This window comes from Streptomyces flavovariabilis (genome assembly GCF_000725785.1).
Classification (GTDB): Bacteria; Actinomycetota; Actinomycetes; order Streptomycetales; family Streptomycetaceae; genus Streptomyces; species Streptomyces hawaiiensis.
The window spans coordinates 114,585-171,139 of the sequence record NZ_JNXD01000005.1 but is presented as its reverse complement, the minus strand read 5'-3'; the positions used below and the strand labels follow the sequence as shown (position 1 = coordinate 171,139).

At 73.0% G+C, this 56,555-nt stretch carries 51 protein-coding genes (1 of these 51 only partly in view); 31 read left to right on the top strand and 20 right to left on the bottom strand.

Translation table 11 applies throughout. The features are described from left to right. Positions 1 to 25 precede the first annotated feature (25 nt). Both IO24_RS0111485 and IO24_RS0111480 read left to right on the top strand, forming a co-directional pair. The gene (locus tag IO24_RS0111485; RefSeq protein ID WP_031134664.1) at positions 26 to 256 is read left to right on the top strand and encodes a hypervirulence associated TUDOR domain-containing protein; all 231 of its coding nucleotides are present in this window, start codon (positions 26 to 28) and stop codon (positions 254 to 256) included. A gap of 6 nt (positions 257 to 262) precedes the next feature. Then, positions 263 to 598, top strand: coding sequence for a DUF3140 domain-containing protein (locus IO24_RS0111480; RefSeq protein WP_031134662.1), 336 nt, complete (start codon positions 263 to 265; stop codon positions 596 to 598). 54 nt (positions 599 to 652) lie between these two features. Here the strand turns inward: IO24_RS0111480 and IO24_RS45600 are convergent, their stop codons facing one another. The 5 genes from IO24_RS45600 to IO24_RS0111455 form a co-directional block, all read right to left on the bottom strand. Then, a complete protein-coding gene (locus IO24_RS45600) occupies positions 653 to 823 on the bottom strand; it encodes a hypothetical protein (RefSeq protein ID WP_167551602.1) in 171 nt (56 codons plus the stop codon). Between the two features lie 224 nt (positions 824 to 1,047). Then, entirely contained in the window at positions 1,048 to 1,278 is a 231-nt protein-coding gene (locus IO24_RS0111470) for a hypothetical protein (protein WP_031134660.1), read from the bottom strand. A gap of 388 nt (positions 1,279 to 1,666) precedes the next feature. After that, positions 1,667 to 2,689: a hemolysin family protein gene (locus IO24_RS0111465; RefSeq protein WP_031134658.1), complete on the bottom strand. Its 1,023-nt coding sequence runs from the start codon at positions 2,687 to 2,689 to the stop codon at positions 1,667 to 1,669. After that, positions 2,686 to 4,020, bottom strand: coding sequence for a hemolysin family protein (locus IO24_RS0111460; protein ID WP_031134656.1), 1,335 nt, complete (start codon positions 4,018 to 4,020; stop codon positions 2,686 to 2,688). Before IO24_RS0111460 ends, IO24_RS0111465 begins: the two co-directional genes overlap by 4 nt. A gap of 284 nt (positions 4,021 to 4,304) precedes the next feature. Then, positions 4,305 to 8,324 carry a bifunctional nitrate reductase/sulfite reductase flavoprotein subunit alpha gene (locus tag IO24_RS0111455; RefSeq protein ID WP_031134654.1) on the bottom strand — a complete coding sequence of 1,340 codons (4,020 nt, stop codon included), beginning with the start codon at positions 8,322 to 8,324 and terminating at the stop codon, positions 4,305 to 4,307. 193 nt (positions 8,325 to 8,517) lie between these two features. Between IO24_RS0111455 and IO24_RS0111450 the strand changes: the two genes are divergently transcribed. The 4 genes from IO24_RS0111450 to IO24_RS0111435 all read left to right on the top strand — a co-directional run bounded on the left by IO24_RS0111450 (position 8,518) and on the right by IO24_RS0111435 (position 11,151). Beyond that, on the top strand, positions 8,518 to 8,913 hold the full coding sequence (locus IO24_RS0111450) for a cell division protein SepF (protein WP_031134653.1): 396 nt from the start codon (positions 8,518 to 8,520) through the stop codon (positions 8,911 to 8,913). An 84-nt stretch (positions 8,914 to 8,997) separates the two neighbouring features. Further along, complete coding sequence (locus tag IO24_RS0111445; protein WP_037667756.1) at positions 8,998 to 10,131, top strand: AAA family ATPase; 1,134 nt, start codon at positions 8,998 to 9,000, stop codon at positions 10,129 to 10,131. Next, positions 10,124 to 10,483, top strand: a complete 360-nt coding sequence (locus IO24_RS0111440) for a nucleotide pyrophosphohydrolase (protein ID WP_045296086.1) — start codon at positions 10,124 to 10,126, stop codon at positions 10,481 to 10,483. The genes IO24_RS0111445 and IO24_RS0111440 overlap by 8 nt, the downstream gene beginning before the upstream one ends. Before the next feature lie 197 nt (positions 10,484 to 10,680). After that, positions 10,681 to 11,151 (top strand): DUF6099 family protein, encoded by a 471-nt coding sequence (locus IO24_RS0111435; RefSeq protein ID WP_031134647.1) that lies wholly within the window; start codon positions 10,681 to 10,683, stop codon positions 11,149 to 11,151. A 52-nt stretch (positions 11,152 to 11,203) separates the two neighbouring features. Here the strand turns inward: IO24_RS0111435 and IO24_RS45595 are convergent, their stop codons facing one another. After that, entirely contained in the window at positions 11,204 to 11,377 is a 174-nt protein-coding gene (locus IO24_RS45595; protein ID WP_167551601.1) for a hypothetical protein, read from the bottom strand. A gap of 240 nt (positions 11,378 to 11,617) precedes the next feature. Between IO24_RS45595 and IO24_RS0111425 the strand changes: the two genes are divergently transcribed. The 12 genes from IO24_RS0111425 (at position 11,618) to argF (ending at position 30,950) form a co-directional block, all read left to right on the top strand. Then, entirely contained in the window at positions 11,618 to 12,541 is a 924-nt protein-coding gene (locus tag IO24_RS0111425) for an LLM class F420-dependent oxidoreductase (RefSeq protein ID WP_031134645.1), read from the top strand. Positions 12,542 to 12,698: 157 nt separating this feature from the next. Continuing rightward, a complete protein-coding gene (locus tag IO24_RS0111420; RefSeq protein WP_031134643.1) occupies positions 12,699 to 14,162 on the top strand; it encodes a 3' terminal RNA ribose 2'-O-methyltransferase Hen1 in 1,464 nt (487 codons plus the stop codon). Then, positions 14,159 to 16,699 (top strand): polynucleotide kinase-phosphatase, encoded by a 2,541-nt coding sequence (locus IO24_RS0111415; RefSeq protein WP_031134641.1) that lies wholly within the window; start codon positions 14,159 to 14,161, stop codon positions 16,697 to 16,699. Before IO24_RS0111420 ends, IO24_RS0111415 begins: the two co-directional genes overlap by 4 nt. 157 nt (positions 16,700 to 16,856) lie before the next feature. Then, complete coding sequence (locus tag IO24_RS0111410) at positions 16,857 to 18,374, top strand: VMAP-C domain-containing protein (protein WP_031134639.1); 1,518 nt, start codon at positions 16,857 to 16,859, stop codon at positions 18,372 to 18,374. Between the two features lie 16 nt (positions 18,375 to 18,390). Next, positions 18,391 to 19,482: an AAA family ATPase gene (locus IO24_RS0111405; RefSeq protein WP_031134637.1), complete on the top strand. Its 1,092-nt coding sequence runs from the start codon at positions 18,391 to 18,393 to the stop codon at positions 19,480 to 19,482. Continuing rightward, complete coding sequence (gene fxsT / locus IO24_RS0111400) at positions 19,482 to 24,008, top strand: FxSxx-COOH system tetratricopeptide repeat protein (protein ID WP_031134636.1); 4,527 nt, start codon at positions 19,482 to 19,484, stop codon at positions 24,006 to 24,008. The genes IO24_RS0111405 and fxsT overlap by 1 nt, the downstream gene beginning before the upstream one ends. A 66-nt stretch (positions 24,009 to 24,074) precedes the next feature. Continuing rightward, on the top strand, positions 24,075 to 25,250 hold the full coding sequence (locus IO24_RS0111395) for a hypothetical protein (protein WP_031134634.1): 1,176 nt from the start codon (positions 24,075 to 24,077) through the stop codon (positions 25,248 to 25,250). Then, complete coding sequence (locus IO24_RS0111390) at positions 25,247 to 26,374, top strand: effector-associated domain 2-containing protein (RefSeq protein WP_031134632.1); 1,128 nt, start codon at positions 25,247 to 25,249, stop codon at positions 26,372 to 26,374. Before IO24_RS0111395 ends, IO24_RS0111390 begins: the two co-directional genes overlap by 4 nt. A gap of 97 nt (positions 26,375 to 26,471) precedes the next feature. Beyond that, entirely contained in the window at positions 26,472 to 26,708 is a 237-nt protein-coding gene (locus tag IO24_RS0111385) for a hypothetical protein (protein WP_031134630.1), read from the top strand. Positions 26,709 to 26,801: 93 nt separating this feature from the next. Continuing rightward, complete coding sequence (locus IO24_RS0111380) at positions 26,802 to 28,514, top strand: aKG-HExxH-type peptide beta-hydroxylase (RefSeq protein ID WP_031134628.1); 1,713 nt, start codon at positions 26,802 to 26,804, stop codon at positions 28,512 to 28,514. A 100-nt stretch (positions 28,515 to 28,614) separates the two neighbouring features. After that, on the top strand, positions 28,615 to 29,838 hold the full coding sequence (locus IO24_RS0111375; RefSeq protein WP_031134625.1) for an arginine deiminase: 1,224 nt from the start codon (positions 28,615 to 28,617) through the stop codon (positions 29,836 to 29,838). A gap of 104 nt (positions 29,839 to 29,942) precedes the next feature. Further along, complete coding sequence (argF, locus tag IO24_RS0111370) at positions 29,943 to 30,950, top strand: ornithine carbamoyltransferase (protein WP_031134623.1); 1,008 nt, start codon at positions 29,943 to 29,945, stop codon at positions 30,948 to 30,950. 54 nt (positions 30,951 to 31,004) lie between these two features. On the opposite strand, the gene IO24_RS0111365 is transcribed toward argF, so the two are convergent. Then, positions 31,005 to 31,472, bottom strand: a complete 468-nt coding sequence (locus IO24_RS0111365) for an ATP-binding protein (RefSeq protein ID WP_031134620.1) — start codon at positions 31,470 to 31,472, stop codon at positions 31,005 to 31,007. A gap of 309 nt (positions 31,473 to 31,781) precedes the next feature. On the opposite strand from IO24_RS0111365, the gene IO24_RS0111360 reads away from it, so the two are divergent. The 4 genes from IO24_RS0111360 (at position 31,782) to IO24_RS0111345 (ending at position 37,262) form a co-directional block, all read left to right on the top strand. Beyond that, a complete protein-coding gene (locus tag IO24_RS0111360; protein WP_031134618.1) occupies positions 31,782 to 32,609 on the top strand; it encodes an enoyl-CoA hydratase family protein in 828 nt (275 codons plus the stop codon). Beyond that, positions 32,594 to 34,969, top strand: coding sequence for a bifunctional salicylyl-CoA 5-hydroxylase/oxidoreductase (locus IO24_RS0111355; protein ID WP_031134617.1), 2,376 nt, complete (start codon positions 32,594 to 32,596; stop codon positions 34,967 to 34,969). The genes IO24_RS0111360 and IO24_RS0111355 overlap by 16 nt, the downstream gene beginning before the upstream one ends. A gap of 10 nt (positions 34,970 to 34,979) precedes the next feature. Next, the gene (gene sigJ, locus IO24_RS0111350) at positions 34,980 to 35,930 is read left to right on the top strand and encodes an RNA polymerase sigma factor SigJ (RefSeq protein WP_031134615.1); all 951 of its coding nucleotides are present in this window, start codon (positions 34,980 to 34,982) and stop codon (positions 35,928 to 35,930) included. A gap of 114 nt (positions 35,931 to 36,044) precedes the next feature. Beyond that, entirely contained in the window at positions 36,045 to 37,262 is a 1,218-nt protein-coding gene (locus IO24_RS0111345; RefSeq protein ID WP_031134612.1) for an NAD(P)/FAD-dependent oxidoreductase, read from the top strand. 10 nt (positions 37,263 to 37,272) lie between these two features. Here IO24_RS0111345 and IO24_RS0111340 read toward each other — a convergent pair whose 3' ends face one another. Genes IO24_RS0111340 through modA form a run of 3 tightly spaced genes read right to left on the bottom strand, consistent with a single transcriptional unit; the run spans position 37,273 to position 40,015 of the window. Next, positions 37,273 to 38,355 (bottom strand): ABC transporter ATP-binding protein, encoded by a 1,083-nt coding sequence (locus tag IO24_RS0111340; RefSeq protein WP_031134610.1) that lies wholly within the window; start codon positions 38,353 to 38,355, stop codon positions 37,273 to 37,275. After that, positions 38,352 to 39,185, bottom strand: a complete 834-nt coding sequence (gene modB, locus IO24_RS0111335) for a molybdate ABC transporter permease subunit (protein WP_420823207.1) — start codon at positions 39,183 to 39,185, stop codon at positions 38,352 to 38,354. The genes IO24_RS0111340 and modB overlap by 4 nt, the downstream gene beginning before the upstream one ends. 14 nt (positions 39,186 to 39,199) lie before the next feature. Next, on the bottom strand, positions 39,200 to 40,015 hold the full coding sequence (modA, locus tag IO24_RS0111330; RefSeq protein WP_031134605.1) for a molybdate ABC transporter substrate-binding protein: 816 nt from the start codon (positions 40,013 to 40,015) through the stop codon (positions 39,200 to 39,202). A gap of 318 nt (positions 40,016 to 40,333) precedes the next feature. Between modA and IO24_RS0111325 the strand changes: the two genes are divergently transcribed. Then, positions 40,334 to 40,639, top strand: coding sequence for a hypothetical protein (locus tag IO24_RS0111325; RefSeq protein ID WP_031134603.1), 306 nt, complete (start codon positions 40,334 to 40,336; stop codon positions 40,637 to 40,639). An 8-nt stretch (positions 40,640 to 40,647) separates the two neighbouring features. Here IO24_RS0111325 and IO24_RS0111320 read toward each other — a convergent pair whose 3' ends face one another. From IO24_RS0111320 to IO24_RS0111310, 3 genes are all read right to left on the bottom strand, one after another. After that, the gene (locus IO24_RS0111320; RefSeq protein ID WP_031134601.1) at positions 40,648 to 41,439 is read right to left on the bottom strand and encodes a hypothetical protein; all 792 of its coding nucleotides are present in this window, start codon (positions 41,437 to 41,439) and stop codon (positions 40,648 to 40,650) included. Positions 41,440 to 41,593: 154 nt separating this feature from the next. After that, complete coding sequence (locus IO24_RS0111315; RefSeq protein ID WP_031134600.1) at positions 41,594 to 42,406, bottom strand: PaaX family transcriptional regulator; 813 nt, start codon at positions 42,404 to 42,406, stop codon at positions 41,594 to 41,596. A 15-nt stretch (positions 42,407 to 42,421) separates the two neighbouring features. Further along, positions 42,422 to 44,032, bottom strand: a complete 1,611-nt coding sequence (locus IO24_RS0111310) for an AMP-binding protein (protein WP_031134598.1) — start codon at positions 44,030 to 44,032, stop codon at positions 42,422 to 42,424. Positions 44,033 to 44,159: 127 nt separating this feature from the next. Between IO24_RS0111310 and IO24_RS0111305 the strand changes: the two genes are divergently transcribed. Both IO24_RS0111305 and IO24_RS0111300 read left to right on the top strand, forming a co-directional pair. After that, entirely contained in the window at positions 44,160 to 45,341 is a 1,182-nt protein-coding gene (locus tag IO24_RS0111305; RefSeq protein WP_031134595.1) for an acyl-CoA dehydrogenase family protein, read from the top strand. Continuing rightward, a complete protein-coding gene (locus IO24_RS0111300; RefSeq protein WP_031134593.1) occupies positions 45,338 to 45,736 on the top strand; it encodes a RidA family protein in 399 nt (132 codons plus the stop codon). Before IO24_RS0111305 ends, IO24_RS0111300 begins: the two co-directional genes overlap by 4 nt. Before the next feature lie 35 nt (positions 45,737 to 45,771). Here IO24_RS0111300 and IO24_RS0111295 read toward each other — a convergent pair whose 3' ends face one another. Then, complete coding sequence (locus IO24_RS0111295) at positions 45,772 to 45,966, bottom strand: DUF5999 family protein (RefSeq protein WP_031134591.1); 195 nt, start codon at positions 45,964 to 45,966, stop codon at positions 45,772 to 45,774. Between the two features lie 246 nt (positions 45,967 to 46,212). Between IO24_RS0111295 and IO24_RS0111290 the strand changes: the two genes are divergently transcribed. From IO24_RS0111290 to IO24_RS0111265, 6 genes are all read left to right on the top strand, one after another. Then, positions 46,213 to 46,665 carry a DUF6299 family protein gene (locus IO24_RS0111290; RefSeq protein WP_031134588.1) on the top strand — a complete coding sequence of 151 codons (453 nt, stop codon included), beginning with the start codon at positions 46,213 to 46,215 and terminating at the stop codon, positions 46,663 to 46,665. Positions 46,666 to 46,766: 101 nt separating this feature from the next. Then, positions 46,767 to 48,356 carry an ABC transporter substrate-binding protein gene (locus IO24_RS0111285; protein WP_031134587.1) on the top strand — a complete coding sequence of 530 codons (1,590 nt, stop codon included), beginning with the start codon at positions 46,767 to 46,769 and terminating at the stop codon, positions 48,354 to 48,356. Positions 48,357 to 48,376: 20 nt separating this feature from the next. Further along, entirely contained in the window at positions 48,377 to 49,345 is a 969-nt protein-coding gene (locus tag IO24_RS0111280) for an ABC transporter permease (protein ID WP_031134585.1), read from the top strand. Beyond that, positions 49,335 to 50,234, top strand: a complete 900-nt coding sequence (locus IO24_RS0111275; protein WP_031134583.1) for an ABC transporter permease — start codon at positions 49,335 to 49,337, stop codon at positions 50,232 to 50,234. The genes IO24_RS0111280 and IO24_RS0111275 overlap by 11 nt, the downstream gene beginning before the upstream one ends. A gap of 62 nt (positions 50,235 to 50,296) precedes the next feature. Continuing rightward, positions 50,297 to 51,220, top strand: coding sequence for an ABC transporter ATP-binding protein (locus IO24_RS0111270; protein WP_045296099.1), 924 nt, complete (start codon positions 50,297 to 50,299; stop codon positions 51,218 to 51,220). After that, positions 51,213 to 51,866, top strand: coding sequence for an ABC transporter ATP-binding protein (locus IO24_RS0111265; RefSeq protein ID WP_031134579.1), 654 nt, complete (start codon positions 51,213 to 51,215; stop codon positions 51,864 to 51,866). The genes IO24_RS0111270 and IO24_RS0111265 overlap by 8 nt, the downstream gene beginning before the upstream one ends. Before the next feature lie 6 nt (positions 51,867 to 51,872). Here the strand turns inward: IO24_RS0111265 and IO24_RS0111260 are convergent, their stop codons facing one another. The 6 genes from IO24_RS0111260 to IO24_RS0111235 all read right to left on the bottom strand — a co-directional run. Further along, positions 51,873 to 52,184, bottom strand: a complete 312-nt coding sequence (locus IO24_RS0111260; protein ID WP_031134576.1) for an ArsR/SmtB family transcription factor — start codon at positions 52,182 to 52,184, stop codon at positions 51,873 to 51,875. Between the two features lie 65 nt (positions 52,185 to 52,249). Next, entirely contained in the window at positions 52,250 to 52,549 is a 300-nt protein-coding gene (locus IO24_RS0111255) for a hypothetical protein (protein ID WP_031134575.1), read from the bottom strand. A 158-nt stretch (positions 52,550 to 52,707) separates the two neighbouring features. Further along, the gene (locus IO24_RS0111250) at positions 52,708 to 53,469 is read right to left on the bottom strand and encodes a class I SAM-dependent methyltransferase (protein WP_031134573.1); all 762 of its coding nucleotides are present in this window, start codon (positions 53,467 to 53,469) and stop codon (positions 52,708 to 52,710) included. 90 nt (positions 53,470 to 53,559) lie between these two features. Then, positions 53,560 to 54,756: an aminotransferase class V-fold PLP-dependent enzyme gene (locus tag IO24_RS0111245; protein WP_031134571.1), complete on the bottom strand. Its 1,197-nt coding sequence runs from the start codon at positions 54,754 to 54,756 to the stop codon at positions 53,560 to 53,562. Between the two features lie 5 nt (positions 54,757 to 54,761). Next, positions 54,762 to 56,081 (bottom strand): pyridoxal-phosphate dependent enzyme, encoded by a 1,320-nt coding sequence (locus tag IO24_RS0111240; RefSeq protein WP_031134569.1) that lies wholly within the window; start codon positions 56,079 to 56,081, stop codon positions 54,762 to 54,764. Beyond that, a protein-coding gene (locus IO24_RS0111235) for a type III PLP-dependent enzyme domain-containing protein (RefSeq protein ID WP_031134567.1) crosses the window boundary here: on the bottom strand, positions 56,078 to 56,555 show its final stretch. The gene runs 989 nt beyond the window's last position; only the last 478 of its 1,467 coding nucleotides appear in the window; its start codon lies beyond the right edge, outside the window — the gene reads right to left on this strand; the stop codon is at positions 56,078 to 56,080. The genes IO24_RS0111240 and IO24_RS0111235 overlap by 4 nt, the downstream gene beginning before the upstream one ends.

Genomic DNA, 56,555 nt, shown 5'->3' with positions numbered 1-56,555 from the left:
CAGTTCTCCGCGAGGGAGCACCGGCATGGCGAAGGCACGCAGCGAGGGCGGGAAACCGAAGAAGGGCGACAAGGTCACCTGGAGCAGTCACGGCAGCCGGACCGAGGGCGAGGTGGAGAAGGAGATCACCGAGCGCACCGAGGCGTCCGGCCGCACGGTCGACGCCTCGCCGGACGACCCGCAGTACGAGGTGCGCAGCGACAAGTCGGGCAGGACCGCGGTGCACAAGCCGTCCGCGCTCAAGAAGAAGAAGTGAGACGGCATGGACGGTGAGGAACGCGAGGAGGCCTGGAACGACTTCCGTGAGCTGGTGAACATGACACCGGCCGGCCTGGAGACATGGCTGGAGTCCGACGACTCACGAAGCGCCGGGCAGCACCAGGACGGGGGTGAGTCCACCGGGCACGCCTCCGGCCGGCGGATCGTGGCGATCCTGCGGGCCGGGAAGGACGACCTCACGGACGACGACTACCAGCACATGCGCAAGGTCGTCGGCTACGTCCGTCGCCACCTGGCCCAGCGGCCCTCCGGCGACGTACGCGACACGCGGTGGCGGTACTCCCTGATGAACTGGGGCCACGACCCGCTCGGTGGGTGACGGCCCCGACCCGGGGAGAGTCTCCTCGGTGGAAGGCCCGACGGCCCCCGTCGATCAGTTCGCGCCGGTCTCGAGCGGGGTCGGGGCGACGCCGTTCAGCGCCTGGCTCATCTGGTGCTGGGTCTCTTCGGCCACCGCACGCGCCTCCTCGACGACGTCACCCCGCTCGCGAATGAGGCTCTCGTAGATCGGCAGTTCTTCGGTCCGGGTCGAGTCGGTTTTCACAGTGCTGTTCCTAACGCTTCGCAGCCGGGATCTGAGGGGTCCGAGTAAGTCTGCGTCACGCCCTCTCACCGCGTTACCCACCCCCGTGGTGTCCAGATTTCCGTCACGTGCTTCGCAAATTCCCCACGTTCGCGGCCGTCGCGGGCGAGATTTCGTGTCGCGGTACGAAGCGGATGCGAGAGGGCCCCGGGAATCGCTTCCCGGGGCCCTCTGCGCGGATGTCGTCAGAGCGACGTCGTGTGCACGCCCGCGTTCGCGCCCGCAGCCGCGCCCTCCGGCGAGAGGGCCGCCTGCACGGTGGCGCAGGCCTCGCCGGTCAGGGGGCCGACCAGGCCGGCGGAGAGGCCGCCCACGAGGCCCGCGGAGACACCGACGCCGCCCGCGTTGCCGCCCGCGACGGTGTCCAGGTCGGCGTCGGAGAGCTCGGCGGTGTCGACCCGAGAGGTGAGGTTCATGGGGTGTTTCCCTTCGCGTGAATGTCTCGCCAGGGCGGTGAGCGCCGGTGACAGCCGGGATCAGGGGACCGGGATTCCGTTCCGGCCGCTCCCGCCGTGCGCAGGATCAAAGCACCCCCCGGAGCGGAGAGCCAACCGCTCACCGGCGCTGCGCGGCTCCGCTCCGCCCTCGCCTTCACCCTTGTGACCACGGGGTCACCGGATGCGCGCACTCCTTCACACAGCCCGTCGCCCGCCCGGGCGATCGGGCGTTGCGTCCCGATTCCCGAAGCGGGCACTTCGCCGCCAAGCCCCCACGCCGGGGCCGGGACCCGGCGGCCGGCCGGACGCCGCGCCGCCTCCCGGGGCGCGGTGTGCAGATGTGCTGGATGTTCGGGCCCCGTTCCCGTCAGGCCGCCGCGGCCGGCTGCATCAGGCGGGCCAGCAGGTCGTCCAGGGTGACCAGGCCGGTGAGCAGGCCGGAGCCGTCGCGCACCACGGCCAGGGAGGACCGGCGGCGGCGCAGCACCTCGATCGCGTCGGCGACCGTGGCGGTCTCCGCCAGCTCGGGCACCGGCCGGGCCAGGTCCCGCGCGGTCGTGGCCCGCCCCCGGGACCGGGCCACCAGGGCGTCCCGGGCGTGCACCGAGCCGAGGACGGTGCCGTTCTCCCGGACCAGCAGCCGGGTGCGGTCGTGCTCGGCGGCGAAGCGCAGCAGCGCGTCGAGGTCCGCGCCGCCCTCGACCCAGGTGATCTCGGCGGCCGGGATCCGCAGCGCGGCGACCGGTGTGTCCGGCTCGGTCAGCGAGCGGGTCAGCAGCTGCGAGTCGGTCGCGCTGATCAGGCCCAGCCGCTCCGACTCCTCCACCAGGTGCGTCAGCTGCTCCCGGTTGTGCACCGAGGCCAGCTCGTCGCGCGGGGCCACCCGGCACAGCCGTACCAGGGCGTTGCTCACCCAGTTGAGCAGCCGGATCAGCGGACGTACGGCCCGCACCACGGCCCGGAAGGGGGGTGACAGCAGCATCGCCGAACGCTCCGGGTGGGCGATCGCCCAGGACTTGGGCGCCATCTCGCCGAGCACCATGTGCAGGAACACCACCACGACCATCGCCACGGCGAAGGCCACGCCGTAGCTGACGGCGCTGGGCAGGCCCAGTCGGTGGAGCAGCGGGTCGAGTTCGTGCGAGATCGCCGGCTTGGACACCGAGCCCAGGCCCAGCGTGCACACGGTGATGCCCAGCTGGGCGCCGGCCAGCATCAGCGACAGCTCGCGCATCCCGGCCAGGGCGGCTCCGGCGCCGCGCCGCCCCTCGGCCGCCGCCTTCTCCATGCGGTGCCGTTTGGCTGCGACCAGCGCGAACTCGGCCGCGACGAAGAAGCCGCTGCCGATGAGCAGCAGCACGGTCACGAAGAGGGCCATCGGGAAACTCACGCCATCTCCTCGGCTTCCACGAGCGGGCTGATCCGGACGCGGTCGGCCACGTGCCGGTCCAGCGTGCGGACGTCGATCACGGCCCGGCCGCCCTCGGGCAGCTCGACGGTGACCCGGTCGCCGACCGTCGGGAAGCGGCCGAGCCGGTCCACGACCAGGCCGGCCACGGTGTCGTAGTCGTCGTCCTCCGGCAGCCGGACACCGGTCGCCTCGGACACCTCGTCCACCCGGCGGCCGGCGTCCACCAGCCAGCCGTCGCCGTCCGCGACGGCGAGCACGGTGACCTGGTCGGACTCGTCGGCGATGTCGCCCACCAGCTCCTCGGCGATGTCCTCGTACGTGACGATGCCCGCCACGCCGCCGTGCTCGTCGAGGACGACCGCGAACTCGTCGTCCTGCTCCCGCATCCGCGCCACCGCGTCGGGCAGCCCGAGCGTGTCCGGCAGCAGCAGCGGTCGCCGGGCCACCTCACCGGCACGCGCGCCGGCCAGGCGGGCGGCGGGCAGCGCCATCAGCTCGCGCACGCCCAGCACGCCCACGATGTCGTCCGGGTGGTCGCCGAGCACCGGGTAATTGGAGTGGCCGTGCCGGGCGATCAGGCCGACCGCCTCCTCGGCGCCGGCGTCCTTGCGGACGAACACCGCGTCGGCCCGCGGCACCATCACCTCGTCGAGGGCGCGCTCGGAGAACTCCAGCGCGTGGTCCAGCAGCGCGGCGGTGTCCTCGGGCAGCTCGCCCTGCTCGTGGGACTCGCCGATCAGATGGCCCAGCTCCTCCAGCGTGGCGCCGTGGTGCAGTTCCTCGACGGGCTCGATGCCGGTCTTGCGCAGCAGCCGGTTGGCCGCGCTGTCGAAGATCCGTACGAGCGGGCCGACGACCTTCAGATACGCCAGCGTGGACGGGGCCAGCGCCTTCGCCAGCCGCTCGGGCACGGCGATGGCGAGGTTCTTCGGGGCGAGTTCACCCAGCACCATCTGCACGACCGTGGCCAGCACGAAGGCGAGTACGACGGCGATGCCGCCGACGGCCGCGTCGGGCAGGCCGAGCCCCGACAGGGCGGGCCTGAGCAGCGCGGACACCGACGGCTCGGCGATGAAGCCGACCACCAGGCCGGTGACGGTGATGCCGAGCTGCGCGCCGGACAGCATGAACGACAGCCGCTCCAGGACCCTGAGGGCACGGGCCGCCTTGCGGTCCCCGGCCTCGGCCTCACGCGCGAGGGTGAGCCGGTCGGCGGAGACGTAGGCGAACTCCTGCGCCACGAAGTAGCCGGTGCCGGCGGTGAGCACGAACACGGCGAGCAGGCCCAGCAGGGCCTCTGCGGCACTCATCGAACACCACCCCGCCGTGTGCCGCGATCATTGGTGCCGTGGCGGGATGGTCGGGGACTGTGCCCCGGAGGGTCCGTCGCTCTGGCGGACAAGAACGTGCTCCTCACGTGCGGCGTGTCTCCGGTTCAACGCGAGTCGTCGTTCCGGTGTTCCCGAATTCTACGACCGTGTAGATCCAGCCATCCGGGGGCACGCAAGCCGGAGGCGCGGACCGGGCACACCAGCGTGTCGGCCCTCCGGTCCCGGCCCCCGGCCCGGGCCCGTCGGCCCCGTCGGCTCCCGGGTCAGTACACGTCCCGCACGTACCGCTTGTCCGCCGCGAGCTGTTTCACATACGCGGCGGCCTCGGCCTCGCCCAGTCCGCCGTGCGTCATCGCGATGTCCCGCAGCGCCCGGTCCACGTCCTTCGCCATCCGGGAGGCGTCGCCGCAGACGTAGAAGCGGGCCCCGTCGCGGAGCCAGTGCCACAGCTCCGGCCCGTGCTCGCGCATCCGGTCCTGCACGTACACCTTGTTGCGCTGGTCCCGGGAGAAGGCGGTGTCGAGCCGCGTGAGAATGCCCTCGTCGCGCAGCGCCGTCAGTTCGTCCTCGTAGTAGAAGTCCGTCGCCCGGTGCTGCTCCCCGAAGAACAGCCAGTTGGGGGCGTGGTGGCCGAGCGCCCGCCGCTCCTCCAGGAAGCCGACGAAGGGCGCCACGCCGGTGCCCGGGCCGACCATGACCATCGGCGTCGAGGCGTCGGCCGGGGGCCGGAAGTGCGGCGAGCGCTGCACGAACACCGGTACCTCCGTGTCCGGTTCGGCGTCCGCGAGGAACGGCGAGCAGACCCCGCCGCGCGCCCGGCCGTGCAGGCTCTCGTACCGCACGACGGATACCGTCAGCGACACCCGGTGGGGATCGGCCAGCGGGCTGGAGGATATGGAGTACAGCCGTGGCTGGAGTTTGCGCAGCACCCCGGCCCACTCCTCGGCGCTCGCCCGCACCGCGTACTCGGCGAGCACGTCCACGGCCTGCCGCCCCCAGCTCCACTGCGCCAGCCCGTCCCTGTTGTCCGGCCGCAGCAGCCTGCGCAGCTCGTGCTTGTCCCGGGCCCGTTCGGCGACGAAGCGCAGCAGGTCGGGGGTGATCCGGGTGATGTCGAGATGCCGGTGCAGCGCCTCGCCGAACGGCACCTCCCCGACACCGTCGACCGCCACGGCCGACCCGGCGTCCACCCCGGTCACCGCCAGCCACTCCGCCACGAGGGCCGGCGCGTTGACCGGCCGCACCCCGAGCGCGTCCCCGGCCTCGTACGCCAGATCCGTCCCGCTCGTGTCGAAGGTGAACCGCCGGACCTCCTTGTCCGCCCCGGCCCGGCTGAGCAGCCGGTTGCCGACGAGGCGGGCGGTGGTGACGGGCTTGGGCCTCGCCCGGGGCCTCTCGGCCGGGACGTCGGACCGCTCGCCCAGCGCCGACAGCACCTGGTCGAGCCACTCCCCGGCGGACGGCTCGAAGTCCGGCTCGCAGTCCGTGCGCGGCGCCAGCCGCACCCCGCCCAGCTCGTCGAGCCGCGCGTCCAGCCGCCGCCCGTGCCCGCAGAAGTCGTCGTAGGAGGAGTCGCCGAAGGCCAGCACCGCGTACCGCACCCCGTCCAGCCGAGGGGCCCGCTCGCCGCAGAGCGCGTCCCAGAAGCCCGAGCCGTTGTCGGGTGCGTCGCCGTCTCCGAAGGTGCTGGTGATGAACAGCAGGTCCGCCGTGCGGGCGAGCGCCCCGACATCGGCGTCGTCCATGCCGACGAGGGTCGTACGGTGCCCCGTCGTGGTCAGCCGCTCGGCGGTGGCGCCGGCGAACTCCTCCGCGTTGCCGGTCTGCGAGGCCCACAGCACGACGACCTCACGTCCGGGCCGGTCCTGCGGCGCGGCCGCCCCGGCCCGTGAGTACATGCCGGCCAGGACCCCGTTCACCCACAGCGCGTGCTCGGGGGAGAAGGGCGCGTCGGGCGGCAGCACCGGCACTCCGGGAGTGCCCGAGCCGAGCCCGGCCAGGAAGCCGGTCAGGTACCGGCGCTCCTGGGCGGAGAGCACCGGGGGAGGGGAGGGTTCGAGGCCGAAGGGGTTCGCGGTGCCCGGCGTCACCGTCGTGGGCGTCAGGGCCGGTGCCTCCGGTGCGGGCGCCGCCACCTTGGCCAGCGATACCGCGCACATCTTGAACTCCGGCTGGAACGACAGCGGATCCACCGCGTCGCTCGTCACCGCGTTGATGCTCAGGTACTCCCCGAACAGGTCGTTCCAGTGGAACGGCGCGAAACAGCACCCCGGCCGCACCCGGTCCGTCACCACTCCCGGCAGCACGGCCCGCCCGCGTCGTGAGGCCACCTCGACGAGATCGCCGTCGGTGACCCCGAGCGCCGAGGCGTCCTGGGGGTGGAGTTCCACGAACGGCCCGGGGTTCAGTTTGGTGAGCTTGGCGACCTTCCCGGTCTTGGTGAGCGTGTGCCACTGGTGCTGCACGCGCCCGGTGTTGAGCACGAACGGATAGTCGTCGTCCGGCATCTCGGCGGCGGGCAGATGCGGCCGCGCGAAGAAGACCGCCCGCCCCGAAGCCGTCGGAAAGCGCAGTCCCTCTTCCCCCACGTACCGGATCGGATTGCGCTCCGGCCCGTCCTCCCGCGCGGCCGGCCACTGCACGGGTGTCTCCCGCAGCCGCTCGTAGGTGACCCCGCGCAGATCCCACCCGGTCTTCGGGTTCCAGAACCGCCGGATCTCCTCGAAGACCTGCTCGGCGCTGTCGTACGAGAATCCCTTCTCGTACCCCATCGCGCAGGCCACCTCCGCGATGATCCGCCAGTCGGCCATCGCCTCCCCGGGCGGGTCCGCGGCGGCCCGGGTCAGGGTGAGGTTGCGCTCGCTGTTGACGAAGACACCCTCCGCCTCGGTCCACATCGCGCCGGGCAGGACGACATCGGCGTACGCGTTCGTCTCGGTGTCCGCGAACACGTCCTGCGTGACGACGAACTCGGCGGCCTCCAGGCCCTCGATGACCGTACGGCGATTGGCGACCGAGGCGACCGGGTTGGTGCAGATGATCCAGCAGGCCTTGATCTCCCGGTCGGCCATCCGCCGGAACATCTCGACGGTGCCCTGCCCGGCCCCGTCGGCCCGCAGTGTCCCCGGCGGCAGCTCCCACACCTGCTCGGTGAACGCCCGCTCCTCCTCGACGAGCACCGACCGCTGCCCCGGCAGCCCCGGGCCCATGTAGCCCATCTCGCGCCCGCCCATGGCGTTGGGCTGTCCGGTCAGCGAGAACGGCCCGGCGCCCGGACGGCAGATCGCTCCCGTCGCCAGATGCAGGTTGACCAGGGCGTTGGTGTTCCAGGTGCCGTGGGTGGACTGGTTCAGGCCCATGGTCCAGCAGCTCATCCACCGCCGGCCCGCCGCGCCGATGATCCGGGCCGCCTCGCGGAGGTCGTCCTCGTCGAGGCCGGTGATCTCGGCGACGGCGGACGGGGGGTAGTCGGCGAGGAAGCCGGGGAGTGCCTCCCAGCCCTCGGTGTGTGCGGTGACGAACTCCTCGTCCACCTGCCCGCTCTCGTGCAGCAGACGCAGCAGGCCGTTCAGCAACGCGAGGTCGGTCCCCGGCCGGACCTGGAGGAAGAGGTCGGCCTTCTCGGCGGTCGCGGTCCGCCGCGGATCGACGACGATCAGCTTGGCGCCCGCCTTGACCCGCTCCATCATCCGCAGGAAGAGAATCGGATGGCAGTCGGCCATGTTCGACCCGATGACGAGGAAGGCGTCCGCCCGGTCGAAGTCCTCGTACGACCCGGGCGGACCGTCCGCGCCCAGCGACAGCTTGTAGCCGGTTCCCGCGCTCGCCATGCACAGCCGCGAGTTCGACTCGATCCCGTTCGTCCCCACGAACCCCTTGGCCAGCTTGTTCGCCAGGTACTGCGCCTCCAGGCTCATCTGCCCGGAGACGTAGAAGGCGACCGCGTCCGGCCCGTGCTCGTCGACGATCGACCGCAGCCGCGCCGCCGTCTCGGCGATCGCGTCGGCCACGGACGCCGGGACGGCCTCCTCGCCCCGGTCGTCCCGCACCAGCGCGGTGGTCAGCCGTCCGGGCGCGGCCAGCATGTCGGCCGTGGTCGCGCCCTTGGTGCACAGCCGGCCCGCGTTCGCCGGATGCGCCTTGTCACCGGACGCCTTCAGCACCGTGCGCCGCCCGTCCGGGCCCGCCCCCACATCGAGCACGAGGCCGCAGCCGACACCGCAGTACGAGCAGACGGTGCGCACCTGCCGCGTGTCGGGCCGGCTTCCGGGGGTCGTGGTCATCCCCCAACGGTACGAATCGCCCGTTACGCCTCTGTCACACGGCTTGATCATCGGGAGTTACGCCCGTCACACAGCCGCCTTCCGGCCGTTGTGAGGTGCAATGAGGTCGCGGAGCGTGTCGCTGTTGGGCCGAACGGGTGACTCTGCGCAAGAATTGCCCGATGCAGACAGCGAGCGCTACCCAGGACGGAGCATGCCGGTGAACAGCCACGATGTCACCGACGAACAGTGGGAGGGGCTCGCCCAGGTCGTACCGCTGCGGGGCCGGGACGCCTGGCCGTCCTCCGTCGGCCACCGTTCCATACCCGAGGCCGAGACGGAGACCCGCCGCCGTTTCGTCGTCCTGCGGGTGAACGTCTTCGCCGACGCCCGCGACGTCGCCGAGCGGCTGATGGCGGGCGTCCCCGTCCTCCTCGACCTCACCGGCGCGGAGACGGAGGTCGCCAAGCGGGTCCTCGACTTCAGCACGGGCGTCGTCTTCGGCCTGGCGAGCGGGATGCACCGGGTGGACCGCAACGTGTTCCTGCTGACGCCCGCGGGGACCGAGGTGACCGGACTGATGGAGGGAGCGGGGCTTCCCGGGGTGTGACCGCCGGTGTGACCGTAGCTCGATCGTAGGAAGCCCCCGGAGACGGAACGGTTCGTCCTTCCGACGGACCCCTACCGTCCGGATATGACCCAGCCCGTCCTCCCCGGCCGCCCCCGCATCACCGAACTGCGTCTGGCCGCCTTCACCACCCACCGCCGCGCCGCGTTCCCGCTCGGCCCGCTCACCCTCCTCGCCGGTCCCAGCGGCTGCGGCAAGACCAGCGCGCTGCGGGCGTACGAGGCCCTCGCCCGGCTCGGGGGCGGCGCCGAGCTCGGCGAGGCGTTCCCCGACCCCGCCGCCTGCGTCCCGGAACGGGCCCGGCCCGACGCGCAGCGCCGCCGCGGGTTCCGCATCGGCTGCACGGCCGACGGCCCCGCCGGCCCGGTCCGCCTCGACATGGCCGTACAGGCCGAGCCCGAACTGCGCGTCGTGGGCGAGCGGTTGACGGCCGACGGACTGATCCTCCTGGAAACCGCCCTGCGCGACCCGGGCAAGCGTGCCGTGCAGGCCGCCTGGCACACCGCCGGGCCGACGCCGGTGACCCGAGGACCGCTCCCGGACGACCGGCTCGGCACCGCCCTGCTACCGCTGCGCGTGGCCGGCAAGACACCCGGGCAGCGCAGAGTGCTGGCCGCCGCCGAGCAGATGGTCGTCGCCCTGCGCTCCGCCTTCGCCTGTGACCCCGAACCCGCCCGTATGCGCGCTCCCGTGGCGGCCGGCTCCGGCCGTCTCCTGGGCGGCTGCGGCAACCTCGCGGACGTGCTGTGGCGCACCCGCGCCGAGTGCGGGCGGCGGCACGCACAGTTCGTGGCGGCGGTGCGGGCGGGGTGCGCGGGGCCGGTGGCGGACGTGCTCGCCCGGCTGGACGGCACCGGCACGGTCACCGCGGCCGTCGACCGGGGCAACGGCTTCCACACGGACCTGGGACGGCTCGGCCACGGCGAACTGCGCTACCTCGCCCTCGCGTTGGTGCTCCTCACCGGACCCGGCGTGCTGGAGGTCGACCCGGCCGGCGAGGTGCCCGCCGCGCTCCAGACGCTCACGGTGCTCGTCGACGGCTTCGACCGGGGCCTGGACCCACGGCAGCGGCAGGAACTGCTGGGCCTCGCGGCCCGGATGTGCGAGCGCGGGCACATCCGGCTGGTCGGCGCGGTCAGCGACGGCTCCTGGGCCGCCGGGACGGAGGGAGCCGCGGTGGTACACCTGGACCGTGACTGATCCACTGGACGCACCGCAGCCCGGCCCCCGCGGCGAACCCCTGGACGTGGCGACCCTGCAACGCCGGCTGGCCGAGTTCGCCGCCGCGCGGAACTGGCAGCCGTACCACACCCCCAAGAACCTGGCCGCCGCCCTCAGTGTCGAGGCGTCCGAACTGGTCGAGATCTTCCAGTGGTTGACGCCCGAGGAGTCGGCACGGGTCATGGCCGACCCGGACACCGCGCACCGCGTCACCGACGAGGTCGCCGACGTGCTCGCGTATCTGCTCCAGCTGTGCGAGGTGCTCGGCGTCGACCCGCTGGCCGCGCTGGCCGCGAAGATCGACCGGAACGAACGGAGGTTCCCGGTCTGAGTGCCTGCCCCGCCGCCTGGAGCAGCAAAATCCACTTGTACGCTGCGTAATCAAATCACGGTCCGAATCCGAATTGTTGTCCGAGAATTTCCGCCTTCCTCTGGCTTTTCGTCTCACATCCCTTCACTCTGGGTAGTGAACAAGGGAGTGCGGGCAGACGGACGCGCGCAGCGCGACGGACAAGACGGGGGCAGCCCATGGACGCGGTGCGGCTCATCGTGACGAGCAGGCGGTCCCTGGCGGCGGGCGGCGACGCGCGGGAGACCCTGGCCGAGGTGTGGCAGGCGCAGGCCCTCGCGCAAGCCATAGGAAGCCGCCTCGCGGTCGCCGGACCCCCCGAACTGCGGGGCGAGGCACTGGGTTTGACGGAGTTGGCGGGCCGGGGCTGCGGTGTCCTCGACCCGCCGGATCTGGCCCCCGGTGAGCTGCGGGCGGGCCAGCTCACCGAGTTGGGCGACGCCCGCCACACCCTGATGTACCTCGGTGGCCTCCTCGGCGAGGTCGGCATCGCCCTCGTCGCCCTGGCCAGCGCCGCCGACGACGAGGGCGCGTACTGGCAGTGCATGGAGGCCATCGACGCGGCGGACGAGTCCCGCGACCGCGTCCTGGAAATGCTCCGCAGACTCGCCGACCGGGAACAGGCGCTGCCGGAGAGGGAGGCGGGCTAGGGGGAGTCCTGGGGCCCGGTGCGAAAGCGGGGCCCGACGCGTGACGCAGGCGTCAACCCGCCTGCCCCTCCTCGACGACCTTGCGTTCGGAGTCCCCCGCCGCCTGAAGATCGGCGTCCAGCGCCGACAGATCCGCGTTCAACGCCGCCATCAACTCCTCCATCTGCTGCAACAGCCCTTTCGGCTGCCCGGTACCGCCCTGCTGCGGCACGGTCTCTTCGGACATGACGGCCTCCTCGGCCCCCGGCCCCCGGGGAGGCCGACGCGGGTGACGCCCCGGTGGTCCACCCCCCGGTGCGGAAGCCGGGGGCTCCGGCTCCGCCCGAGCCAACGATCACCGCCGGGGCCGGTCACTGGCCCGGTCGCCCGGGCCCCGCGGTATGGACGTAATTTCACCCGACCGGGGATCGGCCGGCCCGGGGGAGGCGACCTCGTGATCGCACACCCCGGCAGGCAGGATGGAAGCATGGATCTTCGCATCTTCACCGAGCCCCAGCAGGGGGCCACCTACGACACTCTGCTCACCGTCGCCAAGGCAACCGAGGACCTCGGCTTCGACGCCTTCTTCCGTTCCGACCACTACCTCCGCATGGGTAACGTGGACGGCCTGCCCGGCCCCACCGACGCCTGGATCACCCTGGCCGGACTCGCCCGCGAGACCAAGCGCATCCGGCTCGGCACCCTGATGACCGCCGGCACCTTCCGGCTGCCCGGCGTGCTCGCCATCCAGGTCGCCCAGGTCGACCAGATGTCCGGCGGCCGGGTCGAACTCGGCCTCGGTGCGGGCTGGTTCGAGGAGGAGCACAAGGCCTACGGCATCCCCTTCCCCAAGGAGAAGTTCGCCCGCCTCGAGGAGCAGCTGGAGATCGTCACCGGCCTGTGGGCGACGGACCCCGGCAAGACCTTCGACTTCCACGGCACCTACTACGACCTCGCGGACTCTCCCGCCCTGCCCAAGCCCGCGCAGCGGAAGATCCCCGTGCTGGTCGGCGGCCACGGCCCGTCCCGCACCCCTCGGCTGGCCGCCAAGTACGCCGACGAGTTCAACATGCCCTTCGCCTCCGTCGAGGACAGTGAGCGCCAGTTCGGCCGGGTGCGCGCGGCCGCCGAGGAGGCGGGCCGCGCAGGCGACGAGCTGACGTACTCCAACGCCCTCGTCGTCTGCGTCGGCCGGGACGAGGTGGAGGTCGCCCGCCGGGCCGCCGCGATCGGCCGCGAGGTCGACGAGCTGAAGCTCAACGGCCTGGCAGGCTCCCCGGCCGAGGTCGTCGACAAGATCGGCCGCTACACCGAGATCGGCTCCCGCCGCATCTACCTCCAGGTCCTCGACCTCGACGACCTCGACCACCTGGAACTGATCTCCGCGCAGGTGCAGTCGCAGCTGTCGTAGCGGGCCCGCCGAACCGCCCTCGATAAACGAAGGCGCTGGTGGGCACAGGTGTGCGAAGCTGTGGGCGTCGTCCTGCCGGGCCCCCGGGATCACCCTTCCCGGGGGCTCGCGCACGTACGGCACCGACACCGTCCACCCAGCCGGAGAGGCCCTCCGCATGTTCCTGACGATCACGACCACCGGCACTCCCGAACGCCCCGCCACCGACCTCGGCTACCTGCTGCACAAGCATCCCGACAAGGCGCAGGCGTTCTCCACCTCCTACGGCACGGCGCACGTCCTCTACCCCGAGGCGGAAGCCGGGCGCTGCACTGCGGCGCTGCTGCTGGAGGTCGATGCGGTGGCACTGGTCAGGCGCGGCAAGGGCAAGGGCCGCGGTGGCGCCCCGGACGCGGCACTCGCGCAGTACGTCAACGACCGCCCCTACGCGGCCTCCTCCCTGCTCGCCGTGGCGCTGAGCAGCGTCTTCTCCAGCGCGATGAAGGGCGTCTGCAACGCCCGGCCGGAACTGCCCGGCCAGGCCAGGCCGCTGCGCGTCGAGGTACCCGCGCTGCCCGCCCGGGGCGGCCCCGGCCTCGTACGGGGGCTCTTCGAGCCGCTCGGCTGGGCCGTCACCGCCGAGCCCGTGGCGCTGGACAGCGCATTCCCCGAGTGGGGCGACTCGCGGTACGTGAGCCTCGTCCTGGAATCGGACACGCTCACCCTCGCCGAGGCGCTGCGCCACCTCTACGTCCTGCTCCCCGTCCTCGACGACGCCAAGCACTACTGGGTCGCCCCCGACGAGGTCGACAAGCTGCTGCGCGCCGGGGAGGGCTGGCTGCCCGGCCACCCGGAGCAGCGGCTGATCACCAGCCGCTACCTCTCGCGCCGCTGGTCGCTGACCCGGCAGGCCACCGAGCGCCTGGAGCTGGTGCGGCTTGCGGAGACCGACGACAGTGAGGTCGAGGAGATCGACAATGCGGTCGAGGCGGACACCGAGGCCGAGGAGAAGCCGACCCCGCTGGCGGTGCAGCGCCGCGAGGCCATCGTCACGGCGCTCCGGCAGTCCAAAGCCGCCCGGGTTCTCGATCTCGGCTGCGGACAGGGCCAGTTGGTGCAGACCCTGCTCAAGGACCCGGCGTTCACCGAGATCGTCGGCGTGGACGTGTCGATGCGCGCGCTCACCATCGCCTCCCGGCGCCTGAAGCTGGACCGCATGGGTGAGCGGCAGGCGTCCCGCGTCGAGCTCTTCCAGGGCTCGCTCGCGTACACCGACGTCCGGCTCAAGGGCTACGACGCCGCCGTGCTCAGCGAGGTCATCGAGCACCTCGACCTGCCCCGGCTGCCCGCCCTGGAGTACGCGGTGTTCGGCTCCGCGCGTCCGAGGACGGTCCTCGTGACCACCCCGAACGTCGAGTACAACGTGCGCTGGGAGTCCCTCCCGGCCGGTCACGTCCGGCACGGCGACCACCGCTTCGAGTGGACCCGCGCGCAGTTCCGCACCTGGGCCGGGGCGGTGGCCGAACGGCACGGATACGGCGTCGAGTTCGTGCCCGTCGGCCCGGACGACCCCGAGGTGGGGCCGCCCACCCAGATGGCCGTGTTCACGATGACCACCCCGAAGGAGGCGAAGGCGGCATGACCGACGTACAGCAGGGGCGCGTGCTGCCCGTCACCGACCTGTCCCTGGTGGTGCTGGTCGGAGCCACCGGCTCCGGCAAGTCCACCTTCGCCCGCAGGCACTTCAAGCCCACCGAGATCATCTCGTCCGACTTCTGCCGCGGCCTCGTCTCGGACGACGAGAACGACCAGAGCGCCACCAAGGACGCCTTCGACGTCCTGCACTACATCGCGGGCAAGCGCCTGGCGGCCGGCCGCCGCACGGTCGTGGACGCGACCAGCGTGCAGCCCGACGCCCGCCGTCAGCTCATCGACCTGGCCAAGCAGTACGACGTGCTGCCGATCGCCATCGTGCTCGACGTGCCCGAGGAGGTGTGCGCCGAGCGCAACGCGGCCCGCACCGACCGCGCCGACATGCCCCGCCGGGTCATCCACCGCCACACCCGCGAACTGCGCCGCTCCCTCAGGCACCTGGAGCGCGAGGGCTTCCGCAAGGTGCACATCCTGCGCGGCGTCGACGAGGTCGAGCACGCCACGGTCGTCACCGAGAAGCGCTTCAACGACCTGACCCACCTCACCGGCCCGTTCGACATCATCGGCGACATCCACGGCTGCGCCGCCGAACTGGAGACGCTGCTGGCCAAGCTGGGCTACGTCGACGGGGCCCACCCGGAGGGCCGCACGGCCGTCTTCGTGGGCGACCTGGTCGACCGCGGCCCGGACAGCCCCGGCGTGCTGCGCCGGGTGATGGCGATGGTGAAGTCCGGCAACGCCCTGTGCGTGCCCGGCAACCACGAGAACAAGTACGGCCGTCACCTGCGCGGCCGCAAGGTCCAGCACACCCACGGCCTCGCCGAGACCATCGAGCAGATGGCGGGCGAGAGCGAGGAGTTCGTCGCCGAGGTGAGGGAGTTCCTCGACGGCCTCGTCAGCCACTACGTCCTCGACGGCGGCCGGCTCGTCGTCTGCCACGCCGGCCTGCCCGAGAAGTACCACGGCCGTACCTCCGGCCGGGTCCGCAGTCACGCCCTGTACGGCGACACGACCGGGGAGACCGACGAGTTCGGCCTGCCCGTGCGCTACCCGTGGGCGGAGGACTACCGGGGCCGGGCCGCGGTCGTCTACGGCCACACCCCGGTGCCGGAGGCGACCTGGCTCAACAACACCATCTGCCTGGACACCGGCGCGGTCTTCGGCGGCAAACTCACCGCGCTGCGCTGGCCGGAGCGCGAGCTGGCCGACGTACCCGCCGAGCGGGTCTGGTACGAGCCGGCGAAGCCGCTGCGCAGTGAGGCGCCCGGCGGGCACGACGGCCGTCCGCTGGACCTGGCCGACGTGCAGGGCCGCAGGGTGGTGGAGACCCGGCACCAGGGCCGCGTCTCGATCCGCGAGGAGAACGCGGCGGCCGCCCTGGAGGTCATGAGCCGCTTCGCGGTGGACCCCAGGCTGCTGCCGTACCTCCCGCCGACGATGGCCCCGACGGCCACGAGTCACATCGACGGCTACCTGGAGCACCCGGCCGAGGCCTTCGCGCAGTACGCGGCGGACGGGGTCGCGCGGGTCGTGTGCGAGGAGAAGCACATGGGCTCGCGGGCGGTGGCCCTGGTGTGCCGGGACGCCGAGGCGGCCCGCAAGCGCTTCGGCGTGGACGGGCCCAGCGGTTCCCTCTACACCCGTACCGGCCGCCCCTTCCTCGACGACGACGCCCTCACCGAGGGGATCCTCGGCCGGGTGCGCACGGCGATCGGCGAGGCCGGCCTCTGGGACGAGCTGGAGACGGACTGGCTGCTGCTGGATGCCGAGCTGATGCCCTGGTCGCTGAAGGCGTCCGGACTGCTGCGCTCGCAGTACGCCGCCGTGGGTGCCGCGTCCGGCGCGGTGCTCCCGCAGGCGCTGGCCACGCTGCAGGGCGCGGCGGCTCGGGGCGTGGACGTGGCCGGCCTGCTGGCCCGCACCGGCGAACGCGCCGCGGACGCAGCCGCGTTCACGCAGGCGTACCGCCGCTACTGCTGGACCACCGACGGCCTGGACGGCGTCCGCCTGGCACCGTTCCAGGTCCTCGCGGTCCAGGGGCGCAGCCTCGCCGGCCTGCCGCACGACGAGCAGCTCGGCCTGCTCGACCGGCTCGTCGAGCACGACGGCAGCGGCCTGCTCCAGACCACCCGGCGGCTCTACGTCGACACCGCCGACGCGGAGTCGGTCCGGTCCGGCGTCGACTGGTGGCTGGAGATGACCGGCCGCGGCGGCGAGGGCATGGTCGTCAAGCCGGTCGGCGCGGTGGTCCGCGACGGCGAGGGCCGCCTGGTCCAGCCCGGCATCAAGTGCCGGGGCCGCGAGTACCTGCGGATCATCTACGGCCCGGAGTACACGCGCCCGGAGAACCTCGCCCGCCTGCGCTCGCGGTTCCTCAACCACAAGCGGTCCCTGGCGATCCGCGAGTACGCCCTGGGCCTGGAGGCCCTGGACCGGCTGGCCGGGGGCGAGCCGCTGTGGCGGGTGCACGAGGCGGTGTTCGGGGCGCTGGCCCTGGAGTCGGAGCCGGTCGACCCGAGGCTGTGAGCCGGAGGCCACACGATTCCGGCCAGGCTTGTCCCGCCTGGGACGCTCCTGGCCGGACGTCGCCCTTCCGGTCCCATTCGTCCCTGGTTAACCGCTGGTTGCCGTGCTAGCTTCGCTGGTCGGCCCAGACAGGTGAACCGACTCAGGGGGAAAGTCGGTGCGGACAGGTACGGCGCCCGGCGAGTTCGGCGGCACACCCGGACAGCAGCCGGATTTCGAGCTGCTGTTACAGCTCACCGACGTTCTCTGCGAGCTGGGCTGCGTCGAGGACGCGCCGAGCCGGGTGCAGTTCGCCGGTCTCCTGGGCGGCCAGCTCCGCCGGCAGGTGGACATCCGCGGCGTCAAACTCCGTGAGGACGTGGTGAGTCTGGTGACCGCCGCGCTGAGCGTGGCGGGCGGGGAGCACGTGCTGGTCGGGGTGGTCCGCATCCTCGAGGGAGCCCCCGCCGGTGACGAACTCGACCGGCTGATCTCTCCTGCCCCCACCCTGGCCGGACCGCTGTCCAGGGACGACGAGAAGAGCGCACGCGTCGCGCTCTCCCGCGGCGACCTGCCCGCCGCACGATTACGGGACGGCCTGGCCGAGGAACTCGCCGGCCTGGACCTCCCCGGCGGACTCACCCCCGAGCAGCTGTTCGGGCACCTCCTGGAATGGAACGTGCAGGAGGACGGCCTGCCACCCGTGGTCCTGCTCCTCGACCACGCGGCCCGTCTCGCCGGGACCGCCGAGCACCGCCTCGCGCTGACCGGCTGGGTCGACGACTGGACCGGACGTGCGGGCCTGACCGCGGAGTTGGGCAGACGCCGGGAAAGACGCGCGGCGGTGGTGTGGTCGCCCGACATCCCCCGCACCCTCGTCGTGGCCGTCGAACCGGCCCGGGACGGCAGCACGGACGTGGTCGTGCGGACCTGGACCAACGCGACCCCGGGGCGCTGGGACCCGCGCCCCGGCGAGCCGGACACGATCCCCCTGGACGACCTCGGCCACGCGGTGGACGAGGCGCTCCGGCGCGGCACCCAGCTCTGGCTGGTGCCGCGCGAACCGGATCCGGGCGGACGCCAGGAGCCGCTTGCGTACATAGAGTTCCTCCTTCCGTACGATCTGATGAACCACGATGTGGCGGGGTTGACGTTCGCCATAGGCGACGGTGAGCCCACTCCGCTCAGCCTGCGGTACGGGGTGCACCTACGCAGCCTGGAACGCATGCGTACGGACAACGCCGTGGTCCGGCAGCAGTGGCAGCGGCGTTGGGCGGCGCTGAAGCAGCACGGGATCACGGTGCACGCCTGGCGCGAAGCGGACGCCCGGCGGCTGCGCGCGTGGCAGATCGCGCTCGCCGGGGAATCCAGAAGGACGGCAGTGCTGTTGGACGCGCCGACCGGGGCACCGGCTCTGGAGGCACTCAAAGCGGCGATCGCGGAGGGAGTCGGCCTCGCCGTCTGGGACCGCAGAGGTGTGTTCGAAGAGGAGAGGCGCGAAGTGGTGACCGCGGTCTTCGCCGCCGTCACGATGCCCGTCCAGCTTCCTTCCGTCATTCACCGCATGCGTCTGAACGCCGAGAGCGGCGCGCAGGACGCGGTCCAGTATCTGGCCCGGAACGTCGGATTCCTGTGGGACGACCCCACACGTGTCGTCGACCTCCAGGCCATCGACCCCGGCGATCTCGCCAGCTGAGCTAGGAGGCTTCGGCATGAGCGCACAGGAACGGACGGCCGCGGACGACTGGCGGGTCTTCCATGCCACCGGACACCCGCAGGACGCCCCGCCCGTGCTGCCCGACCCGCCGCCCTGGCGGAGGTTCCGTGGCGGTCCGGTCGAGGCCCCGCCCCCGGACGACGCCGAGGCGGCGCTGCGCCGCCTGGGCCCCGGCGGCCTCACCCCGCAGCTCGACGAGGAGCAGATAGAGACGGTCAACGCCGCCCTGCTGCTGCGCCGTCCGCTGCTGATCACCGGCCCGCCGGGCGTCGGCAAGTCGACGCTCGCCTACCTGATCTCGCGTGAGCTGGGGCTCGGCCGGGTACTCGAATGGAACGTCGTGAGCCGGACCAGCCTGCGGGACGGCCTGTACGTCCACGACGCCATGGGCCGTGCGCAGGCCATCGCCGCCTGGCAGGCCGGACTGCGGGACACGGCGCGGGCGGAGCCGGTGTTCGAAGAAGACGAACAGACCGTCAACTCCACAGTCATGCCAAAAGATCGTCAACTTGCGCCGGTTATAGGCGAGTTCATTACACTGGGGCCCCTGGGCACCGCCCTGCTGCCTTACGAACGGCCCCGGGTGCTTCTCGTCGACGAACTCGACAAGAGCGACATCGACCTGCCGAACGACCTGTTGCACGTTCTGGAGAATGGAAGTTATGAGGTTCCGGAGCTGGTGCGCGACGCCGCAGACGCGGCGAGCGTGCACACCAGCGACCCGGGGAGCCGGGCGGTGGTGCGCAACGGACGGGTCGAGTGCCGGGAGTTCCCGGTCGTGGTGATCACCAGCAACGGGGAGCGGGAATTCCCCGCCGCCTTCCGTCGCCGCTGCCTGCCGATGGAGATGCACACCCCCACCCGGGAGCAACTACTGGCCATGGTGGAGGGCCATCTCGGGCTCCGGCCGCACGGCACGGAAGACCTCGTCGACCTGTTCGTTCAGCGGGTCCAGGCGGGCGGAGTCCACTCCCTCGACCAGTTGCTCAACGCTGTCCAGATGACTACTGCGGGTGGTTTTCAGGCTGACGGTGACGGGCGTAAGCTCGTCGAACTGCTGCTCCGCGACCTCGCGAAGGGCCGCTGATGACCCGGGAGCGCGCATCCGGACCCGGCGACGGGGATCCCGCATCGGGATCCTCGCCGCCTCCTTCGGTGTACCCCGAGCCGCCCGCGGGCGAGCGCGGGGACCGGGTCCCGGCCGCTCCCGACCACTTCGTGCCACGCTGGCAGGAGTTCGCCGACGCGGTATGGCTCGCCGCCCACTGGAGCCGGTACGGCCGTCTCGGCGGCGCGGCCCGGGAGGCGCTGGCCCCGGCCGCGGAAACGGACACCGCAGACCCGCAGGACGCAGGGACCGAACAGCCGCCCCGGCCCGCGGACGACGAAGCACTTCCCGGCCGGCCCGCGGACGACGACGCACTCCCCGGCCGGCCCGCGGCCGACGCCGAGGACGCTTCGCCCGAGCCCCCGCCGGCCGGCCGCACCCCCGCCTCGATCCCTCTCGCCGACCGGGCCGCCTCCCGCGCCGACGGCCGCTTCTCACCCCGCCCCGACGGCCGCTTCACCCTGCACCTCGGGCCGCCCCTGCTGCCCCGGGCCGAACCCGACCCGTCCGGCCCCGGCCGCGTCACGGCCCTGCTCGCGCGCGCCCTGCACCACCTGGCCCGCCGCATCCCGTCCCGCAGCAGCCTGGAGCTGGACGAGGAGACCACCGCCGAACAGGGCCTCGCCGACGGGCTGTGGATGCCGTTCCTGCGGCCCTCCCGGGTCTCCGCCTTCGACCTGGTGCTGCTGCTCGACGACGCGCCCACGATGCGGATCTGGGAGGAGAGCGCCGCACGCCTCGCCCGCGCCGCCGAGCACAGCGGCGCCTTCCGGAGCGTGCGCACGATCCGGGCGACCGTGCCGCGCACCGGCACCGCCACGCTGCGCTGGCCCACGGGCCGGGCCGTCGCCGACCCGGCCGAACTGCTCGACGGCCGGGGCAGCCGGATCTTCCTCGTCGTCACCGACGGACTCGCCCACGGCTGGGCCGCCACCGCCGCCGACGAACTCCTCGGCCGCCTCGCCCACGCCGGCCCCACCGCCCTCGTCCACCTGCTGCCGCCGCATCTGCGCCACCGGTCCTCGCTCTACCCGTACCCGGCCGTCCTGGAGGCCGGTGGCTTCGGCGCCCCCAACGACGGCCTCGGGCACTGGGCGCCGCCCGGCGGACCCGACCCGATGCGGCCGCTGCCCGAGGCGGGCGACGGCTCCGTCGCCGTCCCGGTGCTCTCCCTGAAGCCCGCCTCCCTCGCCGCCTGGTCCGATCTGGTCACCGGCGGGCGCGGCGTACGGCGGTCGCTGCCCGTCGTGCTGGCCGGCGCCCTGAGCAAGGGCGCCCCCGCCCCCGGTCTGCGCGCCCCGCGCCTCCCCCGTGCCGCCACCGCCGCCGTACGGCGCTTCTTCAGCCTTGCCACCCCCTCCGCCCGCCGGCTCGCGACCCAACTGGCCGCCGTGCCCTTCGACTTCGACCTCGTCGAGCAGCTGCGCAGGCGGGTCATGCCGGAGACCGGCCCCGACCACCTCGCCGAGATCCTCATGGGCGGGCTGATCGACTGGGAGGGTGGAGAGCAGGGGCGCCCCGAGTTCGCCGAGGGTGTCCGCGAAGCGCTGCTCGCGACCACCACCCGCAGCCAACTCGCCCGCACGGTCAGCGTGGTGGGCGAGCTGCCCGCCGCGGGCGAGCGGGGCGTCGCCCTGCGCGCCGCCCTGCACGACCCACTGCGGACCAGGCTGCCCGACCCGGCCGAACCCGGCTGGGCGCGCAGCGAACTGGCCGTGATGCGAGCCCTGTCGGGCCCCTACTCCGAGCGGGCCAAACGCATCGAACCGAACCTGTCCAGGCACGCGCCCGCCGCGGCCGTACAAGGGGAGAACACCGCGTCCGCACATCCACCCCCACAGGTGAATAACCCGGGCGATACGACTCCATCCAGCCCAGCGGACAGTGACCCGGATTCGGGAATTTCCGATCTGACTGGAGAATCCGCGCCGTCTTCGACGGCCGGCGAGTACCGACAAGAGACCCCGGAGGCAGAGCCGCTCATGCAGAGCACCACGACCGCAACGCCGGCCCTACTGGTGAACGTCCCCATGCGTAACACCTCGTTCGTCGGCCGTCAGGCGCTGCTGAGGGCCGTGGAGGAGCAGCTCGCCGCCCAGGACACCGCGGCCGTGCTGCCCAACGCCTTGCACGGCCTCGGTGGCGTCGGCAAGTCCCAGCTGGCGCTGGAGTACATCTACACCCACCAGCGCGACTACCGGATCATCTGCTGGATCCCCGCCGAGCGCGAGAGCCTCATCCTGGCCGCGCTGTCCTCCCTCGCCTCGCAGCTGGGCGTCGCCCCGGCCGGCCAGGACAGTCTGGGCGCCGCCGCGGCCAACACCGCCGTGCCCGCCGTACTGGAGGCGCTGCGCACCGGGACGCCGTACGACAACTGGCTGCTGGTCTTCGACAACGCCGAGGACATCGAGGCGGTGCGCGGCTACTTCCCGCACAACGGGCCGGGCAAGGTCATCGTCACCTCCCGGAACCGGGGCTGGGAACGGGTGGCCACCTCGCTGCCGGTGAACGTCTTCGAGCGCGACGAGTCCATCGAACTGCTCCAGAAGCGCGCCAAGGACCTGCCCGGGGTGGACGCCGACCGGCTCGCCGAAGCGCTCGGCGACCTGCCGCTCGCCGTGGAGCAGGCGGGCGCCTGGCTCGGTGTCACCGGCATGGAGGTCGACGAGTACCTCGAACTGCTCGCCCAGCGCAGCCCGGAGATCCTCGAGATCGAGCAGAGCCCCGACTACCCGGTCTCGGTCGCCGCCGCCTGGGACATCTCCCTGGAGCGCATCAGGGAGAACAATCCGGGCGCCCGGCAGCTGCTCGACATCTGCGCCAGCATGGCCCCCGAGCCGATTCCGCGCTCGATCCTGCGCAGCAGCCGGGGGGTCAACATCACGCCGCAGGTCGACCCGATGCTGCGCGAGCCGATCAAACTGAACCGGGCCATCCGCGACCTCAGCCAGTTCTCCCTGATCAAGGTCGACCCGCGCGCGGGCACCCTGCAGATGCACCGCCTCCTGCAGACCGTGCTCCTCGCCAAGCTGAGCGAGGAGGAACGCGAGAGGATGCGGGACGCCGCCCACCAGCTGCTGTCCGCCGCCAACCGCGGCCCCTTCGGATCCTCCCAGGAGTGGCGCGACTACCAGGCGCTGCTGCCCCACGTCCTCGCCTCCCAGGCCGTGACCAGCACCGACCCCTATGTGCGTGACCTGGTCTACGACACCATGTGGTTCCTCTACTACTGGGGCGACCACGAGAACGCCGCGGCCTTCGGCCGACAGGCGTGGAGCGCCTGGCTCGCCGCCTCGGGCGAGGACGACATCTATGTCATCCGGATGACCAAGGGCTTCGCCTTCCTGCTGCGCCAGGTGGGTCAGATCGCCGAGTCGATCCCGCTCACCGAGAAGGCGCTGGAGGTCTCCCGCCGGGTGCAGGTCGAGCCCGAGGAACTCATCGACTCGCTGTGCGAGATGTCCGACGCCCGCCGGTACCAGGGCCGCTTCCAGGAGGCGCGGGACCTGGGCAAGGAGGCCACCGAACTGGCCCGGGGCCTCTTCGGTCCCGACGACCCGGCCACCCTGCGGGGCAGCCACAGCTGGGGCGTCGACCTGAGACTGTGCGGGGAGTTCAGGGAAGCGCTGCCGCTCGACCAGGAGACCGCCCGCCAGCGTGACACGCTGTTCGGTGAGACCAGCTTCTTCACGCTCAACACCCTGCACTGCGTCGGCATCGACATGCGCGAGGCGGGCCGGTACCCCAAGGCGCGCGAGTGGCAGGAGGACGTCTACCGCCGGGCGCTCGCCGCCCTCGGCGAGAAGCACCCCCTGACCCTGCGCATCGCCCGTGACCTCGGAGTCTGCCGCCGCCGGGACGGAGACCTCGCAGAAGGCGCCAAGCTCGCCGAGGAGACCCTGCGCAACTTCAGGTCCCGCTACGGCGACGAGCATCTCGACTCGCTGACCACGGCGACCAACGTCTGTGTCGACCGGCGGCTGGCCGGGGACCTGGACGGCTCGTACCGGCTCGCGCAGTCCACCGTGGCCCGGCTGGTGCGTCGCATCGGCGAGAACCACGCCCACACCCTGGTGACCAGGGCGAACCTGGCCGCCACTGAGCGGGCCCTGGGCGCCCTGGACACCGCGCAGGAGCTGGAGGACGACGTGGTGCGCCGGCTGAGCGGCACGGTCGGAGCACAGCACGTCATCACCCTCACCGTCGGCATCGGCCAGGCCAACACCGCCTACGCCCGGCTCGACTTCGAGCGGGCGCACGCGATCGACTCCGCCAATCTGCCGCTGCTGACCGAGGTGGCGGGCGGGGACCATCCGCTCACCCTCTCCTGCACCTCCAACCTCGCCCTCGATCTGCGTGGCCTCGGGCGCGGTGACGAGGCGGACGTGCTTCAGCGCAAGGCGGTGGAGGGCTTCGCCGCAGTGCTGCGCACCGACCACCCCTGGCTCCAGGCCGCCCGCCAGCGCCGCCGCATCGAGTGCGACATCGCTCCCATGCCCATGTGAAACCGTCAACTCCCAGGTGAAACTGATAAGTTGGTATCACCAGGGCAGTCGTGTCACGGGGGGCGCATGACGGCGGTCGTCTTCGTCCATGGGACCGGGGTTCGCGAGCCGGGCCTCTCCGCGCTGGTCGCACGTGTGACGGCCGGACTCGCCGCACAGCGCGACGGCCTTCGTGTGGTGTCCTACGCCTGGGGAGCGGCACACGGTGCCACGCTCGCGGCCGGCGGGGCGAGCCTGCCGCCCCTGTCCGGCACCACACGCGGTCTCGGCGAAGGCCCCGCGGGGCCCGCCCCGGGCGACGGGACGGCCGCAGCGTGGGCCGCCCTCTACGCCGACCCGTACGCCGAACTGGCCCTGGCCGCCGCCGGATCCGGCCCGGCCGTCGAACGCCCGCCCGGCTCCGTGCCGCCGCAGCAGTGCATACGGGCGCTGCTCACCGCGCTCGCCGCCCGAGGGGACACGCCCGCAGCCGAGCTGGGCCCCGGACTGGCCCGGGCCGCGACCGACCTGGCCTCCCACCCCCTGCTCGCCCCCGCCGCAGACGCCCTCGACCCGGCGGACCTCGCCGCTCTCGCCGCCCGCAGCCTCACCGCACGCCTCACGGCCGCCGCCCTCGACGCCGACTCCCCGCTCGTTCCGGTCGGCGCAACCCGTGACGCCGTCACCGGCCGGATCGCCGAGGCCCTCGGCGCACCGCCCCACGGCTCGGAGCGAGGGCTGCGCTCCTACCTGCTGCGCACGGCCGGAGCCGTGGCCACCCGGGCCGTCGAACGCCGCCGGCGTGCCCTCACCGAGGCCGCCCACCCCGCCGCCGGTGACATCCTGCGCTATCTGAGCCGCGGTGCGGCCTTCCGGGACGGCCTGCGCACCCTCGTCGCCGGCCTGGAGCCGCCCGTCGCCGTGGTCGGCCACAGCCTCGGCGGCATCATCGCCCTCGACACGCTGGTCTCCGCCCCGCTGCCCCAGGTCCGGCTCCTGGTGACGGCGGGCTCCCAGGGGCCCTTCCTCTACGAGTCGGGCTCCCTGCCGTCCCTCGAACACCCCGCGCCCCTGCCGTCGCACGTCCCGGCCTGGCTGAACCTGTACGACCCGCGTGATCTGCTCGGCTATCTCGGCGCGGGACTCTTCCCGGGCCGTGTCACCGATGTCGCCGTCGACAGCGGCCAGCCGTTCCCCGCCGCCCACAGCGCCTACTGGACGAACCCCGCCGTGTACCGCCACATCGTGGACCGCCTGCCGTGAGCGGGCCGACGCCGCCCGTCGACCCCGCCCGGGTGCACGCCCTCGTCGTCGGGATCGAGGCGTACGAGGCCGGGGACGCCTGGCGGCTGCCCGGTCCCGCCCGGGACGCCGTACGGTTCTGGCGCCTGCTGCGGGACGCCGGGGTGCCCGAGGACCAACTGCGGCTGCACCTGGCCCCGTTGGCGCCGTACGAGCCGCCCGTCCCGTACCGGAGTGCGGACCGGGCGACCCTGCGCCGGATCCTGGTCCGCGAACTGTCCCGGGCCCAGGGCGACGTGCTGTGGGTGTGGTGGGGCGGCCACGGCGTGCTGGACAGGGCCGGGCGGCTGCGGCTGTTCTGCGCGGACGCGGGCGTCGACGACAAGGCGGCCATCGACCTGGACTCCGCGCTCGCCCGGTACACGGGCGATGCCGTACCCGGTCTGCGCGAGCAGATGTGGGTCGTGGACGCCTGCGAGACGTTCGAGGAGGACCTCGCCTTCCAGGAGGCGCTGCCCGCCGACGCCCTGCCCGTGGGCCGGCCCGGGCATGCGCACCGGCAGACCGTGCTGCGCGCCGCCGGCCGGGGCAGGGCGGCGGCCAACGACCCCGTCCGTGCCACGGGCCTGTTCTCCGACGTCCTGCTCGGTCTGCTGGCCGACCGGGCGGCCGTTCTGCCCGCACCGCCCGATCCGGAGGAACTGTTTCCGGCCGTTCGGGCTCGCATCGCGGCCCTCAGGGACGAGGGCCGTACTCTTCAGCACCCCGAGATCCGGCTCCAGGGCGCCGACCGCACCGAGACGCTGCCCCCGGCCGGACCGCCCGCCCCGGCGCGGCCCCTCGCGGCGTTGCAGCGGGCGGTGGAGGCCCTGCTCGCCTACCCCCTGATACACGACCCCGACGAACGGCAGACCGTCGTCGCCGCGCTGAACCCCCGTGTCACAGCCGTACTGCGCCGCAACAGCAAGGCGCGCACCGACGTCGTCAACATCCTCGGCGGGCTCGCCCGGCGGAACCCGGAGACGCTGTGGGACCTGTTCGACGCGGTGGTGTCCGTCGACGACGATCCGGAACTGAAGGACGAACTCGCCGCCGCACTGGCCGCGTTGTCGCCCTCGTCGGCGCCTCGGCGTGACCGGCGATGATCAGTGGCGTGATCGTACGGTTTTCGCCCCGGGGGGTAATGGCCATGATGGAAAGACACGGGGCATCGCGTGCCACCGTGCGAGAAGGGGGAGCATCTTGGACCAGCCGCCCGTTCTGCACCACGTCGGAGCCGCCGCACCTGAACCGGCCGTCGCCACGACGGGGACCGACGTCTGGGAATCCGATCTGGCGGACCTCGCGGCGCTGCCCCTGAGCGCCGTGGACGGTCTCCCCGCCCTGCCCCCCACCACGCGCCTGCTGACCGAGGTGCTGCGCGCCCGCAGCAGCATGAGGAGCGGTGAAGGAGGAGGCTCGGGCGCCCGAGCCGACTAGCCGCCGACCGTCCCGACGGCAGAGCCCCGGTGCGACACCCGTACGCGCACCGGGGTCCCCGCATGTCCGCCAACCGACCGGAGGTCCGCGACGATGACCAGCGAGCAGCACCTCGCCCCCTTCCGCATGCCGGACCGGCTCTTCGCGGAGCTGGCCGCCGGAGGTGGCTCCGCGGCGGCCGTCGCCTTCCTCGAACGGGCGGAACGGGCGCGGCGGTTGCTGCTCCTGCGCACCCTCCTCGGCCATCTCGACGCCCTGCCCACCCCCCTCACCCCGGTCGCCGAAGCCTGGCGGGTGCTCAAGGAGGCGGCCGAGACGTCACCCGAGCCGGTCGAACGCCTGCTGCTGGCCCCGCCGACCGGCGGCTGGATCTCCCACATGCTGCGCCGGGTCCACGGCACGGCCACCGGGCCGCCGCTCTGGGCGGAGGCGGGCCACCTGAGCGCGCTGGCCCTCTCGGCGTCCCTGCACGCGGGCACGGAGACGGCCTTCGACGTTCCCCTCACCGACGGGCGGCTGCCGCTGCCCGGTCTCGGCATGGTCCGGCTCCCCGGCGCGCAGGAGGGTCTGACGGCCGGCCGGGCCACGACGGCCGGGGGAGAGCTGACCGTCACGGCCCCCGCCGCCACGACCGGCTCGGTGCGGGTCACCTGCCACCCGCTGCGCCGGCACGCCGACGACGACCGGTCAGCGGCGCGAGAGGACAGCTGGCTGCCGCTGCGCACCCTCACCCACACCGGCCCCGACGGCACGGCCCCGGTCGCCGTGGTCCTCGACGACCTCGATCCCTACCGCGACCTCGACGACCACCTGCCGCCCGCCCGGCTCGACGAGGACGAGGCACAGGAGTGGCAGCGGTTGTTCGACGAGGCCGCGCGCATCCTCGCCCGCCCGGGCGGGCCGGGCCCCGGGCGGGTCGACCCCGCCATGATCCGGGCGATCGTGCCCTTCGGACGCACCGGCGTCAGCCCGCCCCCGCTGCCCTTCGTCCAGGTCTCGGCCTCCAGCGGCGACTCCTTCGGCGGCATGCTCATCGTCCGCCCGGCCTCCGCGCTCGCCCTCGCCGAAACCCTGGTGCACGAGCTCCAGCACAGCAAGCTGGCCGCCCTCCTGCACCTGTTCCCGCTGCTGGAGGACGACCGGGCCGAGCGCTACTACGCACCCTGGCGCACCGACCCCCGCCACCTCACCGGCCTGCTGCACGGCGCCTACGCCTTCACCGGCGTCGCGGGCTTCTGGCGGGACCGGCTGGCCGGCGCGGAGGGGGCCGAGGCGGTCGAGCGCGCCGGCTACTTCTTCGCCCTGCGCCGGCTGCAGAGCCGCCTGGCCGCGCGCACCCTGCTGACCAGCGGCCGGCTGACCGTGCAGGGCCGCGCCCTCGTGTCGGGGCTCGCCCGCACCCTGGACGGCTGGCTGCGGGAGGAGGTCTCCCCGGCCGCACTGCACCGCGCCCGCACCGCCGCCGCACTGCACCGCACCGAGTGGCGGCTGCGCAACGTCGTGCCCGCTCCGGCCGCCGCGCCGTCGGACCTCCGCTTCCGCCCCGACCGCACCTCCTGGCCGGACCTGCGCACCCACGGCTTCGCCCCGCGTCCCGCCGCCCCGCGCACCGCCGACGAGCACCTCGCCGCCGGGGACGCGGCTGCCGCGCTCGTCCGGTACGCCGATGTCCTGGCCGACGCCCCGGCCGAGCCGCATGCCCTCGCGGGCTGGATCGTCGCCCGGACGATCCTCGAACCGGGCCGGGCCGCCCGCCGGATGCTGGCCCGGCCCGAGGAACTGCTGGAGCCGTCGCCCAGGGTGTGAGCCGGTCCCGCCGCATTTTTCGTCGCCGCGACGAGAACCGGTGGTCACGGAAACGGTCGAGGAGCGCGTCAATACGCCCTCCGATGGTCAGGATGGAGGCATGGCATACCACGTCCACTCCGAGGCCGGGCGGCTGCGCCGCGTCATCCTGCACCGGCCCGATCTCGAGCTCAAAAGGCTCACCCCCAGCAACAAGACCTCGCTGCTCTTCGACGACGTGCTGTGGGTGCGCAGGGCCCGCGCCGAGCACGACGGGTTCGCCGACGTGCTGCGCGACCGCGGTGTCGCCGTCCACCTCTTCGGCGACCTGCTGGCCGAGACGCTCGAGGTCCCGGCGGCCAGATCCCTCGTCCTGGAGCGGGTCTTCGACGAGAAGGAGTACGGCCCGCTGGCCACCGACCCGCTCAGAGCCGCCTTCGAGAACCTGCCCGCGCGGGAGCTGGCCGAGGTCCTGGTCGGCGGCATGACGAAACGCGAGTTCCTGGACGTGCACCCGGAGCCGACCTCCGTGCGCTTCCACGTCATGGAACTGGACGACTTCCTGCTGGGCCCGCTGCCCAACCACCTCTTCACCCGCGACACCTCCGCCTGGATCTACGACGGCGTGTCCATCAACGCCATGCGCTGGCCCGCCCGGCAGCGCGAGACCGTGCACTTCGAGGCGATCTACCGGCACCACCCGCTGTTCCGCGACGAGACCTTCCACGAGTGGTCGAAGGGGCAGGCCGACTACCCGTCCACCATCGAGGGCGGGGACGTGCTGGTCATCGGCAACGGGGCGGTGCTCATCGGCATGAGCGAGCGCACCACCCCGCAGGCCGTGGAGATGCTCGCGCACAAGTTGTTCGCCGCCGGGTCCGCCGAGACGATCGTGGCCCTCGACATGCCCAAGCGGCGTGCCTTCATGCACCTCGACACGGTGATGACGATGGTCGACGGCGACACCTTCACCCAGTACGCGGGCCTCGGCATGCTCCGCTCGTACACCATCGAGCCGGGCGTCGGTGACAAGGAGCTGAAGGTCACCGACCATCCGCCGGAGCACATGCACCGCGCGATCGCCGCCGCGCTCGGCCTGAACGAGATCCGGGTGCTGACCGCGACCCAGGACGTGCACGCGGCCGAACGCGAGCAGTGGGACGACGGCTGCAACGTCCTCGCCGTCGAACCCGGGGTCGTGGTCGCCTACGAGCGGAACGCCACCACCAACACCCATCTGCGCAAACAGGGCATCGAGGTGATAGAGATCCCGGGCAGTGAGCTGGGCCGGGGGCGGGGCGGGCCGCGGTGCATGAGCTGCCCGGTCGAACGGGATCCGGTCTAAGAGGCTCCCGAGGGTCCCGGCGGCCGGGGAGGTTCCGTATAGGCATGCTGTCTTTCGTATAGTATTCCAGGAGTCTGTGTCCCCCGTATCCCTGGAGCGCCCCCATGGCGACTGTCCCGACCGCCCTCGCCGGCCGCCACCTCGTCAAGGAGCTGGACTTCACCGAGGAGGAGTTCCGCGGTCTGGTCGACCTGGCCGCGGAGCTGAAGGCGGCCAAGAAGACCGGGACCGAGACCCAGTACCTCCGGGGCCGCAACATCGCGCTGATCTTCGAGAAGACCTCCACCCGCACCCGCTGCGCGTTCGAGGTCGCGGCCGCCGACCAGGGCGCCTCGACCACCTACCTCGACCCCTCCGGGTCCCAGATCGGGCACAAGGAGTCGGTCAAGGACACCGCGCGGGTGCTGGGCCGGATGTACGACGCGATCGAGTACCGGGGCGACAGCCAGCAGAAGGTGGAGGAGCTCGCGGCGCACGCCGGTGTCCCCGTGTACAACGGGCTCACCGACGACTGGCACCCCACCCAGATGCTCGCCGACGTGCTGACCATGACCGAGCACTGCGCCAAGCCGCTGACGGAGACCGCCTTCGCCTACCTGGGCGACGCCCGCTTCAACATGGGCAACTCCTACCTGGTCACCGGCGCACTGCTCGGCATGGACGTCCGGCTCGTCGCACCCAAGGAGTACTGGCCGGCCCAGGAGGTCGTCGACCGGGCCCGCGCGCTCGCCGCGGCCAGCGGCGCCCGCGTCACGCTCACCGAGACCGTGGACGAGGGTGTCCGCGGCGCCGACTTCGTCGCCACGGACGTCTGGGTGTCCATGGGCGAGCCGAAGGAGGTCTGGGCCCAGCGCGTCGCCGCTCTCGCCCCGTACGCCGTGACCATGGACGTCCTGCGCGCCACCGGCAACCCGGACGTGAAGTTCCTGCACTGCCTGCCGGCCTTCCACGACCTCGGCACCAAGGTCGGCCAGGAGATCCACGCGGCACACGGCCTGGAGTACCTGGAGGTCTCCGACGAGGTCTTCGAGTCGGCCCACTCGGTCGTCTTCGACGAGGCGGAGAACCGGATGCACACCGTCAAGGCGGTCCTGGTGGCCACTCTCGCCTGAACAGGCGTCCTGCCGACCGGCAGCCCGGGCCCCCAGGTTCCCGGCTCGCCGCGGTCACGCCGACGGGCGCCGCTGAGCCGGTACCACGGGCAGTCTGAACCAGACCGCCTTGCCGGACTCGGTCGGCCGGTGCCCGCAGGAGGAGCTCAGGGTGCGGATCAGCAGCAGCCCGCGCCCGTGCTCCTGCCAGGGGTCGGGCGGTCCGCCGGCCGGGCGGGTGAGGTCGCCGGGCGGGGCCGGGTCGGTGTCGTGCACCTCGACCTGGCAGCCCGACGGCATCAGCTCCACGACCAGCTCTATCGGCGTCTCGCCCGTGGTGTGCTCCACGGCGTTGGCCACCAGCTCCGCCGTGAGCAGTTCCGCGGTGTCGCAGTCCGCCCCGTGCTCCAGCTCGGCCAGCGCCGTACGGACCAGGGCACGGGCCACGGGCACCGCCGCTGCGGTGTGCGGAAGCGCGATGCGCCAGGAGGCGGGGGCTGAGGGGAGTTCGTACACGGCGGGTCCGTTCATGGAGCAGGACATCCTGCTTTCAACCTGATGAATGGTACGGCGCCGCTCTCCGGGGACGTCCGAGGGGCACCGCCGGAGGCGCCTTCGCCTCCTTGCCGGACGGCTTACCCAGGTGAACGCGGTGCCGCGCACAGCTGCTCCCGCCGTTACGCCGGTGTGGACGATCTGTGACGGATGTAACCGGCCCAGGTCACGCCGAGGGCTCGCATCGGAGTCCTACCCGGGCGGCTTATCGCGCACTCATGACGACAGTCACGGATGAGTGATAGCTTCGGAGGGTAGAGCTCAGTGAGGCAGTGCCCCCCGAGGAGGCCGCACGTCATGAGTCCCTTCACCGGCTCCGCCGCCCGCACCCCCGGCTGGGAGCATCTGCGCGTCGAGGTCGCCGACGGCGTCGCGACCGTCACCCTGGCCCGCCCCGAGAAACTCAACGCGCTCACCTTCGGCGCCTACGCCGACCTGCGCGACCTGCTCGCGGAGCTGTCCCGGGAACGGTCCGTACGGGCCCTGGTACTGGCCGGAGAGGGCCGCGGCTTCTGCTCCGGCGGCGACGTCGACGAGATCATCGGCGCGACCCTCGGCATGGACACCGCCCAGCTCCTCGACTTCAACCGGATGACCGGCCAGGTGGTCCGCGCGATCAGGGAGTGCCCGTTCCCGGTGATCGCGTCACTGCACGGCGTGGCCGCGGGGGCCGGAGCGGTCCTCGCCCTGGCCGCGGACTTCCGCATCGCCGACCCCACCGCCCGCTTCGCCTTCCTCTTCACCCGCGTCGGCCTCTCCGGCGGCGACATGGGCGCGGCCTACCTCCTGCCCCGGGTCGTCGGCCTGGGCCACGCGACCCGGCTGCTGATGCTGGGCGACCCGGTCCGGGCCACCGAGGCCGAGCGCATCGGCCTGATCAGCGAACTGACGGAGGAGGGCCGGGCGGACGAGGCCTCACAGCGACTGGCCCACCGCCTGGCCCAGGGCCCGGCCTTGGCGTACGCACAGACGAAGGCCCTCCTCACGTCGGAGCTGGACATGCCGCTCGCGGCGTCGGTGGAACTCGACGCCTCGACACAGGCACTCCTGATGAACGGAGCGGACTACGCGGAGTTCCACGCGGCGTTCACGGAGAAGCGACCCCCGAAATGGAGCGGACGATAGTGGACGTAGCTGAAGGGGCGCGGGGAACTGCGCGACCGGCCACAGACGACCCGCACCCGACCACCCCGCCCGGCGAACCCCTGCGCGTCGCAGTCATCGGCGGCGGCCCCGGCGGCCTGTACGCCGCCGCCCTCCTCAAACGCCTCGACCCGGACCGGGAGATCACCGTCTGGGAACGCAACGCCCCGGACGACACCTTCGGCTTCGGAGTGGTCCTCTCCGACGAGACCCTCGGCGGCATAGAACACGCCGACCCCCAGGTCTACGAGGCCCTCCAGCGGCACTTCACCCGCTGGGACGACATCGACATCGTCCACCGCGACACCCGCCACACCTCCACAGGACACGGCTTCGCGGCCCTCGGCCGCCAACGACTCCTGGAGATCCTCCACGCCCGCTGCCGCGCACTCGGCGTCGCCCTCCGCTTCCACACCGAGGCCTCGGACGACCTCACGCGGACCCACGACCTGGTCATCGCCGCGGACGGCGTCCACAGCACCACCCGCGAGACCCACGCGGACGTCTTCCGCCCCCGGGTGACGAGCCACCGCTGCCGCTACATCTGGCTCGCCGCCGACTTCCCCTTCGACTCCTTCCGCTTCGAGATCGCCGAAACCGAACACGGCGTGATGCAGCTCCACGGCTACCCCTATGCCCCCGACGCGTCGACGGTGATCGTCGAGATGCGCGAAGAGGTCTGGCACGCTGCCGGCTTCGACGAGCTCGACGAAGCGGAGTCGATCGAGCGCTGCGCCAAGATCTTCGCGGAGGCGCTCCGCGGCCGCCCTCTGAAGTCGAACAACTCCACCTGGACGACGTTCCGCACGGTCGTCAACGACCGCTGGTCGCACGGCAACCTCGTCCTCCTCGGGGACGCCGCCCACACCGCGCACTTCTCCATCGGCTCCGGCACCAAGCTCGCCGTCGAGGACGCGCTGGCCCTGGCCGCCTGCCTGGAGGAGCGCGGCACGCTGCCCGAGGCGCTGGCCGCCTATGAGGCGGAGCGGCGCCCCGTCGTCGCCTCCACGCAGCGCGCGGCCCGGGCCAGTCTGGAGTGGTTCGAGAACCTCGACCTGTACCTGGACCAGCCGCCCCGCCAGTTCGCCTTCAACCTGCTCACCCGCAGCCGCCGCGTCACGCATGACAACCTGAGGCTGCGCGACGCCCGCTTCACGGAGTCGGTGGAGCGCGAGTTCGGCTGCCCGCCCGGTACGCCCCCGATGTTCACACCGTTCCGGCTGCGCGGCCTGACCCTGCGCAACCGGGTCGTCGTCTCACCCATGGACATGTACTCGTCGGCCGACGGCGTCCCCGGCGACTTCCACCTCGTCCACCTGGGCGCGCGGGCGCTGGGCGGGGCCGGGCTGGTGATGACCGAGATGGTGTGCGTCAGCGAGGAGGGCCGGATCACACCCGGCTGCGCCGGCCTCTACACCGGACGGCAGGCCGAGGCCTGGAAGCGGATCACGGACTTCGTGCACGACCGGGCCCCCGGCACCGCGATCGGCGTGCAGCTCGGCCACAGCGGCCGCAAGGGCTCCACGAAGCTGATGTGGGAGGGCATGGACGAACCGCTTCCGGAGGGCAACTGGCCGCTCGTAGCCCCCTCGGCGCTCCCGTACAAGGGGTCCAGCCAGACGCCGCGCGAGCTGTCCCGCGCCCAACTCACCGATGTCCGAGAGCAGTTCACGGCGTCCGCCGCCCGCGCCGCCCGGGCCGGCTTCGACCTGCTCGAACTGCACTGCGCGCACGGCTACCTGCTGTCCGGGTTCCTCTCCCCGCTGACCAACCGGCGTACCGACGCCTACGGAGGCACCCTGGAGAAACGGCTCCGCTTCCCGCTGGAGGTCTTCGACGCCGTACGCAACGTGTGGCCCGGGGAGCGGCCCATGACCGTCCGCATCTCCGCCACCGACTGGGCCGAGGGCGGGACGACCGCCGAGGACGCCGTCGAGATCGCCCGGGCCTTCGCCGCGCACGGCGCCGACGCGATCGACGTGTCGACCGGCCAGGTCGTGGCGGACGAGCGGCCGGAGTTCGGACGGTCGTACCAGACGCCGTTCGCCGACCGGATCCGCCACACCATCGGCATCCCGGTGATCGCCGTCGGCGCGATCTCCTCCTGGGACGACGTCAACTCCCTGATCCTGGCGGGCCGCACCGACCTCTGCGCCCTCGCCCGCCCCCACCTCTACGACCCCCACTGGACCCTGCACGCGGCGGCCGAGCAGGGCTACACGGGCCCGGGCGCGACCTGGCCGGCCCCCTACCGCGCGGGCAGCCGCCGCCCCCAGACGGGCCGCACGGACGCCCCGAAACCGCGGCTGAGCCTCGGAAGCGGCGGTGTGCAGGGCGGTTAGGATCCGGGGCATGGCCCTGAGCATGGCGGACGTGGACCGGTTCGAAGCCTTCAGGCCGCGCCTGGAGGCCGTGGCCTACCGGCTCCTCGGGTCGGCGAGCGAGGCCGAGGACGCCGTGCAGGAGACGTTCCTGCGCTGGCAGGGCGCCGACACCGACCGCATCGAGGTCCCCGAGGCATGGCTGACGAAGGTGCTCACCAACCTGTGCCTCAACCAGCTCACCTCGGCCCGTGCGCGGCGCGAGACCTATGTGGGGCAGTGGCTTCCCGAGCCGCTGCTCGCCGGCGACCCCATGCTCGGGCCCGCCGACACCGCCGAGCAGCGTGAATCGGTCTCGTACGCGGTGCTCGTGCTGCTGGAGCGGCTCTCCCCGAACGAGCGGGCGGTGTACGTGCTGCGGGAGGCCTTCGACTGCCCGCACCGGGAGATCGCCGAGATCCTCGACATCACCGAGGCCGCCAGCCAGCAGATCCTCCACCGTGCGAAGAAGCACATCGCGCAGGGCAGGGCCCGCACGCGCACCGAGGTCGACGACGCCGCCGCCCGCCGGATCATCGACGAGTTCCTCGCGGCCGCCGCCAGCGGCCGGACCGAGCCGCTCGTGCGGCTGCTCACCCAGGACGCCGTGTCGGTCGGCGACGGCGGCGGGAAGGTCCCGGCCCGCGCCAAGGCGTTCGAGGGTGCCCTCGCGGTCGCCACGTTCATGCGGGGCCTGTTCAAACCGGGCAAGGCCAAGCGTGCCCTGGTCGGCGGCTCTCCCTCGGTCTACGCGTCGACCGCCAACGGCGACCCCGCCGTCGTGGCCGTTCTCGACGGCCGGGTCATCGGCGTCATGTGCCTGGAGGTCACCGCGGACGGCATCGCGGCGTTCCGCAACCAGGTCAACCCCGACAAGCTCGAACGCGCGACCCGGCTGTGGGCCGCCGGCGACCACGGGGACCCCCTGTTCGACGCCTTCTGACCCGGCCGATCCCGATGTGAGGTGCTTCACATCGCGTTCCTGTCAGGAAACGGCGGGCCGCCCGGTTCAAGGGTCGAGTCCGCTACAGACAGCCGTCATGACAGGAGCCACGCCATGCAGCACCGCATCGTCGTCCTCGGAGCCGGCTACACCGGAGCCACCGCCGCCGGGCGCCTCGCCAGGCGACTGCACCGCGAAGACGTCGCCCTCACTCTCGTCAACGCCGAGCCGGACTTCGTCGAGCGCATCCGGATGCACCAGCTCGCATCCGGCCAGGACCTCGCGCCCAGGCCGCTCGGCGAGATGTTCGCGGGCACCGGCGTCGCACTGAAGCAGGGAAGGGTCACCGCCCTCGACGTCGACCGCAGAACCGTCACCGTCGCCGCCCTCGGCACCGACGGCACGGGGGAGCCCAGGGACGAGGAACTGGAGTACGACACCCTCGTGTACGCCCTCGGCAGCGGCTGGAACGACCAGGGCGTGCCCGGTACCGCCGAGCACGCCTACGAGATCGCCGGCCGCCCCGGAGCGCTCCGGCTGCGCGAGCGCCTGGCCGGCCTGGCCGCCGGGGAGCCCGTGGTCGTGGTCGGCGGCGGCCTCACCGGCGTGGAGGCCGCGACCGAGATCGCCGAGGCCCGCCCGGACCTCGACGTAGCCCTCGCCGCTCGCGGCGGCCTCGGCGACTGGCTCTCCGCCAGGGGCGCCCGGCATCTGCGCAAGGTCTTCGACCGGCTCGGCATCACCGCCCACGAACACACCGCCGTCACCACCGTCGAAGCCGACCGCGTCACCACCGCCGCCGGCACGGCTCTGCCGGCCGCGGTCACCGTCTGGACCACCGGCTTCGCCGTCCACCCGATCGCACGGGCCACCACCCTGGACGTCACCGGCACCGGCCGGATCGTGGTCGACCGGACCATGCGCTCGGTGTCGCACCCGGAGGTGTACGCCATCGGTGACGCGGCCCTGGTGATGGGTCCCGCGGACAACCCCCTGCGGATGTCGTGCGCCACGGGCATCCCGACCGCCTGGCAGGCCGCCGACTCCATCGCGGCCCGCCTGACCGGTGGCAAGCTCCCGGACGTCCCGCTGCGCTACTTCAACCAGTGCGTCTCGCTGGGCCGCCGGGACGGCCTGATCCAGTACGTCACCGCCGACGACCGCGCCGTCCGGGCAGCCCTGACCGGCCGGTTCGCCGCGCTCTACAAGGAACTCGTCTGCAAGGGCGCGGCCTGGGGTGCCGCCCACCCGATCGTCCTGCCGGCCCGGCGCCGCCGCGTCCTGCGTGAGGCCGTCGTCCCGGAGGGCTCGCCGGTCGGGGCTGCGGCCTGACCCACGGGGTTCAGACCGGGTAGGCGTGGGTCTGCGTCGCCTTCACCGTCGCCCAGACCTCCGCGCCCGGGTGGAGGTCGAGTTCGGCCGCGGCGACCGTCGTGAGGTCGGCGGCGAGGGGGAGTTCACCGGTGAGGTCGGCCCTGATCTGGTCGCCGTGGGTCTCCAGGCCGGCCACCTCGCAGCGCCACAGGTTGCGGGCGCTGGAGCCGGTGGGCCGGTCACGGTGGAGGGTGACCGCGCCGGGCGGGAACGCCACGAAGACCGGACCGGACAGGACCTCCGTGGTGGTGAGGACCGGCCCGTCGGCGAGACGGACGGTGTGGCCGTCGGCCTCGCCCCGATAGAGGTTCAGGCCGACCAGCTGCGCGATGTAGTCCGTGCGGGGGCGGCGGGCGATGTCGGCCGGGGTGCCCTCCTGGACGACCCGGCCGTGCTCCACGACCACCAGCCGGTCGGCCAGCACCATGGCGTCGAGCGGATCGTGGGTGACGAGCACGGCGACCGCCTCGAAGTCGGCCAGATGGCGCCGGAGCCGGGCGCGGACCTCCAGCCGGGTGCGGGCGTCCAGCGCCGCCAGCGGCTCGTCGAGGAGCAGCAGCCGGGGGCGGGTCGCCAGGGCCCGGGCGAGGGCGACGCGCTGGGCCTGGCCGCCGGAGAGCCTGCGCGGTTTGGCACCGGTGTGCGCCGCGAGGCCCAGGCGGTCGAGCCACTCGGCGGCCTGCGCCCGGGCCTCCGCCTTGGTCGCGCCCTGGCAGCGCGGGCCGAAGGCGACGTTGTCGAGGGCCGTGAGGTGGGGGAAGAGCAGGTAGTCCTGGAAGACGACACCGACGGGGCGGGCCTCCGGCGGCGTACGGTCCAGCTCCGTGCCGTCCAGCCGCAGATGGCCGCCGGAGAGCGGAGTCAGGCCGGCGAGGGCGCGCAGCGCGGTGGTCTTGCCCGCTCCGTTCGGCCCGAGCAGGGCGACGACCTCGCCGGGCGCGACGGTCAGCGCCACGTCGAGACGGAAGCCGCCGCGGTCCACGACGAGTCGGGCGTCGAGTCCGTCCGCCACGGCGCCGGCGGGCGCGTGCTGCTCCTGCGTCCCGGTCATCCGGCACGCATCCAGCGGTCACGCAACCCCGCCAGCACCGCGATCGACACCGCCAGCAGCACCAGGCTGAGGGCGATCGCGGCCTCCGGGTCGCTCTGCAGGGCCAGGTACACGGCCAGGGGCATGGTCTGGGTGCGGCCGGGGAAGTTGCCGGCGAAGGTGATCGTCGCACCGAACTCGCCGAGGGCCCGCGCCCAGGCGAGGACCGCGCCCGCCGCGATGCCCGGCGCGATCAGCGGCAGCGTGACCCGGCGGAACGCGGTGAAGCGGGAGGCGCCCAGGGTGGCGGCCGCCTCCTCGTAGCGGGGGTCGGCGGCCCGCAGGGTGCCCTCGACGCTGATGACGAGGAACGGCATCGCCACGAACGCCTCCGCGATCACGACCCCGGCGGTGCTGAAGGGCAGCGTGATCCCGAACCACGAGTCGAGCCACCGCCCCACGATGCCGTTGCGGCCGAGCGCCATCAGCAGTGCCACACCGCCGACGACCGGAGGCAGGACGAGGGGGAGCGTCACCAGGGCTCGTACGAGGCCGCGGCCGGGGAAGTCGACGCGGGCCAGCAGCCAGGCCAGCGGCACGCCGATGGCCAGGCTCACCGCGGTGGCCGCCGTGGCGCACAGCAGGGACAGCCTGAGGGCCTGCCACACGTCCGGACTGGTGAGCTGCGCGGGCAGGCTGTGCCACGGGGTCCGCACGAGCAGGGCGATCAGCGGCACGATCAGGAAGGCCAGGCCGAACAGCGCGGGGAGCAGCAGGGGCAGCGGGACGCCCGTCCGGACGCGCCGGCGCCGCGGACCGCCCCGGAGGGTGCCGGCCGCTTCGCGTGACATGTCGGTCGGGGAGGTCACGGCTTGAGGAACCCGGCCCCACTCAGGACCTTCTGCCCCTCGGCGGACCGCACCAGCGCGATGAACGCCTCGGCGGCCTCGGCGTTCCTCGCGTCCTTGAGCAGGGCGATCGGGTAGTCGTTGACGGCGTCGGCGGATTCGGGGAACCGCACGCCCTGCACCTTGTCACCCGCCGCCTCGACATCGGTCTTGTAGACGACGGCGGCGTCGGCCTCCTTCAGCTCCACCTTGGTGAGCGCGGCCTTGACATCCTGCTCGTAGGAGACGGGCGTGAGCTTCAGCCCGCTCGCGTCGAGGGCCTTGCGAGCCGCGGCGCCGCACGGCACCTCCTTGTCGCAGAGCACGACCTTCAGGCCCGGTGCGGTGAGGTCCTCGAGGGAGGAGACCTTGTGCGGGTTGCCCGGCAGGGTGGCGATCTCCAGCTCGTTGCGGACGAAGGCGACGGGCGGGCCCGAGGCGTCTCCGGCGTCCGTGACGATCTTCATCGTCTTGAGGCTGGCCGAGGCGAAGACATCCGCCGGGGCGCCCGCGGTGATGCTCGCGGCGAGGGAGTCGCTGCCGCCGAAGCTGAAGGTGACCTTCGTGCCGGGGTGCCTCTTCTCGAACCGCTCGCCCAGCGTCGTGAAGCTCTCCTGCAGAGAGGCCGCGGCGAAGACGGTCACCTCACCGGAGAGCTTGCCCGACCTGGAGGAGTCCGGCTGCGCCGAGGAGTCCGAGCCGGACGACGAGCAGGCACTCAGGGCCAGCAGGGCGGCGGCTCCCACCGCGGCCCCCTGGAGCGGGCGGCGGATCCGGCGCACGGTTCGGGTCATCACGGTTGCGCTCCCTCTGCTGGGCATGCGCCGATGATAATGCCGCAGATGCGAGGGGAAAGTCCCCTGTGGGTTCGCATGAGCCGGAGCCGGGATCCCTGAGGGTGGCATGTGCGTAAGTACAGAACGGCGCTGCCGTTTCCGGCCGCGGCACCGGCGGCGCGGAGGTTGACCTGTGAACGGGGCGGGCCGGCGGGCGCGCCGGCCGTCCGGCCCGCGCCGGCCGAAGGGGCGCACGCCATCGGTGCGCGCCGGAGGCGGCCGGCCCGTCCGTGCGACTGCCGGACCCGGGCCGCGGATCCCGTGCCGGAGACGCCGGTGCGACGCGCGGCGCTGGTGGTGGAGGACGGCCCGGTGGCGGCATACGGGCACGTCTCCGGCCGCGCCGCCGAGCCGACGCTGCTGCACCCGCCCCGCGCCGGCGGCCGAGGCCCCGTGCTCGGCCGGGCCCGTGCTCGGCCGGGCCCGTGCTCGGCCGGGCCCGAGCCCGGCCTGCGGCTGCCGCGGTCGCGACGGGCGGCGTGCGGAAACCCGCGCCCGGCACTGCGCGCGGCAGGCCGGTGGCCGGGCCGCTACGAGGACGGGGCGCGTCACGTCCTGGCGCGGTCCGTGTGGCTCGGCTGAGGGGCCGGCTACCCGTCGCGATGCCCGGGCCCGTGGTGCTCCAGGCCCCAGCGGCCGAGGAGCGCGCCGCCGTAGACGACGTAACCCACGCCGATGAGCCAGGACTCCACGACGAGGACCACACCGACCGCTCCGTAGCTGATGGCGTTGGTGACGATGAGGGGGGTGAAGACGAAGTAGGAGAACATGCGCAGGCCGCCCAGCCCCAGCACGGTGGCCACCGCCCCCGGGAGCAGGTCGCGCCAGCGGACCTGTCCGCCCAGCAGGAAGTGCTGCCCCCACCAGAAGAACAGCACACCGGACGCCGCGCTCAGCGCGATCCGCTCCGGTCCCGAGGCCAGGTCCCGCGTCTGCACCTCCTGGTACAGGTACGTGGTCACCGCGATCATCCACACCGCCTGCCGCCAGACCCGGTGCCACGGGCCCGAGGGCAGGCCCCAGATCCGCTCGTAGCCGTTCTGCACGCTCCCGCCGAACGCGACGCCGAAGACGGCGAGCGCCACCCCGCCGAGCACGCTCGTCGTGCCGATGACCTTGCGCGGCGGACTGATGATGTCCGTCAGCACCCGAGCGGACCGCCCGGACAGCCCCATGCCGTCGGCCAGCCACGAGGCGAATCCGCCCCGTCCCAGAGGGTCGGCGGCGGCGACCACGATCAGCAGCGGTGCCAGCGTGACCAGGGCGAGCGTGGCGAACCCCATGGCCCGGTGCAGCAACTCCACCTCGCGGCCCTGCCGGACGAGGGTGTGCGCACCGGCCCGCTCCCACTCGCCGCGCACCGAGCGCCCCCACCGCCTCACGGGAGCCGGTCCGCGCGGGCGCCTGCCGTCCTCGGTGGTGTGGTGACGGTCATCCCTCGGTCCGCCTCCCGCTGCGCGCTCCGTCCACTCGCGGACATCGTTTGACCGTTCCACAGCGGACCAAACGCGGCAAACCGGGCGGTGCCCGCGGAGGTCAGAGCCCCACGAACTCCGCCCCCGCGTCCCGCAGCCGCTCGTGCAGCCCCCGGAACACCGCCGACGAGCGGACTCCCGGCCAGTCGGCGGGAAGCAGTTCGGACGGCAGACCCGGGTCGGTGTAGGGGAGGTGGCGCCAGGAGTCCAGCGCGAGGAGGTAGTCCCGGTAGGCCTCCTCGGCCGGGGTGTCCTCGCGCTTCTCCCAGTCGTGCAGCACCGGCGCGTGGCGGTCGAGGAACGCCTCGTGCTCCTTGGCGATGGCGGCCAGGTCCCACCACCGGGCGACGGCCTCGGCGGTCGGGGCGAAGCCGAGGTGGTCGCCGCGGAAGAAGTCGACGTACGTGTCGAGCCCCAGCCGCTGGAGCGTGTGCCGGGTCTCCTCGTGCAGCCGCGCGGGCGCGATCCACACGCCCGGAGCGGCCGTTCCGAAACCGAGCCCGGCCAGCCGGGAGCGCAGTACATGCCGCTTCTGCCGTTCCGACTCCGGCACGGAGAACACCGCGAGCACCCAGCCCTCGTCCTCGGGCGGAGCCGAGGTGTAGATACGGCGGTCGCCGTCGTCGAGCAACTGCCGGGCGTCCGGGGACAGTTCGTACCCGGCCGCACCCTGGGCGGTGCGGGCGGGCACGAGCAGTCCGCGTCTCTTGAGCCGCGACACCGAGGAGCGTACGGACGGGGCGTCCACGCCGGCCGCGGCCAGCAGCCGGATCAGTTCGGCTACCGGCACGGGGCCCGGTACGAAGCGGCCGTACGCGCCGTAGAGCGTGACGATGAGAGACCGTGGTGCATGCTGGTCGGACACGTTGATCATCTTAGGTCGTACGGATCAGTCCCGGTCGCCTTCCGGTACCCCGTGGGCGCGCAGTCTGAACCGCTGGAGCTTGCCGGTGGCCGTGCGCGGCAGCGCGTCCAGGAAGACGATCTCACGCGGGCACTTGTACGGCGCCAGCTCGCTCTTCACGAAGGCGCGCAGCGCCTCGGCGTCCCGCCGCGCGCCCTCTCTGAGGACGGCGAAGGCCAGCACGACCTGCCCGCGGGCCTCGTCGGGCCGCCCCACGACCGCCGCCTCCACCACGTCCGGGTGCCGCAGCAGCGCGTCCTCCACCTCGGGGCCGGCGATGTTGTACCCGGCCGAGATGATCATGTCGTCGGCGCGGGCGACGTAGCGGAAGTAGCCGTCGGGGTCGCGGACGTAGGTGTCGCCGGTGATGTTCCAGCCGTCGCGCACGTAGTCCCGCTGCCGCGGGTCGGCGAGGTACCGGCAGCCGACCGGTCCGCGTACGGCGAGCAGCCCCGGCTGCCCGTCGGGTACGGGCCGGCCGTCCGCGTCCTGCACGCGCGCGTCCCAGCCCGGCACGGGAACGCCCGTGGTCCCGGGCCGGATCCGGTCGTCGGCCGCCGAGATGAAGATGTGCAGCAGCTCGGTCGCGCCGATGCCGTTGATGACGCGCAGGCCCGTGCGCTCGTACCAGGCCTGCCAGGTGGCCGCCGGCAGGTTCTCGCCGGCCGAGACGCAGCGGCGCAGGGAGGAGACGTCGTACCCGTCGAGCTCGTCGAGCATCGCGCGGTACGCCGTCGGCGCGGTGAACAGCACGGAGACCCGGTGCCGGGCGATCGCGGGGAGCAGCTGCCGGGGCCCCGCCTGTTCGAGCAGCAGCGCACTCGCGCCGGCCCGCAGCGGGAAGACCACCAGCCCGCCGAGACCGAAGGTGAAGCCCAGCGGGGGACTGCCCGTGAACAGGTCGTCCGCTCCGGGCTTCAGGACGTGCCGGGAGAAGGTGTCGGCGATCGCCAGGACGTCCCGGTGCAGGTGCATACAGCCTTTGGGGCGGCCGGTGGTGCCGGAGGTGAAGGCGATCAGTGCCACGTCGTCGGCCGCCGTCGCGACGGCCCCGTACGGTGTGCCGGGCGCCGGGCGGTTGAGGAGGTCGTCCGGGGCGTCACCGCCGTAGGCCGTGATCCGCAGGCCGGGGATCTCGGCCTTGGCGAGGTCGTCGACGGCCCGGATGTCGCACAGGGCGTGCCGCACCCGCGCGATCTCGCACATCGTGCTCAGCTCGTGCGGGCGCTGCTGGGCGAGCACCGTGACCGCCACGGCCCCCGCCTTCAGCACCGCCAGCCAGCATGCCGCGAGCCAGGGCGTGGTGGGGCCGCGCAGCAGGACCCGGTTGCCGGGGACGACACCGAGTTCACCGGTGAGCAGATGCGCGACGCGGTCCACGCGGGCGCGCAGTTCGCCGTACGTCCACGTCTCGTCGGTGGCGGTGAGGAACGCCGGGCGGTCGCCGGGCGCTCCGTTCAGCAGCTCGGCGGCGCAGTTGAGCCGTTCGGGGTAGTGCAGCTCCGGCAGATCGAAACGGAGCTCGGGCCATTGGTCCGGGGGTGGCAGATGGTCCCGGGCGAAGGAGTCGACGTGGGCCGTGCCCCGTGGATTCATACGGTTCGCCCCCTTGGCGTGGTGGGCTCGCCCCTGGAGCGTATCGTGTTGGTGACGACAGTCAACGGTCCGCGATAGCCTCGGAGTGGCCCAGCCGGAACGCAGGGTGGCGGAGAAGGGACCGGCGATGACCGCATTCTCGCTCGAACCGGAACAACTCTCCTGGTGTGCCGAACTGCGCACCCTGGCCGCGGAACGGCTCCGCCCGCTGGCCGACAAGGGTGAACCAGGGCACGTGAACCGGCCCCTGGTCGCCGAACTGGGCGGCCTCGGGCTGCTGGGGCGCCTGTTCACCTCGGGTGCGCTCGACCTCTGCCTGATGCGCGAGTCCCTGGCCTACGCCTGCACGGAGGCCGAGACGGCCCTGGCCCTCCAGGGCCTCGGCGCCCACCCGGTCCACACCCACGGCACCCGGGCGCAACGCACCCGCTGGCTCCCCGGGGTCACCGACGGCACGGTGATCGCGGCCTTTGCGCTGAGCGAGCCGGGAGCGGGGTCGGACGCGGCGGCGCTGGAACTGCGAGCGGAGCCGGACGCCGCACAGGGCGGCCGGGCATCGGCCGGTACGGCACTCACCGCCGCCCCCGACGGCACCGCCCGCTGGCGCCTCACCGGTGAGAAGTGCTGGATCTCCAACGCCCCCGAGGCGGACTTCTACACCGTCTTCGCCCGGACCACCCCGGGTGCCGGGGCCCGTGGCGTCACGGCCTTCCTCGTGCCCGCCGACCGGCCGGGCCTGACCGGCCGCGCTCTCGACATGCTCTCGCCGCACCCCATCGGCGCCCTCGGCTTCGACGCCGTGCCCGTGACGGCCGACGACGTGCTCGGCGAGGTGGACCGCGGCTTCCGGGTCGCCATGGGGACGCTCAACCTGTTCCGGCCCAGCGTCGGCGCGTTCGCCGTCGGCATGGCCCAGGCGGCTCTCGACGCGACCCTCGCCCACACCGCCGGCCGGGACGCCTTCGGGGGCAAGCTGCGGGACCTGCAGGCCGTCGCGCACCAGGTCGCCGAGATGGCCCTGCGCACGGAGGCGGCGCGGCTGATGGTCCACGCGGCGGCCTCGGCGTACGACGCGGACTCCCCGGAGGTGCCCCGGCGCTCCGCCATGGCGAAACTGCTCGCCACCGAGACCGCGCAGTACGTCGTCGACACGGCCGTCCAGTTGCACGGTGCCCGGGCCCTGCAACGCGGCCACCTGCTCGAACACCTCTACCGGGAGGTGCGCGCCCCGCGCATCTACGAGGGGGCCAGCGAGGTGCAACGCGGCATCATCGCCAAGGAGTTGTACGCCCGTCAGGAGGCCCCGTGAGCACCGAACGCGTCAACCCGTCCGAGCTGTCCCCGCCGGCCGGCTTCTCCCACGCGGTCGTGGCCACCGGGTCACGGGTGGTGTTCCTCGCGGGGCAGACCGCCCTCGACACCGACGGCAAGGTGGTCGGACGGACCCTGCCCGAGCAGTTCGGGAAGGCCCTCACCAATCTGCTGACCGCCCTCAGCGCGGCCGGCGGCACACCGTCCGACCTGGCCCGCGTCACCGTCTACACCACGGACGTCGAGGCGTACCGCGCGCACGCGGTGGAACTGGGCCGCCTGTGGCGCGCGTCGGCCGGTCGCGACTATCCCGCGATGGCGGTCGTCCAGGTCGTCCGGTTGTGGGACGCGGAGGCGATGGTGGAACTGGACGGCTTCGCCGTCCTGCCGTAGGGCGACCGTCGTGCCGCCGTGGAGCGGCCCTCCGGTCAGGCCGCGACGGCCAGCCCCCGCGCCGTCACCCGGCGCGGCTGCACCACGCGTCCGTCCGGAAGCAGTTCACCGGTGTCGTCGAAGACGACCGTCCCGTCGCACAGCAGGCTCCAGCCCTGCTCGGGGCGGGCCGCCACGACGTGCGCGGCGGGGGAGTCGGTCGCGGAGCACAGGGGCTGGTGGGCACACATGGCGCACCTCCACGTCGGTAGGGCCATTCGAAGGATTCGCATGACTCGTACAGACAGACCATCCTCCCGTCCCGAACTCATCGGAACGGCCCGGCGGGAAGCGTGACACGCCCAGGACATTCCCAGGACGGCCCCGCGACGGCCGGCGCGGACTCGCCACCGAAGGGGTGAGGACCACGGGCGCCCGCCCGGCGAGCCGGGTACGAGTGGAAACCACACTTCCACCCCTTTCGGGAGGTTCCCCCCATGCGTGTACGTCCCCTTCTCGGCGCGGCGGCCGGTGCCGCGCTGCTCCTGCTCACCGGTGCCGGCGCGGCGCCCGCCACCGCGTCCGCCCTCGCCCCGACCGGTTCCGTCACGGTCGGCGCCGTGGGCCGGATCGCCGCCGACGGCACCGTCACCCTGTCCGGCACCTACCGCTGCACCGGCTCAAGTGGCCCGGTCTTCGTCAGCTCCTCGGTGAACCAGGGCGCCTCCACGACCCGTCACGGCATCGGCGGTACCCGGGCGGTGTGCGACGGCGCCGAGCACCGCTGGGTGAACTCGGGCCGTCCGGGATCCGGCGCGCTGGAGGCCGGGGCGGCGCACGTCGAGGCGACCGTGATGGAGCTGCGCAGCTTCGGCGGCCTGCCGCTGCCTGCCTTCCATGCGGTCAAGAACCAGGACATCACCCTGAAGCAGGCCTCGGCACGGCGGTGAACCGTCCGGCGGGCGTCCTGATTCCGGGACGCCCGCCGATCCTGTTTAATTGCGAAGTCTTTGCAACAGCAGGATCAGGGCATCAAGGGGTGTGAGGTCACATGTCGACCCGTCGGATACGAGGGGCCGCCGCCACGGCGGCGCTGGCCGCGGCGGTCACCGCCTGTTCGGCCCCCAGCAGCGGCGGCTCGGGCGACGGCACATCCGCAGGGTCCGTCGTGCTCGGGGTGGCCTCCGAACCCGGCACCCTCAGCCCGCTCCTCGGCTACGGCAAGGACGGCAACTCCAAGATCTTCGACGGGCTCCTCGCCCACGACGCCGACCTGAAGCTGAAGCCCGCGCTGGCGGCCGGACTGCCGAAGATCACCGGCGGTGGCCGCACGTACACCTACACGCTGCGCGACGGGGTCGAGTTCAGCGACGGTGAGCCCCTGACGGCCGCCGACGTCGTCTACACGTACCGGACCGCCCTCGACCCGAAGACCAACAACACCTTCAAGAGCGAGCTGGACGCCGTCAAGGAGGTCCGGGCGAGCGGCGACGGCAAGGTCGTCTTCACGCTGAAGTACCCCTACGCCCCCTTCGCCGCCCGCACGGTCCTGCCCATCGTCCCCGAGCACGTGGCCGGTGGGCAGGACCCCAACACCGGCTCCTTCAACACGAAGCCGGTCGGCACCGGGCCGTACGTCCTCGCCGGCTGGAGCAAGGGCGAGAAGCTCACCTTCAAGGCCAACCCCCGCTACTGGGGCGGCGAGCCGAAGGTGAAGACCTTCACCATGGCGGTCATCGGCGACGACAACGTGCGCGCCACCCGCCTGCGCTCCGGCGACCTCGACGGTGCGGTCCTGCCGCCCAACCTCGCGGCCACCTTCAAGAACGACCACGGCAAGCGCACCTACGAGGCCCGGTCCTACGACTTCCGGGCCGTCGCCCTCCCCACCGCGAACAAGGTCACCGGCGACCGCGCGATCCGGCAGGCCCTCGACGCCGCCGTGGACCGCGAGGCCATGGTCGACAAGATCCTCGACGGCGCGGGCCGCCCGGCGTACGGGCCGCTGCCCGTCGACGACCCTGCCTTCACCGAGGACATCGAGCGCACCCAGGACCTCGGCAAGGCCGGCAGGATCCTGGACGAGGCCGGCTGGAAGCCCGGCGAGGGCGGCGTCCGCTCCCGGGACGGACAGTGGGCCTCCTTCGACCTGCTCTACCCCGCCGGCGACAAGGTCCGCCAGGACCACGCCCTCGCCTACGCCTCCGACGCCAAGAAGGCCGGCATCGACGTGCGGGTGGAGAGCGCCACCTGGGAGGTCATCGAACCACGCATGAAGGACGACGCCGTCCTCGCGGGCTTCGGCAGCACCGGCGACCCCGACTTCGGCCTCTACACCCTGCTGCACTCCTCCCTCGCCGGCGACGGCTTCAACAACATGGCCCGTTACGACAACCCCGCCGTGGACCGGGCCCTGGACAACGGCCGCCGCAGCCAGGACCCGGCCGAGCGCAAGTCGGCCTACGACAAGCTCCAGCGTGCCCTGGTGCAGGACCCCGGTTACACCTTCCTCACCCACATCGACCACCTCTACGTCCTGGCCGACCGCTGGGAGGGCCTGAACACCCAGTTGGAGCCGCACGAGCACGGCTTCGCCAGCGGCCCCTGGTGGAACATCGAGGACTGGCAGCCGAAGAAGTGACCCGCCTCCCCTGGGGAGCGATGGCGCGGCTGGCGGGACGGCGGGTCCTGTTCGCCGTCCCCGTCCTGCTCGTCGTCACCTTCGGCGTGTTCGCCATCGCCGCAGCCTCCCCCTTCGACCCCGTCAAGGCGTACGCCGGCACCGCCGCGCTCGGCGCCGACCAGCAGACCCTGGACCGGCTGCGCGAGAACCTCGGCGTGGACCGGCCCTTCGCCGCCCGCTGGTGGCACTGGCTGACCTCCGCCCTCACCGGCGACCTCGGCCACTCCAGCGTCATGCGGCAACCGGTCGCCCAGGTCATCGGCGAACGGCTCGTGTGGTCCGCGCTGCTCTGCGCGGTCGCCTTCGCCGCCGCCGTGCTGGTGGGCGCGCTTCTCGGCGTGCTCGCAGCCCGCCGCCCCGGCTCGCTCGTCGACCGGACCGTCACCTCCCTGGCCTACACCCTGGAGGCGGCACCGGTCTTCTGGATCGCGCTGCTCGCCATCTGGCTGTTCGCCCTCCAGTGGGACGTCCTGCCGGCGGGCGGCCTGACCGACACCGGCAGCGAACGGGTCACGCCCGGCCAGGTCACCAGCCATCTCGTCCTGCCCGCCGGTGTCCTCGCCGTGTCCCAACTGCCCTGGTTCACGCTGTACGTACGCCAGGGCGTCGGCGACGCCCTGGCGGAGGACCCCGTCCGCGGCGCCCGGGCCCGGGGCTTGGGCGAACGCACCGTCCTGCTCGGCCACGCCCTGCGCTCCGGGCTCCTGCCGGTGCTCACGCTGATCGGCTCCCGTGTCCCCGAACTCATCACCGGGGCGCTGCTGGTGGAGAGCGTCTTCAGCTGGCCGGGCATCGCCGCGGCCACCGTCGAGGCGGCCACCTCCGTCGACTTCCCGCTGCTCGCCGCCCTGACCACCCTGGCCACCGCCGCCGTCCTCGCCGGGAACCTGCTCGCCGACCTGCTCTACGGACTGTTCGACCCGAGGGTGAAGCTCAGTGACATGTGACGCACCGGCGCCCGCCGGCGCCCCGCAGACGACCGCATGGCGGTCGCACGGACCGAAACGCCGCTCCACCCGCGCCCTGCGCGTGCGCACCTCCGCCGTGCTGGTGGCCGCGACCGTCCTCGCCGTGCTGCTCGTGCCGCCGCTGGTCCAGCTCGACCAGCAGGCCGTCGACCTCGCCGCCAAGCTTCGACCGCCGTCCTGGTCCCACCCGTTCGGTACCGACGACGTCGGCCGCGACCTGCTGCTGCGCTGCGTCTACGGCCTGCGCGTCTCGCTGCTCGTCGGAGTGGCGGCGGCGCTGACCGCGACCGTCGTCGGCACCGCCGTGGGCGCTGCCGCCGGGGCACTGGGCGGGTGGGCCGACCGGGCCCTGATGCGGGTGGTCGACACGTTCTCGTCCGTGCCGCATCTGCTGCTCGGCATCTTCATCGTCGCCATGTTCCGCCCCGGGGTGTGGCCGGTGGTGATCTCGGTCGCGCTGACCCACTGGCTGTCCACGGCCCGGATCGTCCGTGCCGAGGTGCTGTCGCTGCGGTCGCGGCCGTACGTCGACGCCGCCGTCTCCGGCGGGGCGTCCCGGTGGCGGGTGGCCGTACGGCACCTGCTGCCCGCCGTCCTTCCCCAGGCCGCGCTCGCCGCCGTGCTGATGGTGCCGCACGCCATGTGGCACGAGTCGGCGCTGTCCTTCCTCGGACTCGGGCTGCCCACGCACACGGCGAGCCTCGGCACCCTGGTCCAGAGCGCCCGCGGCTCCCTCCTCGCCGGCCAGTGGTGGCCGACCCTCTTCCCGGGCCTCTTCCTCATCGTCCCGACCCTCGCCATCGCCGGACTCGCCGGGGCCTGGCGGGAGCGGATCCATCCCCGTCGCCGATCGGAGCTGATGCTGTGAGCGCCGGCCTGGATGTCACACCCCCCGTGCTGTCCGTCCGCGGGCTCTCGGTCCGGTTCCTGATGCCCGCGGGGCGTCGCGTGGCCGCCGTGACCGACGCCCGGTTCGACGTGGCGCCCGGCGAGTGCCTGGCCCTGATCGGGGAGAGCGGCTGCGGCAAGTCCGTGCTGGCCTCCGCCCTGCTCGGACTGCTCCCCGGCAACGCCCAGACCGCCGGCTCGGCCCTCCTCGGCGGCCTGGACCTGCTCACGGCCGACGAGCGGACCCTCGCCCGCACCGTACGAGGGCGGCTCATCGGCCTCGTACCGCAGAGCCCGGCCGCCCACCTCACCCCGGTCCGCACCATCCGCTCCCAACTGGAGGAGACCGTCGCCGCGTTGACCGCGACCCGGGGGCGCGCCGCCCTGCGGGCCGCCGCCGAGGCCGCCGCCGAACGGGCCGCGTTCCCCGCGGACCACCTCGACCGCCACCCCCACCAGCTCTCCGGCGGACTCGCCCAGCGCGCCGCCACCGCCCTCGCCCTGGTCGGCGACGCGCCCCTGCTGCTCGCCGACGAACCGACCACCGGCCTCGATCGCGACCTGGTGGACCGTACGGTCGACGAACTGCGGCGGCACGTCGACGACCCGGGCGAGGGCGGCCGCGGACGGGCCCTGCTGATGATCACCCACGATCTGGCGGCCGCCGAGCGCATCGCCGACCGGGTCGCGGTCATGTACGCCGGACGGATCGTCGAACTCGCCGACGCCACCGCGTTCTTCGGCTCGCCCGGGCCCCGCCACCCGTACAGCCGCGGCCTGCTCCGGGCCCTGCCCGACCGGGCCTTCACCCCCATCCCCGGCATGCCGCCCGAGCTCGGCGCGCTTCCGGCCGGCTGCGCCTTCGCCGCCCGCTGCGACCGGGCCACCGGCACCTGTGCCTCCCCGCCGCCCACCGGCACCGTCGCCTGCCACCACCCGTACGTGCCGGAGGACGTCCGTGCTTGAACTGCGCTCCATCACCGCCGGATACGCCAGGAACGCCCCGGTGGTCCGGGACGTGTCCCTGACCGTCGCGCCGGGCGAGTCCGTCGGACTGCTCGGCCCGAGCGGCTGCGGCAAGTCCACCCTCGCGCGGGTCGCGGCCCTTCTGCACCGCCCCGACTCCGGCACCCTGCTCCTCGACGGCGAGCCGGTGCGGCGCTGGCGCCACCGCGCCCCGCGCGACCGGCGCACCGCCTTCGGGGTGGTCTTCCAGCAGGCCAGGCTCTCCGCGGACCCGCGGCTGCCGCTCACCGACCTGATCGCCGAGCCCCTGCGCGCCACCGGCCGCGGCCGGGAAGTCCCCGGCCGGGTCGCCGAGTTGGCCCCCGTCGTCGGTCTCACCCCCGACCTGCTGCCCCGGCGGCCGCACGAGGTCAGCGACGGGCAGCTGCAACGCGCCTGCCTCGCCCGGGCGTTGGTGCTGCGCCCGCGCCTGCTGGTGTGCGACGAGATGACCGCGATGCTCGACGCCTCGACGGCCGCCGCCCTGGTCGCGGCCGTCGAGGACTACCGGGCCGCGACCGGCGCCGCCCTGCTGGCCGTCGGCCACGACCGCGTCCTGCTGGAGCGCTGGTGCGACCGCACCGTCCACTGGGGCAGCCTGACCTGAGAGGCCCTACTCCTGCGCGTGCCGGATGGCGTCCAGCACGATGTGCGCCACGTGGTCGTCGGTGAGGGTGTACCGCGTCTCGCGGGCCTGACGCCGGGCGGTGACGATCCGGGAGGTGCGCAGCACCCTCAGATGCTGGGAGACCAGCGGCTGGCTCACACCCAGGGCCGTCACCAGTTCATGGACGTACTTCCCGCCGCCCGACAGCTCGCGCACGATGCCCAGCCGTACGGGGGAGGCCAGAGCGCGCAGCAGCTCACTGGCCGCCTGCAGGGTCGGGTCCGGCTCGTCCGTCGGGGGAGAGGGCGTCGTTGTCATATGCACACATTAGCATATGACAACGATTTCCAGTTCACTCTCCGTGCCGCCGGGGACGACTCCTGTCAGTGGTCGTCCCAGTGTCCCTCGTGGGCGGCGTGACGGTGGCCGTCGTGCACGTAGTCCGTGTGGTCGTCGTGACGTACGGCCAGATGGCCGCAGTCGTCGCCGTGCTGGTGGTCGTGGTTCGGGTGCACCGCGTGGCCGCTGTTCGCGCACTCGTCGGCGTGATCCCCGTGCATCCGGTGGATGTGGCCGTCGTGGGCGTAGTCGGTGTGGTCGCCGTGGGTGAAGGCGAGGTGGCCGCAGTCGTCGCCGTGGGCGTGCGCGTGGTCCTCGTGGGTGATGTGCTCGGCGGTGGTCATGGTGGTGCTCCTTGTGTGCTGGTGGCCGCCCGTGGCGCTTCGGCCGGGCTGGCATGGCGACATTAACATATAGCGATCCCTGCATGTATTGTCGGGGCACCCGCCCCCACCCGCCACCCGAAGCGGGTGCACGAGTGAATCGCCGGGCCGGGGGACTTCTAGCGCACCGCCACGACCACGCAGCTGTCGCCGTACTGCCACACCGGGCCGGCCTTGCCGAAGCCCGCCTGCCGGAGCAGCTCCAGGTGGGTGGAGAGGGGGAGCTCGGCGGGGCGGCCGGTGTCGAGGGCTTCGCGGCGGCGGCGCTCGGCGAGGAGGTCGGTCAGCTCCGGGTCGTCGCCGACCGCGGCCCACCAGGAGCCCCAGTCCTCGTGCGCGAACGCCCGCTGCCGGGCGGCCCGGCACCGCCCGACATGGGCGGCGATCCCGGCCGGGCCGGTCTCGCCCTGGGGGAGATGGTCGCCGTTGACGAGAACGCCTCCGGGTCGCAGCAGCGCCGCGAGCTGCCGGTAGGTGCCGAGCAGGGTGTCGCGGTCGAGGTAGTGCAGGGCCGTCGTGGAGACCGCCGCGTCCAGGGGCCGGTCCAGATCCAGGGCCCGCACCCAGCCGGGCGCGCCGATCTCCGCGTCGACGTAGCGGGCCGCGTCAGGGTGATGGGTGCGGCCCAGCTCCAGCAGGACGGGATCCCGGTCCACGGCCACGATCTCGGCGTCCGGCAGCCGCCGGATCAGCCGGGCCGCGAGGGAGCCGGGCCCGCAGCCCAGGTCCACGACGAGGGGCGGGGGCACGCGCCCCGCCGCGATGTGCTCGACGACATCGGCGATCACCGTGAACCGCTCCTCGCGGTCCACGGCGTACCGCTGCTGCTGGAGCTCCCAGCGCTCCACCCACCGCTCCGCCGTCGCCAGACTCAGCCCCATCCGGTCGCGCCACCTCGCCGTCTCGCACCTGACTCTTTCCGTCCCGAGCCTACAGGTGGAAACGGTTCCCATTACGCCTAGTTGGTCGTGTCACGGGAGTGAGGCGAGAACCGACAGCAGCCGGTCGATCTCCTCAACCGTGTTGTACACATGCAGACTCACCCGCACCGAACCGGTCTTCTCGCCCGCGTCACCCTGGCAGTGATGGTCGGAGCGGACCATGAACCCGTGGCTGAACAGGATGAACCCCAGGTCGCCCGAGTCGATGGCGCGGTGCCGCAGGGTCACGATGCCCTGGCGGCGCTGCACGGTCGTGTCGGCGGCCAGGCTGAGCGGGCAGCCGAGGATCTCGTAGGCGTCCAGCCGGCGCAGCCCCTCGGTGAGCCGGGCCGCGAGGTCGGCCGTCCAGCGCTCGATCCGGTCGACACCGGCCGCCTCCAGCCAGTCCAGCGCCGCCTCGAGCGAGGCGATGCCCACGGTGTTCGGCGTGCCGCTCCACCCGCCGGGCACGAACGCCGGCCCGCGGGCCTGCCGCGCCCACACCGCCCCCGAACCGGGCAGGGCCAGCGCCTTGTGCCCGGAGAACACGACGAAGTCGACGTCCAGCTCCGTCACGGACACCGGCAGATGACCGACGCTCTGCGCGGCGTCCAGGCAGATCACCGCGTCCGGGCCGACGGCCTCGCGGATGCGCTGTACGTTCATGTCGCCGCCGTAGACGTGGTGCACATGGGTGGTGGCGACGAACCGGGTGCGCGGGCCCGCCCGTTCGGTCAGCGCCCGGTGGTCGTAGTCCCCGGAGCCGCTCTGGTACGGCATCGGCACCACCCGGACGTGCACGCCCTCCCGGGCGAGCAGCCGCTGGGCCTCCAGCCAGGGCGTGATGTTGGCCTGGTGGTCTGCGTCCGGTACGACGATCTCGTCGCCGTCGCGCAGGAAGCCCGGCAGCCAGTCGCGGGCGATGGTGCGCAGTCCCTCGGTGGTGCCGCCGGTGAAGTGGACGGCGGAGCGCTCCGGCCGGTCGTCCCCGAGGAACCGGGCGACACGCCCGCGGGTCCGCTCGACCAGCTCCGTGGTCCGGTTGGCCCAGGTGTAAGTACCGCGCGCGGCGTTGGCGTTGGTGGTGGTCAGATACGTCTGCACGGCGTCCAGGACGGCCTGCGGCTTCTGTGCCGTGGCCGCGCTGTCCAGGTACGCCAGCTCGGGATGCCCCGTGACGATGGGGAACTGGGCGCGCAGCGCTCGCTGCCACGGGCGCAGCTCCTCGCGGGTGATCGGTGCGGTCATGCCGGTCAGTCCCGCACCAGGGGCGCGCCCGCGTCCCGCCAGGCGATGACGCCGCCGGCCAGGCTGCGCACGTCCGGGTGGCCCATCCGGGTCAGCAGCGCCGCGTACCGGGCGGACTGCTCGCCCACCGGGCACGCCAGCAGGACCGGCTGACGCCGGCTGAACGGCAGCCCGCCCCGGACGAGTTCGGCGAACAGCTCGTCGACGATGTTGACCGATCCGTCGATGTGCAGCGCCGCGTAGGCGTAGGAGCTGCGCAGGTCGACCACGAGCGGCCGGTCGGTCTCGATCCAGCGCCGGGCCTCGGCCACGGTGACCGACGGCGCCTCGCCGACCTCGGCGTCGGACAGGTCGGCCGGCGAGTTCTGCCGCGGCGGCCGGCCCAGCAGATCGGGCCGCCGCTGCCGGACGTAGCCCAGATAGCTCTCCACCCGGTCGCAGACGATGAACACCGCGGTCCGCCGCTCCTGCGATTCCTCGTCCAGCGCCCGCAGATGGCGGACTGCGCCGAAGTAGGCGGCTCCGCCGGTGGGCCCGCCGAGGATGCCGCAGCGGCGGTTCAGGGTCAGCATTCCCTCGATCGCCTCGTCGGCACTGACCGACTCCATCGTGTCGTACGTCTCCGGGTCGAACAGGCCGACCTCCTGCACCTCGTCGATGGTGCGGATCCCCGGGATGAAGTCGGACTTGGCCGCGACCAGTCCGAGTACCCGCACGGACGGATCCTCCTCCCGCAGGGCGCGGGCGACTCCCGTGGAGGAACCGGCCGTGCCCACGCAGGCGACGAACCAGTCCGGGACCCGGCCGTCCAGGTCCTTGACGATCTCCGGCCCGGTGCCGGTGAGATGGGCCTCGGTGTTGCGCGGGTTGAAGTACTGGTCGGTGTGCAGATAGGCGCTGCCCGAAGCGGACAGCGTCCGGTGGAAGAGGGTCAGCGGATCGTCCGTGGCGGTCGGGTCCAGGCACTCGCTCTGCCCCGGCAGCTCCTCGATCTCCGCGCCGAGCAGCAGCAGGAGGTCCTTGATCTCCGGAACCCGCATCCGGTTGGTGACGCTCTTGAAGCCCAGGCCGTGCATGCCCGCGATGACCGCGAGCGCCTTGGCCGTGTTGCCGCTGGACAACTCGACCACCTGGCTGCCGTGTTCGACCGCATCGGCCAGCAGGGGCCCCGCCATGCCCCAGGCGGCCCGGTCCTTGACCGAGCCGAACGGGTTGAGCATTTCGAGCTTGGCGTACAGATCTATGGTGCGCAGGCCGTGCACCGCTGGGTCTATCCGTACCAGAGGGGTGTTGCCTATCGCCTCGGTGATGCTGTCGTACCTCACTGAGCTCCCCTCGAGGGCGTGATCGGCCAGAACTGGTCGTCCAGGCACCAGCGCCACGCGTCGCCGTCCTGCCAGGCGGCGACCTTGCGGGCGGCGGGCTGGTGCTGGGCGCGCGTGGCGTGGAAGTCCATGGCGTAGCCGGCGGTGTTGGCGAAGGCCAGCAGGTCGCCGGGTTCCGGGCGGCGCGGCAGGAACACCGTGCGCCGGGTGATCAGGTCGGTCTCCAGACAGAGGCTGCCGAAGAGGTGCACGGCGACGGGCCCTCCGCCCGGCCCGGCTCCGCTCCGGGGCACGACGACCGGGTCCATCAGCACCCCGTGGTCCTCCAGGGCGATGTCGTCCGCCTTCGCGGCCAGCCGTACCAGCAGTTCCCCGCCGGTGTCCTGGGCGCGGACCTCCAGGACCCGCGCCAGCGTGAGTCCGCACTGGTCCAGCAGCGCCCGGCCGGGCTCGGTGTGCAGGTCGTACAGGTGC

Excerpts from the sequence above, each read along its gene's own strand:
- IO24_RS0111485 (WP_031134664.1), top strand. The coding sequence starts at position 26 with ATGGCGAAGGCACGCAGCGAGGGCGGGAAACCGAAGAAGGGCGACAAG.
- IO24_RS0111480 (WP_031134662.1), top strand. The coding sequence starts at position 263 with ATGGACGGTGAGGAACGCGAGGAGGCCTGGAACGACTTCCGTGAGCTG.
- IO24_RS0111470 (WP_031134660.1), bottom strand. The coding sequence starts at position 1,278 with ATGAACCTCACCTCTCGGGTCGACACCGCCGAGCTCTCCGACGCCGAC.
- IO24_RS0111460 (WP_031134656.1), bottom strand. The coding sequence starts at position 4,020 with ATGAGTGCCGCAGAGGCCCTGCTGGGCCTGCTCGCCGTGTTCGTGCTC.
- IO24_RS0111455 (WP_031134654.1), bottom strand. The coding sequence starts at position 8,324 with ATGACCACGACCCCCGGAAGCCGGCCCGACACGCGGCAGGTGCGCACC.
- IO24_RS0111450 (WP_031134653.1), top strand. The coding sequence starts at position 8,518 with ATGCCGGTGAACAGCCACGATGTCACCGACGAACAGTGGGAGGGGCTC.
- IO24_RS0111445 (WP_037667756.1), top strand. The coding sequence starts at position 8,998 with ATGACCCAGCCCGTCCTCCCCGGCCGCCCCCGCATCACCGAACTGCGT.
- IO24_RS0111435 (WP_031134647.1), top strand. The coding sequence starts at position 10,681 with ATGGACGCGGTGCGGCTCATCGTGACGAGCAGGCGGTCCCTGGCGGCG.
- IO24_RS45595 (WP_167551601.1), bottom strand. The coding sequence starts at position 11,377 with ATGTCCGAAGAGACCGTGCCGCAGCAGGGCGGTACCGGGCAGCCGAAA.
- IO24_RS0111425 (WP_031134645.1), top strand. The coding sequence starts at position 11,618 with ATGGATCTTCGCATCTTCACCGAGCCCCAGCAGGGGGCCACCTACGAC.
- IO24_RS0111420 (WP_031134643.1), top strand. The coding sequence starts at position 12,699 with ATGTTCCTGACGATCACGACCACCGGCACTCCCGAACGCCCCGCCACC.
- IO24_RS0111415 (WP_031134641.1), top strand. The coding sequence starts at position 14,159 with ATGACCGACGTACAGCAGGGGCGCGTGCTGCCCGTCACCGACCTGTCC.
- IO24_RS0111405 (WP_031134637.1), top strand. The coding sequence starts at position 18,391 with ATGAGCGCACAGGAACGGACGGCCGCGGACGACTGGCGGGTCTTCCAT.
- fxsT (WP_031134636.1), top strand. The coding sequence starts at position 19,482 with ATGACCCGGGAGCGCGCATCCGGACCCGGCGACGGGGATCCCGCATCG.
- IO24_RS0111395 (WP_031134634.1), top strand. The coding sequence starts at position 24,075 with ATGACGGCGGTCGTCTTCGTCCATGGGACCGGGGTTCGCGAGCCGGGC.
- IO24_RS0111380 (WP_031134628.1), top strand. The coding sequence starts at position 26,802 with ATGACCAGCGAGCAGCACCTCGCCCCCTTCCGCATGCCGGACCGGCTC.
- IO24_RS0111375 (WP_031134625.1), top strand. The coding sequence starts at position 28,615 with ATGGCATACCACGTCCACTCCGAGGCCGGGCGGCTGCGCCGCGTCATC.
- argF (WP_031134623.1), top strand. The coding sequence starts at position 29,943 with ATGGCGACTGTCCCGACCGCCCTCGCCGGCCGCCACCTCGTCAAGGAG.
- IO24_RS0111365 (WP_031134620.1), bottom strand. The coding sequence starts at position 31,472 with ATGTCCTGCTCCATGAACGGACCCGCCGTGTACGAACTCCCCTCAGCC.
- IO24_RS0111360 (WP_031134618.1), top strand. The coding sequence starts at position 31,782 with ATGAGTCCCTTCACCGGCTCCGCCGCCCGCACCCCCGGCTGGGAGCAT.
- IO24_RS0111355 (WP_031134617.1), top strand. The coding sequence starts at position 32,594 with ATGGAGCGGACGATAGTGGACGTAGCTGAAGGGGCGCGGGGAACTGCG.
- sigJ (WP_031134615.1), top strand. The coding sequence starts at position 34,980 with ATGGCCCTGAGCATGGCGGACGTGGACCGGTTCGAAGCCTTCAGGCCG.
- IO24_RS0111345 (WP_031134612.1), top strand. The coding sequence starts at position 36,045 with ATGCAGCACCGCATCGTCGTCCTCGGAGCCGGCTACACCGGAGCCACC.
- IO24_RS0111340 (WP_031134610.1), bottom strand. The coding sequence starts at position 38,355 with ATGACCGGGACGCAGGAGCAGCACGCGCCCGCCGGCGCCGTGGCGGAC.
- modB (WP_420823207.1), bottom strand. The coding sequence starts at position 39,185 with ATGTCACGCGAAGCGGCCGGCACCCTCCGGGGCGGTCCGCGGCGCCGG.
- modA (WP_031134605.1), bottom strand. The coding sequence starts at position 40,015 with ATGACCCGAACCGTGCGCCGGATCCGCCGCCCGCTCCAGGGGGCCGCG.
- IO24_RS0111315 (WP_031134600.1), bottom strand. The coding sequence starts at position 42,406 with ATGATCAACGTGTCCGACCAGCATGCACCACGGTCTCTCATCGTCACG.
- IO24_RS0111310 (WP_031134598.1), bottom strand. The coding sequence starts at position 44,032 with ATGAATCCACGGGGCACGGCCCACGTCGACTCCTTCGCCCGGGACCAT.
- IO24_RS0111305 (WP_031134595.1), top strand. The coding sequence starts at position 44,160 with ATGACCGCATTCTCGCTCGAACCGGAACAACTCTCCTGGTGTGCCGAA.
- IO24_RS0111295 (WP_031134591.1), bottom strand. The coding sequence starts at position 45,966 with ATGTGTGCCCACCAGCCCCTGTGCTCCGCGACCGACTCCCCCGCCGCG.
- IO24_RS0111290 (WP_031134588.1), top strand. The coding sequence starts at position 46,213 with ATGCGTGTACGTCCCCTTCTCGGCGCGGCGGCCGGTGCCGCGCTGCTC.
- IO24_RS0111285 (WP_031134587.1), top strand. The coding sequence starts at position 46,767 with ATGTCGACCCGTCGGATACGAGGGGCCGCCGCCACGGCGGCGCTGGCC.
- IO24_RS0111280 (WP_031134585.1), top strand. The coding sequence starts at position 48,377 with ATGGCGCGGCTGGCGGGACGGCGGGTCCTGTTCGCCGTCCCCGTCCTG.
- IO24_RS0111270 (WP_045296099.1), top strand. The coding sequence starts at position 50,297 with ATGCCCGCGGGGCGTCGCGTGGCCGCCGTGACCGACGCCCGGTTCGAC.
- IO24_RS0111260 (WP_031134576.1), bottom strand. The coding sequence starts at position 52,184 with ATGACAACGACGCCCTCTCCCCCGACGGACGAGCCGGACCCGACCCTG.
- IO24_RS0111255 (WP_031134575.1), bottom strand. The coding sequence starts at position 52,549 with ATGACCACCGCCGAGCACATCACCCACGAGGACCACGCGCACGCCCAC.
- IO24_RS0111250 (WP_031134573.1), bottom strand. The coding sequence starts at position 53,469 with ATGGGGCTGAGTCTGGCGACGGCGGAGCGGTGGGTGGAGCGCTGGGAG.
- IO24_RS0111245 (WP_031134571.1), bottom strand. The coding sequence starts at position 54,756 with ATGACCGCACCGATCACCCGCGAGGAGCTGCGCCCGTGGCAGCGAGCG.